At 30.4% G+C, this 57,671-nt stretch carries 47 protein-coding genes and 1 tRNA gene (2 of these 48 running past the window's edge); 33 read left to right on the forward strand and 15 right to left on the reverse strand.

Annotated elements, in window-relative coordinates; all coding sequences use genetic code 11:
* From MW871_RS11175 to lgt, 10 genes are all read left to right on the forward strand, one after another.
* Positions 1-326, forward strand: partial view of a mechanosensitive ion channel domain-containing protein gene (locus MW871_RS11175; RefSeq protein ID WP_188050690.1) — the 3' portion only. 205 nt of this gene lie to the left of the window's left edge; 326 of the gene's 531 nt are visible here — the last part of the coding sequence; the start codon falls outside the window, past its left edge; its stop codon occupies positions 324-326.
* A 186-nt stretch (positions 327-512) separates the two neighbouring features.
* Positions 513-1,709, forward strand: a complete 1,197-nt coding sequence (locus tag MW871_RS11180) for an AI-2E family transporter (protein ID WP_188050691.1) — start codon at positions 513-515, stop codon at positions 1,707-1,709.
* A 90-nt stretch (positions 1,710-1,799) separates the two neighbouring features.
* Positions 1,800-3,620, forward strand: coding sequence for a BamA/TamA family outer membrane protein (locus tag MW871_RS11185; protein ID WP_248428567.1), 1,821 nt, complete (start codon positions 1,800-1,802; stop codon positions 3,618-3,620).
* Positions 3,621-3,657: 37 nt separating this feature from the next.
* The gene (locus MW871_RS11190) at positions 3,658-5,304 is read left to right on the forward strand and encodes a serine hydrolase domain-containing protein (RefSeq protein WP_248428568.1); all 1,647 of its coding nucleotides are present in this window, start codon (positions 3,658-3,660) and stop codon (positions 5,302-5,304) included.
* A gap of 202 nt (positions 5,305-5,506) precedes the next feature.
* Entirely contained in the window at positions 5,507-5,824 is a 318-nt protein-coding gene (locus tag MW871_RS11195) for a hypothetical protein (RefSeq protein ID WP_188050694.1), read from the forward strand.
* 225 nt (positions 5,825-6,049) lie between these two features.
* Positions 6,050-6,532 (forward strand): hypothetical protein, encoded by a 483-nt coding sequence (locus MW871_RS11200; RefSeq protein ID WP_248428569.1) that lies wholly within the window; start codon positions 6,050-6,052, stop codon positions 6,530-6,532.
* Between the two features lie 179 nt (positions 6,533-6,711).
* Positions 6,712-7,236, forward strand: a complete 525-nt coding sequence (locus MW871_RS11205; RefSeq protein WP_248428570.1) for a hypothetical protein — start codon at positions 6,712-6,714, stop codon at positions 7,234-7,236.
* A gap of 155 nt (positions 7,237-7,391) precedes the next feature.
* Positions 7,392-9,920: a PIG-L family deacetylase gene (locus tag MW871_RS11210; protein ID WP_248428571.1), complete on the forward strand. Its 2,529-nt coding sequence runs from the start codon at positions 7,392-7,394 to the stop codon at positions 9,918-9,920.
* Positions 9,921-10,043: 123 nt separating this feature from the next.
* A complete protein-coding gene (locus tag MW871_RS11215; protein WP_188050698.1) occupies positions 10,044-11,783 on the forward strand; it encodes a sodium:solute symporter family protein in 1,740 nt (579 codons plus the stop codon).
* A 131-nt stretch (positions 11,784-11,914) separates the two neighbouring features.
* Positions 11,915-12,748 carry a prolipoprotein diacylglyceryl transferase gene (gene lgt, locus MW871_RS11220; RefSeq protein ID WP_248428572.1) on the forward strand — a complete coding sequence of 278 codons (834 nt, stop codon included), beginning with the start codon at positions 11,915-11,917 and terminating at the stop codon, positions 12,746-12,748.
* 177 nt (positions 12,749-12,925) lie between these two features.
* Here lgt and MW871_RS11225 read toward each other — a convergent pair whose 3' ends face one another.
* From MW871_RS11225 to MW871_RS11245, 5 genes are all read right to left on the reverse strand, one after another.
* Positions 12,926-13,771, reverse strand: a complete 846-nt coding sequence (locus MW871_RS11225; protein ID WP_188050700.1) for a DUF2911 domain-containing protein — start codon at positions 13,769-13,771, stop codon at positions 12,926-12,928.
* 56 nt (positions 13,772-13,827) lie between these two features.
* Positions 13,828-14,502: an HAD family hydrolase gene (locus tag MW871_RS11230; protein ID WP_248428573.1), complete on the reverse strand. Its 675-nt coding sequence runs from the start codon at positions 14,500-14,502 to the stop codon at positions 13,828-13,830.
* Positions 14,503-14,696: 194 nt separating this feature from the next.
* Positions 14,697-15,413, reverse strand: coding sequence for a tRNA threonylcarbamoyladenosine dehydratase (locus MW871_RS11235; RefSeq protein WP_248428574.1), 717 nt, complete (start codon positions 15,411-15,413; stop codon positions 14,697-14,699).
* 43 nt (positions 15,414-15,456) lie between these two features.
* Entirely contained in the window at positions 15,457-16,125 is a 669-nt protein-coding gene (locus MW871_RS11240) for a TatD family hydrolase (RefSeq protein WP_248428575.1), read from the reverse strand.
* The gene (locus tag MW871_RS11245) at positions 16,125-16,727 is read right to left on the reverse strand and encodes a DUF1684 domain-containing protein (protein WP_248428576.1); all 603 of its coding nucleotides are present in this window, start codon (positions 16,725-16,727) and stop codon (positions 16,125-16,127) included. Before MW871_RS11245 ends, MW871_RS11240 begins: the two co-directional genes overlap by 1 nt.
* A 360-nt stretch (positions 16,728-17,087) precedes the next feature.
* On the opposite strand from MW871_RS11245, the gene MW871_RS11250 reads away from it, so the two are divergent.
* From MW871_RS11250 to MW871_RS11265, 4 genes are all read left to right on the forward strand, one after another.
* Complete coding sequence (locus MW871_RS11250) at positions 17,088-18,305, forward strand: MDR family MFS transporter (protein WP_248428577.1); 1,218 nt, start codon at positions 17,088-17,090, stop codon at positions 18,303-18,305.
* A gap of 318 nt (positions 18,306-18,623) precedes the next feature.
* On the forward strand, positions 18,624-18,986 hold the full coding sequence (locus MW871_RS11255; RefSeq protein WP_248428578.1) for a BlaI/MecI/CopY family transcriptional regulator: 363 nt from the start codon (positions 18,624-18,626) through the stop codon (positions 18,984-18,986).
* Between the two features lie 45 nt (positions 18,987-19,031).
* Complete coding sequence (locus MW871_RS11260; RefSeq protein WP_248428579.1) at positions 19,032-20,867, forward strand: M56 family metallopeptidase; 1,836 nt, start codon at positions 19,032-19,034, stop codon at positions 20,865-20,867.
* Between the two features lie 64 nt (positions 20,868-20,931).
* Positions 20,932-21,072 carry an SsrA-binding protein gene (locus tag MW871_RS11265; protein ID WP_188050708.1) on the forward strand — a complete coding sequence of 47 codons (141 nt, stop codon included), beginning with the start codon at positions 20,932-20,934 and terminating at the stop codon, positions 21,070-21,072.
* Here MW871_RS11265 and MW871_RS11270 read toward each other — a convergent pair.
* Positions 21,069-21,581: an adenine phosphoribosyltransferase gene (locus tag MW871_RS11270; protein WP_248428580.1), complete on the reverse strand. Its 513-nt coding sequence runs from the start codon at positions 21,579-21,581 to the stop codon at positions 21,069-21,071. The two genes, MW871_RS11265 and MW871_RS11270, sit on opposite strands and share 4 nt — an antisense overlap.
* A 93-nt stretch (positions 21,582-21,674) precedes the next feature.
* Between MW871_RS11270 and MW871_RS11275 the strand changes: the two genes are divergently transcribed.
* From MW871_RS11275 to cls, 15 genes are all read left to right on the forward strand, one after another.
* Positions 21,675-21,748, forward strand: a tRNA-Arg gene (locus tag MW871_RS11275).
* Between the two features lie 534 nt (positions 21,749-22,282).
* Positions 22,283-23,452 carry a site-specific integrase gene (locus tag MW871_RS11280; RefSeq protein ID WP_248428581.1) on the forward strand — a complete coding sequence of 390 codons (1,170 nt, stop codon included), beginning with the start codon at positions 22,283-22,285 and terminating at the stop codon, positions 23,450-23,452.
* A 2-nt stretch (positions 23,453-23,454) separates the two neighbouring features.
* Positions 23,455-23,763 (forward strand): hypothetical protein, encoded by a 309-nt coding sequence (locus MW871_RS11285; RefSeq protein WP_248428582.1) that lies wholly within the window; start codon positions 23,455-23,457, stop codon positions 23,761-23,763.
* Positions 23,756-24,757 carry a hypothetical protein gene (locus MW871_RS11290; protein ID WP_248428583.1) on the forward strand — a complete coding sequence of 334 codons (1,002 nt, stop codon included), beginning with the start codon at positions 23,756-23,758 and terminating at the stop codon, positions 24,755-24,757. Before MW871_RS11285 ends, MW871_RS11290 begins: the two co-directional genes overlap by 8 nt.
* 258 nt (positions 24,758-25,015) lie before the next feature.
* Positions 25,016-26,275 carry a DNA cytosine methyltransferase gene (locus MW871_RS11295; protein WP_248428584.1) on the forward strand — a complete coding sequence of 420 codons (1,260 nt, stop codon included), beginning with the start codon at positions 25,016-25,018 and terminating at the stop codon, positions 26,273-26,275.
* Between the two features lie 40 nt (positions 26,276-26,315).
* Positions 26,316-27,065: a SinI family restriction endonuclease gene (locus MW871_RS11300; protein ID WP_248428585.1), complete on the forward strand. Its 750-nt coding sequence runs from the start codon at positions 26,316-26,318 to the stop codon at positions 27,063-27,065.
* A gap of 2 nt (positions 27,066-27,067) precedes the next feature.
* Positions 27,068-27,625: a hypothetical protein gene (locus tag MW871_RS11305; protein WP_248428586.1), complete on the forward strand. Its 558-nt coding sequence runs from the start codon at positions 27,068-27,070 to the stop codon at positions 27,623-27,625.
* Between the two features lie 862 nt (positions 27,626-28,487).
* A complete protein-coding gene (locus tag MW871_RS11310) occupies positions 28,488-28,955 on the forward strand; it encodes a PepSY-like domain-containing protein (protein WP_188050719.1) in 468 nt (155 codons plus the stop codon).
* A gap of 101 nt (positions 28,956-29,056) precedes the next feature.
* Positions 29,057-29,725, forward strand: coding sequence for a ferredoxin reductase domain-containing protein (locus MW871_RS11315; RefSeq protein WP_248428587.1), 669 nt, complete (start codon positions 29,057-29,059; stop codon positions 29,723-29,725).
* 207 nt (positions 29,726-29,932) lie between these two features.
* A complete protein-coding gene (locus MW871_RS11320) occupies positions 29,933-30,376 on the forward strand; it encodes an META domain-containing protein (protein WP_248428588.1) in 444 nt (147 codons plus the stop codon).
* Positions 30,377-30,664: 288 nt separating this feature from the next.
* Entirely contained in the window at positions 30,665-31,081 is a 417-nt protein-coding gene (locus MW871_RS11325; RefSeq protein ID WP_248428589.1) for a DUF2141 domain-containing protein, read from the forward strand.
* Positions 31,082-31,202: 121 nt separating this feature from the next.
* Positions 31,203-32,906, forward strand: a complete 1,704-nt coding sequence (locus tag MW871_RS11330) for an amidohydrolase (protein ID WP_248428591.1) — start codon at positions 31,203-31,205, stop codon at positions 32,904-32,906.
* Between the two features lie 59 nt (positions 32,907-32,965).
* Positions 32,966-33,745, forward strand: coding sequence for a glucose 1-dehydrogenase (locus MW871_RS11335; protein ID WP_248428592.1), 780 nt, complete (start codon positions 32,966-32,968; stop codon positions 33,743-33,745).
* Between the two features lie 188 nt (positions 33,746-33,933).
* Entirely contained in the window at positions 33,934-34,833 is a 900-nt protein-coding gene (locus tag MW871_RS11340; protein ID WP_248428594.1) for a DMT family transporter, read from the forward strand.
* A 10-nt stretch (positions 34,834-34,843) separates the two neighbouring features.
* Complete coding sequence (cls, locus tag MW871_RS11345) at positions 34,844-36,298, forward strand: cardiolipin synthase (protein WP_248428595.1); 1,455 nt, start codon at positions 34,844-34,846, stop codon at positions 36,296-36,298.
* A gap of 15 nt (positions 36,299-36,313) precedes the next feature.
* On the opposite strand, the gene MW871_RS11350 is transcribed toward cls, so the two are convergent.
* Together MW871_RS11350 and MW871_RS11355 are read right to left on the reverse strand one after the other, a co-directional pair.
* Positions 36,314-39,355: an SbcC/MukB-like Walker B domain-containing protein gene (locus MW871_RS11350; protein ID WP_248428597.1), complete on the reverse strand. Its 3,042-nt coding sequence runs from the start codon at positions 39,353-39,355 to the stop codon at positions 36,314-36,316.
* An 11-nt stretch (positions 39,356-39,366) separates the two neighbouring features.
* Positions 39,367-40,590, reverse strand: a complete 1,224-nt coding sequence (locus MW871_RS11355; protein WP_248428598.1) for a metallophosphoesterase family protein — start codon at positions 40,588-40,590, stop codon at positions 39,367-39,369.
* Positions 40,591-41,576: 986 nt separating this feature from the next.
* Between MW871_RS11355 and MW871_RS11360 the strand changes: the two genes are divergently transcribed.
* Positions 41,577-43,622, forward strand: a complete 2,046-nt coding sequence (locus MW871_RS11360; RefSeq protein ID WP_248428600.1) for a TonB-dependent receptor — start codon at positions 41,577-41,579, stop codon at positions 43,620-43,622.
* Between the two features lie 13 nt (positions 43,623-43,635).
* Complete coding sequence (locus MW871_RS11365; RefSeq protein WP_248428601.1) at positions 43,636-44,442, forward strand: DUF2490 domain-containing protein; 807 nt, start codon at positions 43,636-43,638, stop codon at positions 44,440-44,442.
* Between the two features lie 373 nt (positions 44,443-44,815).
* Here MW871_RS11365 and MW871_RS11370 read toward each other — a convergent pair whose 3' ends face one another.
* On the reverse strand, positions 44,816-45,049 hold the full coding sequence (locus MW871_RS11370) for a hypothetical protein (protein WP_248428603.1): 234 nt from the start codon (positions 45,047-45,049) through the stop codon (positions 44,816-44,818).
* Positions 45,050-45,596: 547 nt separating this feature from the next.
* On the opposite strand from MW871_RS11370, the gene MW871_RS11375 reads away from it, so the two are divergent.
* Together MW871_RS11375 and MW871_RS11380 are read left to right on the forward strand one after the other, a co-directional pair.
* A complete protein-coding gene (locus tag MW871_RS11375; protein ID WP_248428604.1) occupies positions 45,597-46,106 on the forward strand; it encodes a YqiA/YcfP family alpha/beta fold hydrolase in 510 nt (169 codons plus the stop codon).
* 201 nt (positions 46,107-46,307) lie between these two features.
* Complete coding sequence (locus MW871_RS11380; RefSeq protein WP_188050731.1) at positions 46,308-46,883, forward strand: hypothetical protein; 576 nt, start codon at positions 46,308-46,310, stop codon at positions 46,881-46,883.
* 93 nt (positions 46,884-46,976) lie between these two features.
* Here the strand turns inward: MW871_RS11380 and MW871_RS11385 are convergent, their stop codons facing one another.
* The 6 genes from MW871_RS11385 to nagB all read right to left on the reverse strand — a co-directional run.
* A complete protein-coding gene (locus MW871_RS11385) occupies positions 46,977-48,908 on the reverse strand; it encodes an amino acid permease (RefSeq protein WP_248428605.1) in 1,932 nt (643 codons plus the stop codon).
* 160 nt (positions 48,909-49,068) lie between these two features.
* Positions 49,069-50,907, reverse strand: coding sequence for an outer membrane protein assembly factor BamB family protein (locus MW871_RS11390; protein WP_248428606.1), 1,839 nt, complete (start codon positions 50,905-50,907; stop codon positions 49,069-49,071).
* A 10-nt stretch (positions 50,908-50,917) separates the two neighbouring features.
* Positions 50,918-51,733, reverse strand: coding sequence for an alpha/beta hydrolase (locus MW871_RS11395; RefSeq protein ID WP_248428607.1), 816 nt, complete (start codon positions 51,731-51,733; stop codon positions 50,918-50,920).
* A gap of 96 nt (positions 51,734-51,829) precedes the next feature.
* Positions 51,830-54,742, reverse strand: a complete 2,913-nt coding sequence (locus MW871_RS11400; RefSeq protein ID WP_248428613.1) for an FAD-binding and (Fe-S)-binding domain-containing protein — start codon at positions 54,740-54,742, stop codon at positions 51,830-51,832.
* A gap of 140 nt (positions 54,743-54,882) precedes the next feature.
* Positions 54,883-56,910, reverse strand: coding sequence for a beta-N-acetylhexosaminidase (locus MW871_RS11405; protein ID WP_248428614.1), 2,028 nt, complete (start codon positions 56,908-56,910; stop codon positions 54,883-54,885).
* Between the two features lie 28 nt (positions 56,911-56,938).
* Positions 56,939-57,671 carry the final stretch of a glucosamine-6-phosphate deaminase gene (nagB, locus tag MW871_RS11410; protein WP_248428615.1) on the reverse strand. It continues 1,193 nt past the right edge of the window, so only the last 733 of its 1,926 coding nucleotides appear in the window; its start codon lies off the right edge, out of view — the gene reads right to left on this strand; it ends in the stop codon at positions 56,939-56,941.

Below are 57,671 nucleotides of genomic sequence, written 5' to 3' on the forward strand. Positions count from 1 at the left end.
GGGGAGTTAAGCCACAGGATATTATTTGGGCTTTTTCTTCTATTACGACAGTTGTAGGTGTCGCTTTGATAGCGCAGTGGTCTATTTTGAGTAATATTACTGCAGGAATAATTTTATTTTTTTCTTTCCCTTTTAAAATTGGTGATGTAATAAAAATCCATGATAAAGATTTTCCAATAATAGCAGAAATAGAAGATATTGGTGCTTTTCATGTTTTTTTGAAAACCTATGATGGAGAACTCATCATTTATCCAAATAACCTGATGTTACAAAAAGGAATATCGATTCTAAAAGATCATTTTAAAGATAAAGATTTTGTTGATTAAATATTTTTCAATTGATATTAATTTGATTAATGTCTTTTGTTTTATTAAAGATTTAATATTGATAAAAAAGTGATAATTATATAAGTTATGTTAAAAAAAGTATAAGGGATTATTATTTAAAATAGAACATATTTGTTGTTATAAAATAACCTACTTTTTACAAGTTCTAATTCAATACTTAAAACAATGAACGATATATTAAAATTTCCATTTTATGCAAAATTAACTCTGGTTTTACTGGGACTAATAGCAATTACCTTTATTTTTTATATCAGTCAGAACATCTTAGTTCCAGTAATGATGTCACTCTTGTTTGCAATCCTTTTATATCCTATTGTAAACTTTTTGAAAGCAAAAATTAGGTTACCACATGTAGTAGCCGTAATGATTGCAGTACTTCTATTTGTATTGGTATTCGTAGGTCTTTTTGTGGTATTGTCTTATCAAATAAGTGATTTTACAAATGATTTTGATAAAATAGAAAAAAATATAAGCATTCATCTTCATAATATTCAAGGATTTATTCATGATAATTTTAATTTAAGTACTCGCGAGCAAAAAAAATATATTGACAGTGCTACAGAAGATTCAGTTCAAAAAGGGAAAGAGTTAATTGGTACTACTTTAATGTCTTTTACAGACACCTTGATGAATTTAACATTAATTCCAATTTATACCTTTTTAATTCTTTTATACAGAACTCATTTTTTACTTTTTTTATCTAAACTATTTAAAAAAGAAAATCATGAGAAATTAAAAGATATTTTAACCAATATTAGAGTAGCCATCAATAGTTACATCGTAGGATTGATTATTGAAATGATATTAGTTTCGGCAATGACAACTGTTGGATTCATGCTAATTGGTGTAAAATATGCTATTCTATTAGGATTGGTTACAGGAATTTTAAATTTGATACCTTATATCGGAATTCTTGTTGCTGGTGTATTAAGCATACTTGCATCCTTGACAGGAACACCTGATTTATCTATAATTATAGGTGTAATTGCAATTACAGTCGTAGTTCAATTAATAGATAATAATATCATTGTACCTATGATTGTAAGTTCTAAAGTAGAGATAAATGCTTTTATATCTATAATAGGTATTATTATAGGTGGTGCAATTGCAGGAGTTTCAGGTATGTTTTTAGCACTTCCAATATTAGCTATTTTAAAAGTTATTTTTGACAGAATAGAATCATTAGAACCTTGGGGCTATTTAATGGGGGATCATTTACCTAAAACATATACTTGGCGCAAGATTAAATTACCACTTTTCGATTCAGAAACTGTTCCAGATAAAAATATAATAAAAGCAGATGTTGTAGTTCCTGTATTTACCGAAACCACAACCGAAAAAAACCCTAATAGTACAACTTAATTAGTTTGTATAAAGTTGTGTACCTTGTTAACTATTTTAATAGTGTAAAAAATGCTAAATATTTTATTATTTAATATGGATCTTTAAATCATGCCAAAACAAATAAATTTAGTTTTATTTTTTATATTCTTTAGTTGTTTTCAAGTTGCAATAGCGCAAGAAACAACTGTAAAGAAAGACACAGCTGCAGTTTACAATAACATTAAAAATTACTCTAAAAAAAACAAGTTCACGCGTGTCATGCACAAGCTTATCTTTAGGGCTCCTGTTTTAAACAAAAAAAAAATTAAAGAGGTTCAAAGAAACTTTGACGCTTTTGAAGGTAAAATAATTCGAAACATAAATATTGTTACGCTTGATCCTTTTGGATATTCAGAGACAGATACTGCAAGAAAACCTAAAAATTGGGCGGAAAGAAGTGGAAACAAATTGCACTTAAAAACCAAGCGATTTGCCATAATGAATTTATTATTGATTAAAAAAAATCAAGCTTTTGATAGTTATTTAGTAAAAGAATCTGAACGTTTAATTCGTACACAACGGTATATAAATCGGGTTGAAATTAATCCAAAAGCAATTGGGAACAGTCCAGATTCTGTAGATATTTCGATACGGGTTTTAGATTCGTGGAGTCTTATTCCAAAAGGTTCTGTTTCAAATACAAAAGTTAATTTCAAAATAATTGAACGCAATATTTTGGGTACTGGTCATCAACTGGAAAATAAATTTAAAAATAGATTTAGTGATGGCAAAAATGCTTACGATGTTGCCTATACGGTTCCTAATATAAAAAACACTTTTATAAGTTCTAAAATTAGCTACCAAATTGATTTGGATAATTACTATAGTAAAAGCATTGCTATAGATCGTCCATTTTATTCTCCGTTAACAAAATGGGCTGGTGGAATTTACCTGGATCAGCAGTTTAGAAGAGATAGCCTTCAAGATGCTAATTTAAAATTTGCCTCTCAGAATTTCAAATACAGTACGCACGATATTTGGATGGGAAGATCTTTCAAACTTTTTGAAGGAAATACGGAGAGAGAACGAACTACAAACTTAATTACATCAGTAGGTTTTTCTAATATAAAATATTTAGAAAGTCCTTCTATAGCATACGATAGCACCAATTTTTATTCTAATCAAAAAATGGGACTTATTGGAATTGGTATTTCTTCCCGTAAGTTTATTCGAGACCGTTATATATTTCAAAATGGAATTATTGAAGATGTTCCCATTGGAAAAATTTATGGCTTAACGGGTGGCTATCAGTATAAAAATAGTACGGGAAGATATTACTTGGGAGGACGTGCCGCTTTTGGTAATTTTTATAGTTGGGGATTTTTGAGTGCAAACTTTGAATTAGGTAGTTTTTTTGAAAAATCAAATCCAAAACAAACCGCATTTTCTTTCCAAGCCAATTATTTTACTAATCTTATGACCATGGGAAGATGGAAAGTTAGACAATTTGCTAAGCCACAATTAGTTTTAGGATCCAATCGTGTGCCTGTAAAAGGAGATCAAATTTCCATTAATGACAATTATGGCCTTAATGGATTTTCTATAGCTGAATATGGAACTAAAAAAGCCATTGTCACGCTGCAAACTCAGTTTTATTCTCCTTGGGATCTTTGGGGATTTAGACTCAATCCTTACTTTAATTATTCCATTGCTATGCTTGGGTCTGCTACTAAAGGTTTACACGAGAGTAGAGCCTATTCTAAAGTTGGAATCGGAATAATTATTAGCAACGATTATTTAGTCTTTAGTTCTTTCCAACTTTCATTAAGCTACTACCCTTCAATTCCAGGAAGTGGACAAAATATTTTTAAAACAAACTCTTTTGACACTACCGATTTTGGTTTTCAAGATTTTCAATTAGCAAAACCAAGAACGGTACTTTATCAATAAATTGTTTTTTAATTTATTGATTATTAAAATTTAAAATATGATAAAAAAATTTGCCCTTTTAGTAACTATTTTACTGATAACTCTTAAATCGTTGGCACAGAAAATAGATTTTGTGAAAAGTGATAGTATTACTTTTACAATTCATAAAGCAAACGTTGGCAAAATTGCATTTATGTCTAATAATGTTCCTATTGAAAATATAAAGCAAACTGATTTTCTAAAAGAGTTTGAAATAAAAGATAAAACGGATCTAAACATAAGAGTTTTTATGGGTAATTCATTAACGAATTATCTTCATTTAATTTCCCCTCAATTATCCGCGGATGAGCTTACTAATAATGGAAATTATCAATTTACATTTATCGTGGATAACAAAATAGTGTATATTGAAAACCTCAATCTTGGAGCCGGAAATGCTAGCAGCAAAAAACAGAAAACAACTTTTAGAGTTCCGCTAATAAGTTCTAATAATGAAGACTCTTGGGGTAGATTTTTATGGAATAGGTTTTTTTATAATGGCGGAGAGGATGCTTTTAGCACCGGAACACATTTACTTAAAATTGAAATTAGACCTTACTTAAAAAATAATGAACTTATAGTTGGTAACCTAATTGCCGAAGGACAATTAAAAATTATAATTCCCGAAATTATTTTCAATGAAGAACAGGTTAAAGTTCAAAGTATAAAGCCAATTAAAGAGTTACAAATTTCAAACAGTAAAATTGATATCCAAAAAATTGAAGAGCTGAACCGAAAAATTGCAGCTAAAACCTTTAAAGACATTACAAGTATTGTAGTGCTAAAAGAAGGTAAAATACTCCTTGAAGAATATTTTAATGCAGCAAATAGAGCAACATTACACGATACAAGGTCTGTTGGAAAATCATTTGCATCTACACTTTTAGGGATTGCTATCAAAGACAATTACATAAAATCGGAAACACAAACTTTGAATGAGTTTTATAACCTTAATAATTATCAAAATTATGCTGTAGCAAAAGACAGCATTACTTTGAAAGATTTACTCACAATGAGTTCTATTTTCGATGGTTCCGATATAAATTCAGAATCAGCAGGAAACGAAGAAAATATGTATCCCACTAAAAATTGGATTGAATTTACTTTAAATCTTCCAATTGATAAAACAAAATTAGCCCAAAAGCAATGGGACTATTTTACAGCGGGTGTGGTAGTTCTTGGCGACATCATTAATAAAAAGGTTCCTAATGGTTTAGAAAAATATGCACACCAAAATCTATTTAAGCAATTAGGAATTACAAATTACAGATGGCAATTTACACCACAAAAGGTGGTTAACACAGCAGGTGGCGTTCAGTTACGTTCAATTGACCTTGCAAAGTTTGGGCAATTATATAAAAACAAAGGCACTTGGAATGGCAAACAAATTTTGACAAAACAATGGGTTGATAAAAGTTTATCACACCAAATGAAAATAGCAGAGGAAGAATATTATGGTTATTTGTTCTGGAATAAAACATATAACGTAAATGGTAAAAATTATGAAGTTTATTATTCAAGCGGTAACGGTGGTAATAAAATTTTTATATTTAAAGACCAACCACTTGTAATTGTGATTACTTCGACTGCATACAATACTGTATATGGAGAAAAGCAAGCTGATAAAATTATGGAGCAATATTTAATTCAAGCTATAGTAAAATAAATGCTGATAAAAATATAAGGCAACTCTTTTGAAAGAGATTCTATAATATTAGTAGCATTTTTATCAAATATATTTTTGTGGGAATTTATAAATTGGTTATTAATTTATATAATGTGAATTATATAACTTTAATATCTAATTGTATAAAATTATTCAAATGATTAATGTTTACTTTTATCTGATAATTAAAAACCAAAAACAAATGAAAAAAGTTACCTTTTATTTAATGATGATGGTGTTGTCATTAAGTTTCGTACCAAACCAAGTATTAGCTGCAGAAAAAAATCCAACAGCAATTTCTAACAATCCTAAAGAAGTTCCTGCTGAAGTTAAAGTAATGCTTGATCGTCTTGAAGAAATAAAAGCAATGGATAAGTCTGATTTAAGTTCAGCAGAAAAAAAAGAATTAAGAAAAGAAGTTCGTACCATTAAAGCAGATTTAAAATCATCAGGTAATGGTGTTTATTTATCAGTAGGTGCAATTATCATTATCATATTATTATTGATTCTTTTGTTGTAATAAGAATCACAAAAATATTTAGAAAAGGAAATGAGAAATCATTTCCTTTTTTTTATGGCATAACTATATTAATACTAAATGATTAACAATAAATTTTATAATTAAATATTCATATTCGTCAGTACATTTTTTTTATAACACATTCTGGCACACAGTTTGGCTACTACTAAAAAGAGTAACACTATAATCTAAAAAAATGGAATTAGTAATTAAAAACATTACCATATGAAATCACTACAACTAATCGCACTTGGAATTATACTTTTTTTTTCAAGTAGTATTCAAGCACAAGTTTCTGTTAACGTAACTATTGGTAAACCTCCAGCTTGGGGTCCTGCAGGATATAATGCAGTTGACTATTACTATTTACCGGATATCGAATCCTATTACGATACTAGATCTTCACAATTTATCTACTTTGGCGGAGGGAAATGGGTTCGTTCTAGAAACTTACCGAGCCGTTATAGAAATTACGATTTATACAAGGGCTATAAAGTAGTGTTAAAGGATTATCATGGTGACAAACCTTATGGGCATTACAAACAACATAAAATTAAATATCGTAAAGGATATAAAGGAAGTCCACAAAGAACAATTGGATCCCGAAAAGTTTTTGTACAAAAAAATAAAACCTATTATAAAAAACAGGATCACCATGATAATAGAAAAGGTTTTAAGGGGCATCAAAAAGATCATAAAAAACATTAAATAAACTATAAGTCATTCTGCTAAAGATTTTTAAACTTTAGTTATTATAAAGCAATTAAAACATCTGAATAATTAAATCTAAAAAAAAAGTTAATTATTTTGCATTGGCACAGTTCTTGAAAATCTCTCAATAGGAATACAATTCCATTATAAAATATACTCAATTAAATTAAAGAAAAATGAAAACATTAAAACTAATCGCCGCAGGAATTATCCTCTTAGCATCAAGTTCAATACATGCACAAGTTTCAGTTAATGTAAATATTGGTTCCGCTCCAGCGTGGGCTCCAGCAGGTTATTCTGAAGCTGAATATTATTATTTGCCAGATGTAGAAGCATACTATGATGTAAGAGCCACACAGTTTATTTATTATGGCAACGGGAGCTGGATTCGTTCCAGATCACTACCAAGACAATATAGAAACTATGATTTATATTCTGGTCGTACAGTAGTCTTAAATGATTATAATGGTTCAAGACCTTATAATAATTTTAGAAATCATAAAGTAAAATATTACAGAGGATATAATGGGAATAGACCTGTAGTTTATAATAATAACCGTAGGGTTTATGTAAGCGATCGTCACCATAATAGTTATAAAAAATACGATAATCACAGAGAGTATAGAAAACATGATAATAAAAGAGATAATCATGATCACGGTCGCAAAAACAGTCATGGTCGTGGACATGATAGAGACTAATTCATAACAATTTTGAATCGAACGAGAGAGAGCTATAACTAGTTCTCTCTCGTTTTTTTGTACCAGTTCAACAATATATAAAGAAAGTAAAAAACATTTCAGAAAAAAATATTTAATACTTACATTTGGAGCTATTGCAAATTAAAATAATAAAAATGCAAAAAAAACAATTTATAGTCCTAACAGCATTGCTAATATTTTTTCAAATTATAAGTGCTCAAAATCCCAAAAAGCCATCTTCTGATGCAATTTTTAATCAAATTCAGAAATTAAATTTCTTAGGTTCCGTTTTGTACATTGCTGCACACCCAGACGATGAAAACACCCGTTTGATTTCCTATTTATCAAATGAGCAAAAAGCAAGAACAGGTTATCTATCCTTAACTCGTGGCGATGGTGGACAAAATCTTATTGGTACACAACTTCGAGAATTATTAGGCGTAATACGCACTCAAGAACTGATTGAAGCCCGAAAAATTGATGGCGGTGAGCAATTCTTTTCACGTGCTAATGATTTTGGTTTTTCTAAAAATCCAACAGAAACTTTGCAAATTTGGGATAAAGAAAAAGTACTAGCTGACGTAGTTTGGGCAATCAGAAAATTTCAACCTGATGTAATCATCAATCGTTTTGATCATCGATCACCGGGAACAACTCACGGACATCATACCGCATCAGCATTATTAAGTGTAGAAAGTTTTAATTTAACTAATAATCCGACTATTTTTCCTGAACAATTAAAATATGTAAAACCTTGGCAAGCAAAACGCCAGTTTTTTAATACTTCTTGGTGGTTTTATGGAAGTATGGAAAAGTACAATGCAGCGGACAAAACCAATTTAATGGCTATGCAAACGGGTGCTTACTACCCTTCTGTAGGTAAATCAAATCAAGAAATAGCTGCATTGAGCCGCAGCCGTCATCAGTCACAAGGTTTTGGAAGCACTGGTGTGCGTGGTGAAGACACTGAATATTTAGAATTTATAAATGGAGAATCTTTAAAAAATAAAAAATCGCTTTTTGAAGGAATTGACACATCATGGAATCGTGTAAAAGGAGGAAAAACTATTGGAGAATTATTGACAAAAATTGCAGCTGAATTTGACCACAAAAATCCATCGTTAAGCATTCCTAATCTCGCAAAAGCCTATAGTATGATTCAGGCATTAGATGAAAATCATTGGTCGCCACTAAAATCAGCCGAAATAAAGGAAATTATTGCAGCATGCTCTGGTTTGTATTTAGAAGCTGTTGCTCAAAATCAAGAGGCAACTCCAGGAACTAATATCAAATTGAAACTCGAGGCTATTAATAGAAGTTCAGTTCCGATGCAATTATTGAGTGTAACCACATTACCAAATGAAATAAAAACAAGTCAAAATTTAGAGTTAAAAAATAATATTTTAAACAACATCAACTTAGATTTACAGTTACCAGAAGCTATCAATTACACACAACCTTATTGGTTACAAGAAAATGGAACAGTTGGAATGTACACTGTAAATGATCAAAAAAATAGAGGTATACCAGATATTATTCGCGAAGTAAAAGTGGTGTTTAATATGAAAGTGAACGGAATAGAAATGCCTTTTGAACGAATTGTTGTTTACAAATACAATGATGATGTAAAGGGAGAGATATACAATTACCTTGACATTGTACCAGAAGTCACTACCGCTATAACTGATAAAGTACTACTTTTTAAAGACAATAAAATTAAGAATGTTACTGTCAAAATTAGAGCAGGAAAAGATGGAATAAAAGGTAACCTGCAACTTGATTTACCTAAAAGTTGGAGCGTTGAGCCAAAATCAATTCCTTTTGATATTGCCAAAAAAGGAACCGAACAAATGGTAACTTTTCAAATAACTCCTCCGAGCAAACCTGAAGAAGGAGTTCTAAAAAGTATTGCTATTGTAGACAATAAACGATTTGATAAAGAACAGATTTTTATCAATTATGATCATATAACAAAACAACAAGTTTTAAAACCTGCAGAAGCTAAATTGATTAAAACAGATTTAAAAATTAATGGGGAAAGAATAGCCTATATCATGGGTGCTGGAGATGAAGTTCCAAGTAGTTTGACGCAACTAGGATATGCAGTAACCTTATTGAAGCCAGAAGAAATAAGCGCTGAAAAATTAGCTGATTTTGATGTGGTTATGACTGGCGTTCGTGCCTATAATACAATCAACGGATTAGCATTCAAACAAAACCTACTTTTTGATTTTGTAAAATCTGGAAAGACTATGGTAGTTCAGTATAATACTAACGGCGATCTTGTAACCGAAAATATAGCTCCTTACCCGCTAAAACTATCTAAAGATCGTGTTACGGAAGAAGATGCGGAAGTTCGATTTTTAGCACCCAATCATCCTGTATTAAATTTTCCAAACAAAATTACTTCCAAAGATTTTGAAGGTTGGAAACAAGAGCAAGGTTTATATTATCCAAACGAATTTGACAAAGCCTTTACTCCTATTCTTTCATCAAATGATAAAGGAGAGACACCTAAAAATGGTGCTTTACTCGTTGCATCTTACGGAAAAGGACATTATATTTACACGAGTTTGAGCTTTTTTAGAGAATTACCAGAAGGCGTTACTGGCGCTTACAAATTATTATCTAATATCATTTCGATTCAATCCTCTGATACTATTCCTGTTTCAACAAAAAAGTAATAATCAATTCTAATGGAAACAAAAAAAACGAAAACCTGGACAAAGAATTATACTTGGGTACTTCTAGCCAATGTTATATACATAATGTTTTTTTATCTAATCATGAAATTATACTCTTAAATTATGCAATTATTTGATTGGATTATTCTTATCGTCACTTTATTATTCATCGTAATTTATGGTGCATGGAAAACAAAAGGAAGTAAAAACGTAGAAGAATTTATTTTAGGAAGCAATGAAACGCCATGGCATGTAGTTGGTTTATCAGTGATGGCTACACAAGCAAGTGCCATTACTTTTCTATCGACACCAGGACAAGCCTACCATGACGGGATGGGATTTGTGCAGTTTTATTTTGGACTTCCTATTGCTATGGTAGTAATTTGTGTAACCTTTATTCCTTTGTACCACAAATATAAAGTTTACACTGCTTATGAGTATCTAGAAAAAAGGTTTGATTTAAAAACTAGATCATTAGCAGCTATCTTATTTTTATTTCAAAGGGGGTTAGGAACCGGACTAACAATTTATGCTCCAGCAATTATTTTATCCGCAATATTAGGATGGAATCTTACGTATATGAATATTGTCATTGGTGTATTAGTCATAATTTATACCTTTTCTGGAGGTACTAAAGCAGTAAACGTAACCCAAAAACAACAAATGTTTGTGATTATGTCAGGGATGTTTATAACCTTTTTCCTAATCTTGCATTACTTACCAAATGACATGACTTTTACTAGTGCTTTGCATATTGCGGGTGCGAATGACAAAATGAATATAGTTAATTTCTCTTTTGATCCCGAAGAAAAATATACTTTTTGGAGTGGTATTACGGGAGGATTTTTCTTGGCATTAGCTTATTTTGGAACCGATCAATCTCAAGTAGGACGCTATTTATCAGGAAGATCGGTTAAGGAAAGTCAAATGGGACTGATTATGAATGGGCTTTTAAAGGTGCCTATGCAGTTCTTCATTTTATTGACTGGTGTGATGGTTTTTGTTTTTTTTCAATTCAATCCTGTTCCATTAAATTTTAATCCGAACAATAAAGCCATGATTGAAAAATCAGCTTTCAAAGGAGAGTACAATGCTTTAGAAAAAAAATTAGATGATTTATCCGAAGATAAAAAGGTAATCAACTTATTGTATATAGATCAGCTGAATCAAGATTATGATAATCCGATACTTAGAAAGGAATTAGTAGCACTTTCTAATAAAGAAAAAGACCTCAGAGATCGAGCGAAAGAAATAATTCTAAAAGCAGATAGTAACAGTGAAACCAATGATAAAGATTATGTGTTTTTTCATTTCATATTAAACTATTTACCCAAAGGTCTTATTGGCTTATTGTTGGCTGTAATCATTTCTGCCGCCATGTCTTCTACTGCTTCGGGCCTTAATGCATTAGCCTCTACAACTGCTATTGATATTTACAAAAGAAATCTAAAAGAAGAGAAATCAGAACGTCATTATTTATACGCAACCAAATTCTTTACATTACTTTGGGGTGTTATAGCCATACTCTTTGCTTGTGTTGGGACTTTATTTGAAAATTTGATCCAATTAGTAAATATTATTGGATCTATATTTTATGGTACTGTGTTGGGAATTTTTCTAGTTGGTTTTTATTTAAAAAACGTACAGTCTAAAGCAATCTTTTATAGTGCAGTGGTAAGCCAAATCACCATTTTTATTATCTACTATTATGCTATTTATATTTATCCAAGTGGACAAGAAAAATTAGGGTATTTATGGTTGAATTTTATTGGCGCTACATTAACTATTCTTATTTCTTTACTCCTCCAAAGTACTATATTTAGAAATCAGAAACCCATGGTTTTAGAAACAATAAATGAATAATTAATAAACCGCAGATTAGCTAATTTTATAATTAGAGAATCTGCGGTTTAATTTTTATAGAATAATAACAAACAAATTTATAATGATTGATTATTTTGTAGTACTTTTATTTATATATTTAAATTGCTAATATGATTTCATTTTATATAAATTGGGATTTTGATCCAGAAATAGCTAACATATTAGGATTCCCATTAAAATACTATGGCCTTTTATTTGCTTGTGGTTTAATCATTTCAATGAGGGTTCTAAAAAAGATTTTCAAAACTGAAAATTTAAATGATAATGCCTATGAAGCATTATTTATATATGGAATACTTGGAATTTTTGTTGGAGCTAGATTAGGGCATTGCATATTCTATGACTTTGATTATTATTCAAAAAATTTATTAGAAATTATATTGCCCATTAAAAAAACATTAAATGGAGGATATAAATTCATAGGTTATGCAGGTTTAGCAAGTCATGGAGGTACAATTGGTTTAATATTTTCTCTTTATCTATTTTCAAAAAAATACAAAATTCAATATCTTAAGGTACTTGACTTAATAGCATTAGTTGCACCAATAGGAGCGACATTTATAAGGCTTGCAAATTTGATGAATTCTGAAATGATTGGTAATCCAACAAATATACCTTGGGCCTTTATATTTAAAAAAATTGATAATATTCCTAGACATCCAGCTCAACTTTATGAAGCGATATCTTATTTAATAATTTTTCTAGTTGTATATACAATTTATAAAACTAAAAATATAAAATTAGGAGGAGGTTTTTACTTTGGCTTGGTAATAACTTTAATTTTTTTGATGAGAATATTAATTGAGTTTGTAAAAATAAATCAAGTACAATTTGAAGATAAGATGCAATTAAATATGGGTCAAATCTTGAGTGTTCCATTTATAATAATTGGTATATATTTTATTTTTTATAATTTAAGAAATAAAGAAAATTACAAACAATAACTTTTAGTAAATATATTTTTAAATGTTTTAATCTTTACAAAATCTTCTTATTTTTTTTGAAAGTTGGAACAGTACGAGTTACTAGTTAAATTATTATAAACACATATAAAAAAAGCATAAAAAATCCCGTTTAGATTATACCTAAACGGGATTTTTTATATTGAGTATAATAGAAATTTAGTTTTTACTCCACTCTGCAATACTGTCTTTATTCATTTTTACGTAATCTTGATTTTTAGCAGCTTCGGCTGCTGTAAGTGACGCTTTAGCACTTTCAATCGCTCCTTTTCTATCGCCTAATTTTGCTTGTATCAATGATTTTAATCTATTATACCAAAATGGTTTTTCTTTAGACATATCCAACGACTTGTTTATATATTCTAATGCTTTTACATTGTCACCATTAGATTGAAATAAAAACTGTGCTGCAGCAAAGTAATCTGCTCCACCTGGACCTGACAATGCTTTTTCGATATTGGCTGTTGCTTTTTGTTGTGTAGGTACTTCAAATTTTAAAGCTGCATAAGAGTTCTCCCATGAGATATCTAAATAAGCAAAATTATTGTCTAAACCACTAATTCCAATTGTAAATGTTTCAACACTTTTATTTAAAGTTTCTGGCTTAACAGTAGCTTTAAGAGCAATATTCTCCTCTTTCCATTCTTCTGGATTACCCCAGTTATCCGTTGTTTTATAAAAAATAATATCCCAACTTTCTATTTTTGGAATGGTGTATAAAGAGTATTTACCTTTTTTTAATGTTTTACCATCGATAATTACATTATCACTAAAAGAAATTGTTGTATTTTCATTTGCTCCAGTTCTCCAAACTTTTCCAAAAGGAATTAAATTTCCAACAACAGATCTACCTCTAGCGCTTGGTCTTGAATAAACAATTTCTACATCTGTTAATCCAACCGTTTGATTAATGGTCGCTTTTGGGCTTGATTGAGGTGTTTGAATTTGTGCCTCAACGGTAAAATTGGCTAAAAGAATAGCAAGGGCAATAATTATTTTTTTCATGATTAATCGTTTTTTTTTGTGACTCGCAAAACTACAAATTCAGTTGCTCAAAATTGTTAATTACTTCTTAATTTAGAATCTAAATTCTTTACTTTATCGAAATTTAATTCATTAAAATTATTGACAATAACATTTGCTTCAGATAAATCTTGCGATTTAGAATGAATGCTATTATACCCAACACAAAAAATTCCTGCAGCTGTAGAAGCTTTTATTCCATTTGTACTGTCTTCAATTACAATACAACACTCTTTTGGTGCAATTGACAAGGAAGCCGCATGCTCAAAAATAGCAGGATGTGGTTTAGATTTAGGAAAATCTTCACCACTTACTAAATGTGTAAAATAAGGATGTAATTTAAACCTACGGAAAACGCGTTCTATAGTAACTTTAGAGGCTGAAGAAGCTAATATTAATTGTATTCCGTTTTCGTGTAAATCTTTTATTAGTTTTTCTACTCCTTCTAACAATTCTAAATCTTCTTTACTATCAAAAGCATCATTAAAAATAGTTCGTTTTCTTTTAATCAGATCTTCTACATCTTGTTCCAGATTAAAAATTTCTTTTAAATTTTGAAAAACATTACGAGTAGAATTACCGGTAAATGTAGTAAACATCGCATCAGTTACTGGAATATTCAATTCCTCAAAATGTTTAAAATAGGCATAACGGTGTACGGGTTCTGTATCTACTATTACGCCATCCATATCGAAAATTACAGTTTGTATCATTCTTGTTTTGCCACTAAGGCGCTAAGACACAAAGTCTTTTTTAATTATTATTATAAAACAAATTCGCATTGCCACCAAGACACAAAGTAATAAAGTCACTATTTTTTACTATTTACCAAAAAATAAAATTTGCCAATGATCAAAAAGATTAAAACTTATTACTTTACCACTGAATACTAAGCACTAAAAACTGATCATTCTTTTTTAAGCAAGTAACGAATTACCGTTTCGGCAGCATATAAACCAAATAATCCTGGCATATAACTGTTCGTTCCGTAAAATGATTTTTTATAATTAGAACCGTCTGTCATTTTTAAACTCGCGTCATCTTGAATTTCTGATGAAAAAACCACTTTTAACTTGTCAATTTTAACTTCTTTCAAACGTCGTCTGATGGTTTTTGCTAAAAAACAATTTACCGTATTACTGATGTCTGTTACTTTTACTTTAGCGGCTTCCATTTTCCCACCAGCACCCATACTGCTAATGATTTTCACTCTTTTTCGTTTGGCACCAATGATTAAATTCAGTTTTGGAGTAACACTATCAATACAATCCAAAACATAATCAAACTCTTCGGTAACGATTTCAAAAGCACGTTCTGGCGAAAGGAATTCCTCTACACGTATTAGTTTCAATTCGGGATTAATATCCATCAAACGATCTCCAACAATAGTTACTTTGGGTTGTCCAACAGTAGAATGTAGAGCTGGTAATTGCCTGTTAATGTTGGTAATATCGACAACATCTCCATCTACAATTGTCATCGCTCCTACTCCTGCTCTAGCCAAAAACTCCGCTGCAAATGAACCTACACCGCCCAATCCTACTATTAAAACATTTGCATTTTGTAAATTATTTAAACCTTCTTTTTTAAATAAAAGTTCACTTCTTTCTGTCCACTCTGTCATTTTTTATTATTTACTCTTTAAATTTTTGAAAACTTAAAGCATTTTATTGATGTTTATTATTAAAAACTGTTGTAAAATTACTTTTTACTATTTCCTGCATCGCAACAATTGAGATTTCTTTGCAATTAGCAGCTACTTCATATACTTTTTCAATTCCTTCATCAACCGTATCGGTTTCTAGAAAAATACGATTATTAGGAACATTTTTAAAAACAGTTTCCAATGCTGTACCCAAACTTCGGGATTGTAATAAGTATTTCCCAAAGGAAAGATAAAATCCGTTATCCAATAATTGTTTTGCTAGCTGTTCGTTTTTTGAAAATCCATGAATAATCATCGGAACTGAAATAAGCAATCTTTTTTTGGTTTCGATAATTTCTTGAAAAGCAGCTACGCAATGAATAACAACTGGTTTATTATATTTTTGTGCCAAAAGTAATTGTTTTTCAAAAACTATTTGTTGCAAATCTAACGGAATTTCTATTCTTTTATCCAATCCACATTCACCAACAGCAAGACAATTTCTTTCTTTTAATTTGGTTTCAATAATTGCTAAATCAACTTCTACTTGCTCTTTATCAATGTACCATGGATGAATTCCGATCGAATAATACGGTATTTCAGAATCAAATTCTCGAGGATATTGATTCACTAATTCCAAAACATTCGCTTGGTTTGTTCCTTTATGCGTATGTAGATTAAAAAAATCCATTAGTCATGAAATTTTTTGACTCCTGCTTTGATCTCAATATTCAAATCATTTTCTAAAGGAACTATCGGACAAGAATATTTATGATTGTAAGCACAATAAGGATTATATGAAGTATTAAAATCGATCACCAACTTTTTTCCTTTTGGAATTTTTAAATCAATATATTTTCCACCAATATAACTTTCGTTACCACAAGTCAAATCTGAAAATGGCAAAAACAAATGATCTTTGTATTTTTCTTGTTGTGAAAGTGCAATATTCTTGTAAACATTTAGGTTGAAATTGGCCCCATCAATTGTAAAATAAACTACACCGTATTTTACATACATAGGTTTTCTATCGGTAGAAGTTTTCATTTCGAATGGTTTCTCCTTTTTGGTACGAACAAATTTCGCAACAACAAAAAACTTTTCATTAGCAGGATAAAAATCTAAGGTTTTAAATGTTGCTAAATCTTCAGGCATTAGTGGGCTCGTTTTAGCATCTGCATATTCTGCATTTAATTCCTCTTGGAATTTAGTCACTACATTGTCATCAAATTTTTCTTGAGAAAAACCAATTTGGACTTGCAGGAATAAAACAAAAAATAATAGGATTCTCATTTGTATATTTTTACACAAAAATAGCGTAAAAGTTAGAAAGCTACAACGTTTATATTTATGCTATTATCATACTAATACCTATGAATTTGAATTTATAATGATGAAAAAAAAGTATTTTATGTCGAATTAAAACTCTAAAAATGCAGTAAAAATGAATTAGCGCAGATTTATTGCTACTCTATTACGAATCATTTTCTAATAATTAATTATGAAAAAAAACACCTCTCATTGGCACCATATCCTAGCCCAGATAGAAGCGAAAATCCTTTTCTTTTTTTCTTAAAAAAGAAAAGATTGTAGCGGATAGCTGGAAAAAGCTCCTGAAAAACATTGTAAATTTGCAACATAGAAAATATTTTTATGATTAAAACTGCTTTAAGTCGCTATATTAATAATTACAGAGGTTTTACAAGAGAGGTCTGGATTCTGACTTTAATTACCTTCATCAATCGAGCTGGGACAATGGTTTTGCCGTTTTTATCCAAGTATTTGAAAGAAGATTTGAATTTTTCCTATGCGCAAGTAGGATGGATTATGGTATGTTTTGGTTTTGGTTCGATGTTAGGCTCTTGGCTAGGCGGAAAATTATCAGATAAAATAGGGTTTTATAAAATCATGGTTTTTAGTTTATTTACCAGCGGATTATTACTTTTTGCGGTTCAATATGTGCGTACTTTTTGGGGGTTATGCTTTGCAATGTTCTTTATTATGACCGTTGCAGATATGTTTCGTCCTGCCATGTTTGTATCATTAGGAACTTATGCAAAACCCGAAAATCGCACTAGAGCATTGACTCTTGTTAGGCTAGCAGTAAATTTAGGATTCACGGCCGGGCCTGCATTGGGTGGATTGATCATTATGAATTTAGGCTACAGCGGATTGTTTTGGGTTGACGGAACTTCCTGTATTGTATCTATTTTAATTTTTACTTTATTGGTAAAAGAACGCAAAAAACCAGCGGATTTGAATGCTACGAATAGCGAAACCGAAATACCAGCTTCGGTTTTTAAAGATAAAGTATTTTGGATTTTTCTATTTGTGTGTTTTGTTACAGCCATGCTTTTCTTTCAACTTTTCACCACTTTACCGTTGTACCACAATGAAAAATTTGGATTAACTGAATTTCAAAGTGGCCTTTTATTATCCCTAAACGGTTTGTTAATATTCTTTCTCGAAATGCCAATAGTCAGTTTTAGTCAACGAAAAAACATCAATAAAATCAAGATTATTCTCTGGGGTTCGTTATTAATGTCTATTAGTTTTTATGTTTTATTAATCAATATTTGGGCGGGAATGCTTGTGGTGAGTATCTTATTTATCACTTTTGGCGAAATGTTTATTTTTCCATTCTCCAATTCATTTGCATTAAGTAGAGCCCCAAAAGGACACGAAGGTCGCTATATGGCATTATTTACGATGAGTTTTAGTTTGGCTCACATTGCCAGCTCTAAAACTGGACTAGAAATCATTGCAAATTTTGGTTATCAAACCAATTGGTTTGTGATGGGAACTTTAGGAATGCTTTCATTAGCGGGATGTATTTGGTTGCAAAAATTAGTACAGAAAGAGCAAAATTAATTTCCAATTTCTATTTTGGGCGTGACTCCATTAGTAAAAGGGGCTAAAAAACAGTAGTGTTATTTAGCCCCTTTTACTAATGCTGTCGGGCTATACGCGCTACTATGGTAGCCAGCTTCTATCCCTCACGCAAACTCTTATGCATTGCCTATTTTCAATTTTTTACAGGTTTTTATTTTTTTAATTATTATTAAATTTTATAATAATCAGCTTACAAACTAATAATTTAGTTAAATAACTATAAAAATAGTTTAACAACTAAAAATTTAGTTGTACGTTTGTCCTTCGTCTAAACTCAGAATGACAAAATATAGAGCTATGCAAAAATTAACCAACAAAGAAGAAGAAATCATGCACATTATATGGAAGCTCAAAAAGGCTTTCGTCAAAGAAGTAATGGCCGAAATAACAGAAGATCAACCCCATTATAATACGTTGTCTACTATTGTCCGTAATCTTGAAGAAAAAGGTTTTGTTGCTCACAATGCCTTTGGAAATACCCATCAGTATTATCCTATTGTGCCAATTGAAGAGTATAAAAAAAAATTTATGAATACTGCAATTGACAATTATTTTAATAGTTCCTATAAAAACATGGTTTCTTTTTTTGCAAAAGAAGACAAAATTTCTGCTGCTGAATTAAGAGAGATCTTAGCCATGATCGAAAACCAAAAAGAGTAAAATTATACGTTTTTAAATTATTTAAAACTTAATTCCCGTTTTATCATGGAACCATTATTTGTTTATCTTTTTAAATCCAGCGGACTACTTGTCTTATTCTATTTTTCCTATTATTTATTGCTGCGCAAAGAAACTTTTTTCACCACTAATCGTTGGTTTTTAATAGTAGGTTTATGTACTGCTGTTATATTGCCTTTACTTTTTTACACAAAAATTATATTGTTAGAACCAAGTGTAAGAATAATAGATTGGACAAAAATTCCTATTACAACAATTAATGAAACAGCCGTTTTTACAATCAATTGGTATTTATTTTTTGCAATTATATATGGAATTGGATTCTTATTATTGATTCTTAGATTTGCTTTTGAATTTTACAGTTTGAAAAATATTTTTAAAAATAAAACAATTCAAAAGCAAGCCGATTTTAAATTTATTGACACCACAGATAATATTGCTCCATTTTCCTATTTTAATACTATCGTTTACAATTCGTCTTTATACAATCCAACTGAATTAAAGAACATTATAGAGCATGAAAAAATACATTGCGAGCAAAAACATACTGTAGATGTGCTAATTTCGAGAATATTTTGTATCGTTTTTTGGTTCAATCCTTTTATTTGGTTCTACAAAAAAGCAATTCTTCAAAATTTAGAATTCATAGCCGATCATGAGGCTACAAAAAAAATAGCAGACAAAAAAGCCTATCAAATCACACTTTTAAAAATTACAACACAAGAAAATTGTGTTTCCCTTACCAATCATTTTTATCAATCATTAATTAAAAAACGAATTGTTATGTTAAACAAAAATCAATCAAAAAAGAGGAATTCTTGGAAGTATGCCGTTGTAACTCCAGCATTAATTGCCTTTGTAATGCTCTTTCAAGTCAGGGCTGTTGCACAAGAGAAAAATAACCCAAAACTAGAAAATCTAAAAACCTCCAATACTGATGAGCAATTGGAAATACAATTAGAAGCTCAAATTACAGAAAAATCAACCGACTTAGATCTTGATAGAATCATCAATCTATTTAAAAGTGAATTAGGGACTGAAGTTAAAATAAAAAAAATAAAACGAAATTCTCAAAATGAGATCACTAGTATAAAAGTTACTGCTACCGATGGTAAAAGCTACAAAACAGTACATGAAATAAGTCAAGACAAACCAATTTTACCTTTTATAATTAAAGTAGTAAAAGATAAAGACAATAAAATTGAGGTTTTTATTTCATCTAGTACTAATTTGACTGATACAAAGGCAAAATTACCTAATTCTAAGAATACAGATAATAATTCCTTGTCACTAAATAGTATGAAAATTAATCGTAAGGAATTATTAATAGTAATTAATAATGAAATTCAAGGTAGAGGAAATGCAATAAATATCCCATTAGATGAAGAAATTGATATTATAAAAACTTTAAATAGTAAAGATGCAATAATAAAATATGGTCTAGCTGGAGAAAACGGTGCTTATGAAATTACAACTAAGGACGAAAATTTTGTTACATCAACAGTCGCTACCACAGCAAAAACTCCTAAAACATTTTCATTTACTCAAAATAAATCGACTACTGATACCCTAAGTATAAAGAGAAATGCCAAATTGAAAACGAACCAACGTGATTTAAATTTAGAAAAAACCGATCCAACTAATTTAAACAACAAACAGGTAAGTAAAACAACCACCAAAATTGTGTATGTTAAGGCAACTTCAAATAAACCATCTGTAGAGGAAGCAGAAATTTATATTAATGGTGTAAAATCTTCAAAATCGGAATTAGATAAGATAAGTCCAAATTCAATCCAAAAAATGGAGGTTATTAAATCCGATGAGGACAAAAAAATTATTAAAATAACAACTAAAAAACAATAAGATATTTTCAATCAAAGACGGTCTCCAGCAAGACCGTCTTTTTTTATATCTTTGAAAAAAAAGTATGTACAAAATTTTAGCTCAAATCAACAAACTTATACTTCCTAGTTTTACAAAACAACGATTAGACTTGGCAAAAGCCACAAAATGGCAAATGGCAATTATTGGTTTTCGTTATTATGTAACCACTCGCGCTTTAGATTAATACCTTATTACGGCAAAAATTTCTTGCTCTTTCACTTTCTCTCTACCGTTTAGAAATGATAATTCCATGATGAAATTACATTGTACAATTTCACCACCTAAGCGTTCTACTAATTCACAAACAGCTTTGATGGTTCCTCCAGTAGCCAGCACATCATCGTGAATCACGACACGATCTCCTTTCTGAATAGCATCAATATGAATTTCGAGAGTATCGGTGCCATATTCTAAATCATAAGTGGCAGAAATTGTTTTATAGGGCAATTTGTTGGGTTTTCTAACAGGAACAAAACCCACATTTACTTCTTGTGCGATTAGCATACCAAATAAAAACCCTCGACTCTCTACACCTATCACCTTATCTATTTTCTTATCTTTTAAAGAAGAAACCAATATTTTAAGGCAATTTTTGCTCGCATCGGCGTTAATTAACAGCGGAGTAATGTCTTTAAACAAAATTCCTTCTTTTGGAAAACCTTGAATATCAAGTATATAATTTTTTAATGACATATTTTTTTAATTTTTTACTATTTTACTATTGCAAATTACACTTTTATCCCTATATTTGCACCCGCAATCAGGTTTTTATAACCACTTGCAAATGGCCTTGTGGCGCAACTGAATAGCGCACTTGATTACGGCTCAAGAGGTTACTGGTTTGAATCCAGTCAAGGTCACAAAAATGAAGAATGAAAATTCTTAAACTACAGTAAAACCCGCTAATAGCGGGTTTTTTTATGGACTTTATTGGACAATAATAGACAATATTGGACACTTTTACTTCCCCTATAATTCCCCTTAGTAAATAATACCAAAATCTTAAATCTTAAAGTTAATTCTACAGAACTTTAAAATTTAAATATTAAAACAAAATAAAATTAGTTGTCACATTGTTAAATTTATTAGTTTAGCTCTATATATTGTTAACTATTAAAAATCTTTAAAACTAAACTTGGCAAGTTTTTTAGAAGAAATTACATGTAAGTTAAAACTTAGTTAGTACAAAAAGTACATTTAGAAGTTTTTAAAACGGTTTTACAAATACCGAATATAATTACAGTATAACATGCATATAATGAGCGACTACAAGATGGTCGCTTTTTTAATAACCTTTTTCAAAATGTTAAATAAATGTTAAATAAGCTTTTATCGTAAAAATATTTTTGCGTGGCGACTATTAACTATACAAAGCAATAATTAAATTTTATAATATGAGAAACTCTTTTTCTGTAAAAACGATTTTAAGAAAAGACAAATTTAAAATCGATGATGTAAATAAACATCCATTATATTTCCAAATTATTTTTAAAAATGGTAAAACAAAAATACCTTCTGGAAAACATGTAAACATAATCCAATGGGATGAAAAAAAGAGAATTGTAAAAGATTCTCTTTTAAAAAATATTTTAATAAAAGAAGAAAATAGAATTTACAATATCCTATTGGAAATGGATAATAACAATGAAGAATTTACTTTAGAAAACGTAAAAAATAGAGTAAAAGGAATTGTGCAAGAAAAGATAAATCCTGATTTTTATTATCACTTTGATGAATTTTTTAAAATAAAATTTGGTCTTGGAGAATTAAGTGATGGAACTAAATACCATTACGAATTATTTAGAAAACAATTGAAAGAGTATAAATCTAAAATATACTTAAATGAAATAAATACAAAATTTATAGACGATTTTATTTATTATCTAAAAACTGAGAAAGGAGTTGGAAATAGTGGAATTGGAACTAGAATAAAATGTTTTTCAGCTGTATTAAATAAATTTGTAATCGATGAGTTAATAAACAATAATCCATGCAAAAATGTAAAACGACCAAAAGAAAACACAAGAGATACTTTTCTTAATCGAGAGGAATTAAAAAAATTAGTATCTGCTAATCTGGAACTTGGGAATTTAACTAAAGGGCTAGAATTAACTTGTAAGCTTTTCTTGTTTAGCTGTTATACTGGTCTAAGATATTCGGATGTGATGAATCTAAAAAAAGAAAACATAATCGAAAATGCAAAGATTAAAACTGTTATGCTTAAAACGAAAAGAGAGGTTACCGTTTTTCTTAATGATTATTCTTTACCGATTTTAAAATCTTCCAATCTAAAATCTAAAAAAGATACAGACTTTGTTTTTGATAGAAGAGAAAACGTGTCTGTAAACAGAGACTTAAAACTTATAGCTAAACTTTCTAAAATAAATAAACTTTTAACCTTCCACGTGGCACGACATACCTTTGGTTCTATTTTAGCTATAAATAAGACTCCTATAAATATAATTAAAGAGCAAATGGGGCATTCGGACATTAGAGTAACCCAAATTTATATGAATTCCGATGAAGAGACTTCCAGAATAGCAATGAACTCTGTAAAATTTTAAATATGAATAAAGTTAGTACAATTAACCAGAAACTTATCAAGAGAAAACTACTTGAACTTGCCATAATAAAGAGAAAATTGGAATTCGAAAAAAAAGTAGATAGAGATATAATAAGAGATGCAATTACTCACAAATTAGAAAGTGATATATTAAATCTAAAAGATATAAATAAAGAATACGGATTTAGCACTAGAACAATTTATAGATATAGAGCTAGAGGATTAAAGTTTGCTAAAAGTTCTTCTAGGGGTTTTGTATTTGTAATTCGAAAAGATTTAGAAAATTTTTTAAAAAAGAACTTATATGATTGATAACATAAAAATTATGAATTTAGATTTTAATCCAGAGTTTATCTTAAATAATTATAAATGGAAAGTCGTAAATTTTGATCATGATGAAATATCCGAATTAAATTTTAAAAAAGGTTGGCAAACTAATATAACTAATAAATCAAGAATGTTTAGTTTAAGAATGTTGTTAACGGAAAACTTAAAAGCTAAAACTTACACATTATCAATCAATGGAAGTATTAGAAAATGGTATTTCGATAAAAATAGCCGAAAAGACCTAAACTATTTTGAGTTTGTAGATTGTATAGAGATTCTTGGTGGTAAGTTAGGTTTAAAAAAAGGAGAGATTTGGACTAAATTTAAAGTTACCAAATTAGAAATTGGAATTACTTTGTTATTAAAATCCTTTAATAACGATATACTAAATTGCTTTGTAAAATATAGAAATGCTGAAAGAGATGATAAAAATTGTACAACGGTCTACTTTAAATTTAACAACTACATCTTAAAGATTTATGACAAATATCTTGAAATTATGCAAAAACAACAAACTGATTTAAATAAAAATATAATCAATAAATTTCTATTTTTTAGGTTTGAAATAAGCATAAAAAAAATTAGTGGAACATCTTTTAATAAAAACTACAATGAACTTTCGCTTTTAAAATCTAATTGGAATATGTTTCCAAACGAACTAAAAAAATACTTAGGTAATATTAAATTTGTTGATACTATTTCTAAAGAAAAAACTATTACAGAAAAAATCTCTTACAATGATTTTATAAAATGGAAGATATACTCGGAAATGAAATCTAACGGAATTTATAGGACAATAATGGACTTTAACGAAAAGGTTTTACCAAACAATAAATCTAAATATTTTAATGATTTAATGGATAATTATAAATCGTTTGTAGCGAGTGAAAAGGATTATAAAGCAATAATTCTCCTAGAATTAGAGAAGAAAACTAATAGGTTGTATAATAAGGGTAATATTAGATATATAGCTATATAATAAAAAACAAATAACTAGAACAAGTAGAATAGCCAAGGTTAACCAAAGTAAGTTGACCATTAATATAAAGCGGAATTGGATAATACAAACAATATTATCTGACCGCTTTTATTTATTTTAAAACAGTGCATTAATAAAGAATTAGTTTGATTTAAGCAACTGTTTTTACTTTAAGGCACAAGTTATTATTCTTAAAAAAAACATGCTTAAAACGGCTTTAAAATTAAATATGAAAATTAAATTTTATACTTTTACAAAATGATTAAAGAAGTAATTAAAGATAAAATTTCTGGTGTTAGTTATAAAGAAAATGGGCTTAATACCCTTTCTTTTTTTTCGGGTGCACTAGGATTAGATATAGGATTAGAAAAAGAAGGTTTTAACGTTGTGTTGGCTTGTGAATTTGATAAAGCTTGTAGAAATACAATAACTCTAAATAAACCTAATATTGGCCTTATTGGAGATATTAGAAATTATTCCGTTGATGATATTATAAATTATTCTGGCTTAGCAAATAAAGAACAAGTCGATGTTATAGTTGGTGGGCCTCCATGTCAAGCTTTTAGTACAGCTGGTAAAAGATTAGGGTTTGCTGACTCCAGAGGAAATGTATTTCTAAAATATTTGGATATTATAGAAGAAATTTCTCCAAAGTATTTTGTAATAGAAAACGTTAGAGGACTTATGTCTTCTATACTGCAAATAGACGAGAAAGATGATATTATAGAAAAAATCCCAAAATCTATCCTAAAAGAAAAAGGGTCTTCTCTATATTATGTTATAAAAAGATTAGAAAATGCTGGCTACAATATTAATTTTGATCTTTATAATTCTGCTAATTTTGGTACACCACAGATTCGAGAAAGAGTCGTAATAATTGGAACCAAAAATCTTGTAAAAGTAAATCGACTTACTCCTACCCACTCCGAGAATGGAGAGTATGAATTACCTAAGTGGAAAACCATAAAAGAAGCTTTTAAAATTCTAGAAAACATTGAAAAACACGAATCTATTTTCTATTCGGAAAAAAGAGCAAATTTATATAAAAATTTAAAAAGTGGGCAAAATTGGAAAGACCTACCTATTGATTTACAGATGGAAGCATTAGGAAAAGCTTTTTATCTTGGTGGCGGAAAAACTGGTTTTATGAGAAGATTAAATTGGAATAGACCCTCGCCAACTGTTGTAACTAATCCAGCTATGCCTGCTACTGATTTATGTCACCCCGAAGAGATAAGACCGATAAGTGTAGAAGAATATAAGGTAATACAACAATTCCCTTTAGATTGGGTTTTAGCGGGTAATACTACTGATAAGTACAAACAAATTGGTAATGCAGTACCTGTCGGTTTAGGGCAAGCTATTGGAAGAGAAATAAAAGGACACTTATCTGATTTAACAACTAAAGATTACACAAAATTTAAACATTCTAGATACCTAAAAACTAGTTATGACGAGTTTGTAAGAAAAATGGAGGGAATTACTTTATTAGAAAATAGCTTTTCTTTATTTGATTAGTTTTGTAAAATAATTCATATCATTGGTAAAAATTTTACTGATGAATATAAATACAGAATTTACAGAGGCTCTTGAAATAGATGCTATAATAACTTATGCTAAGGCGCATTGTAGAGAAAACTATTCGCAGGACCTAGAAACTCTCTTAAAATGTGCTTTTAGCGATATTAGAAATCTTCCAAAACTTGCTTATCCTAAAAAAATTGATAAAGTAGAGCAGCAAGTTCCCTTGAAAGATTATGTAATTAAGTTTATTGATTCCTATCATAAAGCTTATAATAATCGACCTTCTTTAAGAGTAGGAAATGCTTCTAAAACCTTTTCTGATCCCATTGTAGGACTAATTTTTTCGTTAAGGGTAGAAGACACTTCTGCGGAAGAATTAAAAAAAATTGTAGAAGGACATAGTTTACAAATGTCGATAGAAAATCTTATTGGAGATTTACTCGAAGAATATTTATCGATAAAACTTTGCGACTACGGATGGGTATGCTGTTGGGGAAGTTCTATAGATGCTGTAGACTTTTGTAACTCTGATGGTAATTTATTACAAGTCAAAAATAGCGATAATTCCGAAAATAGTTCTTCTAGTAGAGTACGAAATGGTACTGAAATTAAAAAATGGGCAAGAAGAAAATCTACGCAAAATAATACTTTCTATTGGGAAAAATTAAAAGAGTTGACAGGTATAGAAGAAGTTTCTGAAGAAGATTTTAGAGTTTTTGTAGAAAATACAATTAAAAAAAATCCAGAATGTATTTATTTACAAGATTTACCTAAAAAATCTTGACTATGGCTTACCAACAGTATAATAAAGATGGTGTCGAAATTACTCCGCAAGATTTACAAAATAAAATTCTATGGTGCAAAGATGGAGAAAAAATAGAAGAAGCATTTGTAAATAAATACGGAAATAAATTAGGGTTAATTATTAATCCTGAAAAAAACACTAATCCTTATGCACCAGACTTATTAAAAGACAATACTTTAATAGCAGATTTAAAAACACAAAATACTCCTTTTTTTAAAGCTAAAGATTTATATGGAATAGATCCAACATATGCGGTTGTATTTAATCGAAAAGATGCCGAAAGATATTGGAAGCATTATAAACAGATAATAATTTATTTTTGGGTAGAATGGCAGTCGGTAAAATTTGTAATGGGTAATACAAAAAAGGAAGTCGAATTTATAAATGGAGTTTGGAGTATAAATTTTTTAGATTTAGTCGAATTATTAAAAGTTGCCCCAGAACACATATACCAGCAACGTATAGATGATAAAAAGGGAAATGCAAAAGGAAGTTTCGTTTTAGATATAAGAAACCCATCTTTTTCTAAAGTTGTCTAATTTGCCTCGCTTTAATGTCCATGTAGATACCCATATACTTCCCCTATAGTTCCCCCTTAAAATAATGACAGCTAGTAAAGTCTTAAAAAACAAGGAAACTAGTAGTTAAGTTACGACCCAGTCAAGGTCACAAAACCCCAACAGATGTTGGGGTTTTTTTATGCTTAGTTGTGAAAAATAGCCTAAAATCAACTTATTGAGCTAATATAAGAAAAAAATAAAATCAGACACAACTATAAGTTTAAGATTTAAGTAATTAAAGCTTATAATTCCATAATATTCAGAAACAATTAAATTGATAAACTGAATTATGATATCACTCTTATTACTACACTTTAAGTCTATCAATCTTTTAACAAAAAATGAGAATTAAAATTTATAACTTTATTCTGTTCTATTAGGAATCAAAAGTAGTCTTTTAATATTTTTGGATATTAATGTCTGTAATAAAGCTTAAAGAAGCATTATTACTAAGCTTATAAACCTAACAGAGTATATACTTTTTATAAATTCAAAACGTTAAATAGTATTTGCTTTTATATTAAAAACAGAAATAATCTTGACTATTTAATTTTCAAGTTTCAACAAACCTTATAATTCCATCAATCTGTAAGGCTCTTCACAAGAAATCAAATTTTAAATACAAAAAAAGCATTTCTAAAATTGTAGTAATTCATTTTAATTCATACCTTTATAAAACTCATAAATACCTTTATAACAAATACTTAACCAATTTTAAAGACTATTTCAACAAAAAAAATCCACCTTATTAACTAAAGAATCTTTTCAAGTACATATATTTTACAGCGACTAGAAAATATTTTTATGAGTGTAAAAAACTTTAATTTCAAAAATAAAAAAAATGAAAAGTTTAATAGTATCAATTGTAATGGTTCTAAGTTTGACAGCTTTGGGACAAAATTATCAAACAATAAACTCTGAAAGAATACCAATTGAAGTAGAATTTGCATTTCAAAAACAATTTCCTAATACAACAGCTATTTGGAGCAGTACCTATCAAGGTGATGATCAAGACCAACTGGTATTTATTGGAAAATTTCAAGTAAATGCTGTAAAAAATGCAGCCATGTATTATAAGGATGGACAATTTAAAGCTTTAGAAATAAGTTTAATCAGCAATGAATTACCACGTACAGTCAAAAAATATTTGAAAAAAAATTATCCGAAAATTCCAATAAATGAAGCTTCTAAAACAATCGATTATGATGGTAAAGTTATTTATGAAGTCGGTATAATTAATAATGGTGCTTTCTATGATTTAGTTTTTGATTCAGAGGGCTATTTCTTACAGATGATCCAAAAAGATTAAAGCAAGTCTATTTTACGCAATAAAATTTTCTTATTTTACCAACAAATGAGATAAACCTGCAGTATTTATTTTTTTATACTAAAAATCCTAAAATAAAAATTATGTCGCAAATTGTAAAAATTAGTTCTCTCGAAAAAATAACTCATGATGTACTAAAAGTACAATTTGAAAAACCAAATGAGTACTCTTTTATTCCTGGTCAAGCAGCAGATATATCCTTTAACGAACCGGAATGGAGCGATAAGTTGAGTTGTTTTACATTCACTTCCTTGCCAGAAGAGAACTATTTAGAATTTACTATAAAGACCTATCCTTCTAGAAAAAGAGTCACCAATAAATTTCTTAGTGCAAATGTGGGAGATGAACTCTTATTAAACGATCCTTTTGGAGATATCAAAAGTCATGGTGAAGGTTTTTTTATTGCAGGTGGCGCAGGAATTACCCCTTTTATCGCCATTTTAAAAGTCTTAGAAATGAATGGAGAAATTGGTAATAGTAAATTGATATTTGCTAATAAAACAGCTAAAGATATTATTGCTAAAGATTATTTTGACAAAATATTAGGTAAAAACTTTATAAATGTACTTTCTGATGAATGGGTAGAAGGTTATGAACATGGCTATATAAACAACGAAATAATTAAAAAATACGTTCAAGAGGATACACCAAATTATTATTTATGTGGTCCTCCACCAATGATGGAAAGCGTAATAAAAAGCTTGAACTCTATTGGAATAAAAGAAAGTCAAATTATTAAAGAGTCGTATTAAAACTATTGACAATTCATTAATAATAAATATTGAAAAACTATTTAATGAATTTAAAACTATAGCCTTATTTTCTTTTAAAGTGACTATGAATAAGTATTGCTATCTTTGTGGATTACTAAAAAAATGTCTGATTATTATCTAATTTATCTTTTTAGAACAATACTTAAAATATTCTTTAATGACATTTAAATCAAAAATAACTTAAAAATGAAAATAAAATCTTTTACACTCTTATTATTAATTCTACTAATTACTGGTTGTAATTCAACAATAAAAACTACTAACGAATCTACTATCGGAAGCATTACCGAAAAATATTGGAAACTTAAATCAATCGAGGGTAAAGAGGTCGTTTTTAAAGAAAACCAAGAACGTGAAATCTTTATTACACTCAGAATGAATGATAAAACTGTTACTGGATTTGCGGGTTGCAATACACTATCTGGTGAATATACTTTAGAAGGCAATAATAGAATCAGTTTTAAAAATATAGCTGTAACAATGAAAATTTGTCCAAATGTAGGTAATGATGAAAGTAAACTATTAAAAGTTTTAGAATTAGCTAAAAATTATAGTGTTACAAACGATGTGCTTACTTTAAGTTCTGATAAAAAAGTGTCCTTAGCCGTTTTTGAAGCTGTATACATGTAAACCTAGAATTTCGAATTGCTATATAAATTGATGTTTTTTTGAAAATTAAATGTAAAAAGGATTTGAATAAATTTGATTTCTTACGGGATTGACAACAATAACAATAAATGATTTATAATTTTAAAAAAAAACTAAATTAAAAGTCTATAAGTTATCAATTGGCAACAAATTTGCTAACGTAGTTATATACCTATTCAAAATAATTCTTTTGAAGTTAATCTAGACTTTCCTAAGAATTAGGAATGAGAATAGTTTTAATTTCAGTAAAACCATCATAAAAACAAAAACATGAATATCTTATTTTTATTTACTACGCTTATTTCTACGTTATTTTCATCCGAAAATCCAGAGTTAATTATCAAAGTTTCCAATATCGAAAAGATAAAAGGAGAAATTAAAATTGGTGTTTTTAACAAAGAGACTAATTTTTTGAAAGAAATTGGAAGTATAAGAAACTACGCTATAAAGGTTAATAAAAGCACCGCATTTATCACTATCACTGATTTGCCAAAGGGAGAATATGCTATTTCTATGTATCATGATGAAAACTCAGACAACGAATGCAATCGTAATTTTATGGGAATTCCGAAAGAAGCGTATGGTTTTTCTAACAATTTTAAACCGAAATTTGGTCCACCAAAATACAAAGATTGCAAGTTTACTTTCTTAGAGAATAAAACTTTAAATATTGAGATGATTAATTAAAAAAGATTATCAATTCACTTTTGCAGATATGTTTCCTTTAGAACTTTAAAAAAGTAATATAGGAAACATATTTTTTTAATAAAAAAAGTTAATTTTATGAAAGCATCCAAAAAACTAAATTATGAAACAGATCATATCTATAATGTTGCTGTTTTCCTTATTAGGCTGTAAAGAAAAAAGTGAAAATTCAATAGTTGCTTCAAAATTATTCTATAATGGCGACATTCTTACCATGGAAGAAGATATTCCAAAATATGTAGAAGCTGTTGTAATTCAAAACGGAAAAATTGTCTTTGTCGGAAGTAAATCGGATGCCGAATCTCAGTTTAAAGATTCCAAAAAAATTGATTTAAAAGGTAAGACTTTATTACCAGGATTTATCGATCCACACAGTCATTTTGGAATGGTTTCTAATACGATGGGACAAGTTGATTTGAATCCAGAACCCGTCGGAAAAATCAAAAATATTGACGATATTCTTAAAAACTTAAAGGAATATAAAGAAAAAAATAAGATTCCAGATGGCGAATGGATTTTTGGTTGGGGTTATGACGATGGCCAATTAACCGAAAAACGACATCCAACCAAGAAAGACATAGACAAAGTTTTACCCAATAATCCCGTGTATTTACAACATACAAGCGGACATATGGGCGTCGCAAATTCTTTAGGTTTAAAGGAATTAAATACTTCATCAAATTCAAAAGATCCTGATGGTGGAACAATTGTTCGATTTCCTAATTCTAATGATCCAACAGGTTTAGTGCAAGAAACGGCTATGTATCCTTTTGTGCGTTTAATGATGGAAAAATTAGATTCAAAACAAGCTGAATTTTTCGATACCACCCAAGATTATTACGCGTCAAACGGAATAACTACTGCACAAGACGGAATGACGAGTCGAGAATCTATTAGATTTTTTCAATCACAAGCCGATGCTGGAAAAATGAAGATCGATTTGATTGCTTTAGCGGGATATTCCGAATTAGATAGTAATTTGGCCGACACTTCACTCCTATTCAAAACCTATAAAAACGGATTTAAAACACAAGGAACAAAAATTGTTGCTGATGGTTCGCCACAAGGAAAAACGGCTTTTTTTAGCAAACCTTTTTTAACCGATGTTCCAGGTTGCCACCACGATTGTAGAGGTTTACCCAGTTTATCACAAGAAGCCATAAATAAATTGTTCGAAACAGCTTACGCCAAAGACAATCAATTATTTATTCATTGTAATGGCGATGCTTCGATTGATATGGTTTTATTAGCGCACAAATTGGCTTGCGAAAAACTAAATCAACCTTTAAATAAAGACAGAAGAACTATTGTAATTCATTCGCAATTTGTGCGTCCGGAACAATTAGATAGGTTTGTAAAATACAATATGGAACCTTCATTTTTTACGAATCACGCTTATTTTTGGGGTGATATTCACGTACAAAATTTAGGAAAAGAACGTGCCGATTTTTTAAGTCCGATGGTTTCGGCAAAAAAATTAGGTTTAAAACCAACCAATCATTCGGATGCTACGGTTACTCCTATTGATCCAATTTTCACCATTTGGACCGCTGTGAATCGTGTTTCTCGTTCGGGTGCAATTATCGGTCAAGCCGAAAGAACAACTCCTTATTTAGCAATACAAGCGATTACTTCTTTCGCGGCTTACGAATTTTTCGATGAAAATTTAAAAGGAACTTTAACCGAAGGAAAATTAGCTGATTTTGTGATTTTAGACAAAAATCCATTAAAAGTAAAACCGATGGAAATCAAGAACATCAAAGTAGTAGAAACGATTAAAGAAGGAAAATCAATTTATAAAAAATAAAATTATTACAATAAAAAGACCAGATAGGTCACAATTAACAATTTAAAATAAATACAATAATGGATATCACAAAACATTTTGACTTAAAAGGAAAAACAGCAATAGTAACAGGAGGAGCGGGCGGAATAGGAAAAGCATGCTGCGAAATACTAGCTGCTTATGGCGCGAAAGTTGTGGTTTCAGATTATAATTTGGAAGCTGCTCAGGAAACATCAAAAGCAATAAATGATAATGGCGGAACATCAATAGCAATTGACTGTAATGTACTTGATGACAATGCTTTAATCAACTTAGTAGATAAAACTATTGAAAAGTTTGGCAGCATAGAAATATTGGTAAATAATGTTGGTGGCGGTGGAGCAGGAAAAGAAAGTCCTTACGATATTGAAGTATCACAATTTAAAAAAGTGTTCGATATGAACGTTTTTAGTATGTGGCGTCTTTGTCAATTAGTTGCACCACATATGAAAAAAGCGGGTTACGGTAGTATTATTAATATGTCTTCCATGGCTTCTATCAATAAAAGTCCTGCAATAAGTGCCTACGCATCATCAAAAGCAGCAATAAACCACATGACACGTAACCTAGCTTTTGATTATGGACCAGACAATATTAGAATAAACGCAATTGGACCTGGAGCAACAAGAACACACGCTTTAAATACTGTATTAACGCCAGATTTGGAAAAAGCTATGTTGAAACACACACCTATCCACAGATTGGGTGAAGCAGAAGACATCGCTGGGGCCGTTCTTTATTTTGCAGCGCCAATTTCAAGCTGGACAAGTGGTCAAGTTATTTTCATCAATGGTGGTGGCGAGCAAACTTTGGATATGTAAATTTTAAAATTCAGGACTTAATACAAATAACCTATTTTTCTACAAAATTAGATCTTGTTTTTACGTCTTTTCTTTTAATGATTTCTAACATTATTTCAGTTATTAATTTGAGTCTACTAGATAATTTTATTCGCCATTAGGCTTTATTTTATAGTACATTGCTGTCTAAAATATTAGGTATTATTTTTATGGATAAAATCTACAACAATCGTTGGTTTCTGTTACTCTTTATTTCTATAACTTGGGGAAGTTCCTTTATTTTGATTAAAAAATCATTATTAGTTTTCTCACCTTATGAAATTGGTGCAATTCGAGTAGTTGGTTCCGGATTAATTTTAGCTGCAATAGGTATTCCTGCACTTTTACGAATGAGAAGAAGTACTTTATTATGGGTAATTATCGCTGGATTTTTTGGGAATTTTGTACCAATGTTTTTATTTCCAATAGCTCAAACCCAAGTTAGTAGTTCTTTAGCAGGAATTTTAGATTCCTTAGTTCCTATATTTATTTTGGCTTTTGGATTTCTATTTTTTGGAATTAAAAGCAAGTTAAAGCAAGTAATTGGTGCTATAATCGGATTTATTGGAGCTGCAAGTTTAATCTTTTTTTCTGAAGGAAATTCTGAAAATTCTCAGTTTGGTTATGCAATGTTGATTGTTTTAGGAGGCGCTTCTTACGCAGTAAATTCGCTAATTGTAAAAGAAAAATTACCTGAATTAGATGCAATAAAATTAACAGCGGCTGTTTATAGTTTTTGGGCGATTCCTGCTGGAGTAATTCTGTATTTCACTGGAATGATTCAAAATTTTGAAATGCAACCAAATTACATAGAACCTATAATCTACATGTCTTTTTTAACCATCTTTGGAACAGCGATTGCAATGCTTCTGTATTTTAAATTGATTCAAAATACCTCTGCCGTTTTTGCAAGTATTTCGAGTTATCTTTTGCCAGTTGTAGCCATAATTTGGGGAATTTTAGATGGTGAAGAATTTAATTTTTGGTACATTTTGGGTGGTGTATTAATCTTAATCGGAATTTATTTAATTCGAGAAAAAAAGACGGCTCCAACTAGTATTCCCGCTTAAAAATAGTATTATGAATTGGATATTAATCATACAATCAGCTTATTTACTATTGACTTTTTTAGTGATTTTGAGAGTACTTTACGATACACGAAGTAGCACAAAAGCATTGGCTTATATTCTCTTTATAATTTTTGTTCCAGTATTGGGAATGATCTTTTATTTTTCTTTTGGAATTAATTATCGCAAGAGAAAACTATACACCAAAAAAATTGTAGAAGATGAACCAATGCGATTAGAAATTCGGAACAAAATGAATAAACAGTCTGATTCTATACGAGATTCGGGTTTAATTCAGGAAAAATATTTAACACTAACAGAATTTATTCGCCGTTCCGGCAGTAGTCCCATAACAGCAAATAATGAAGTAAAATTACTTATTAATGGAGAAGAAAAATTTCCAGAATTGGTAAATGCCTTAGAAAACGCAAAGTCACACATTCATATTGAATATTATATTTATGAAAATGATGTTACTGGAAATCAAATAGCCGAAATCCTTATTAAAAAGGCAAAAGAAGGTCTAGAAGTTCGATTTCTATATGATGATTTTGGAAGTCATGGTTTGGGTAAAAATTTTATACAAAAACTAAATCAAGCTGGAGTTGCTACAGCACCTTTCTACAAAATAAAATGGTATGCATTAGCTAGTCGCATCAACTATAGAAATCATAGAAAAATTGTAATCATTGATGGAAATGTTGGTTTTGTTGGCGGTATTAATATGAGTGATAAGTATCGAAATGATTTAGAAATTAAGAATAATTTATACTGGCGAGACACTCATTTAATGATTAAGGGACAAGCTACCTCCTATTTGCAATATCTTTTTGTATGCGATTGGAATTTTTGTAGCAACAAAAAATTAGCGTACAGTAATAGCTATTTTCCTGAAATTCCACAAAATAATACTATTGAAAATGATGTGGTTCAAATAGCGGCTTCTGGACCTGATAGTGGTCAACCGCTAATATTTTATTCGCTATTAGAAGCCATTAGTTGTGCCAAAAGAAGTATTTACATTACAAGTCCTTATTTTATTCCGGGCGAAAGTTTGATGGATGCTTTAATTATCGCCATTCAAAGCGGTCTGGATGTAAAGGTTTTGATTCCTGGAATTTCCGATTCTAAAATGGTCAATACAGCTGCAAGTTCTTATTATACAGAATTAATTGAATATGGTGCGAAAATTTACAAATACAACAAAGGTTTTGTTCACGCAAAAACTATGGTAATTGATGATGATTTGGCCATTATTGGTTCGGCAAATATGGATTATCGCAGTTTTGATTTGAACTTTGAAGTCAATGCAATGATTTATAGCAACAATATAGCGAAGCAACTTAAAGAAGCTTTTGAAAATGATTTAAAAGAATCTGCACAAATTGATGCTATTTCTTGGCTTAACAGACCAAAACGCATTCATTTATGGGAAAAAATAGTTCGTTTGATTTCTCCCTTTTTATAAATGTAATTGCAATACTTAATTCCAACTTTCGCTTACGATACTTCCTTTTTCCTCGTCCTTAATAACATTTACTGAGCGAGGAATTCGTTCTTGTAATTCACCAACATGCGAAATTATCCCCACAATTCGATTCTCTTTATACAAGGACTGTAAGGTTTCAAAAACAATTGATATACTTTCAGGATCTTGTGTACCAAACCCTTCATCTATAAAAAAGAAATTTTTATCATTTTTATTCAATGATTGAACGCTTTCTGCCAATGCCAATGCTAAACATAAGGAAGCTTGAAAACCCTGACCTCCCGAGAGCGTCTTTACACTTCTAGAAGCTCCATCGTTTAGATAATCAATCACTTCAAATTCATTAGAACTATTAATCGTTAAACTCAATTGATTTTTAGTCATTCGATGAAAGCGAACATTAGCAACATCTGCTAAATTTTGCAAATAAATACTCGACACATAGTTTACAAAACCACTTGCGTTGAACATATTAGCTAAAATTCCTAAATTAGTAAAGCGTGCATTTAAAACTTCAGATTGGTTTAATAATTCTGCTTTTTCTACAAATGCGGCATTCATTCGCTGTAAGTTATCTTGCAAAGTAGAAACTTTTCCCAATTGGGTTTCATATTTTAATTGAACTGCAGCAACCAGCGCCGTTTTTTCCTCTAGAAGTTTACAATCGAATGTTTTACCTATTAACAGTTTCTCCGCTTCCGAAACAGAATTTATTGCAGTTTGCAAATTCACCGCAAAAAGTTTTACTTTCTCTTTTTCAGCTTCTAAGTTCCAATTTTTAATAAGTATGGTTCTCACTTCTTCAACAGAAGAAAAATGATGCTCTTGAAGTAATTCACTAATGATTTTTTGGGTTTCTAGCAAAGCCTTCTCACTATCAACAACTTGTAATTGAATAGTTTTTAAAACTGCAGTTAAAGCTGATAACTCTAGATTTTCCTTGTTAATAGCATCGTTTATAAACTTATAATCTTCTGCTGTTTTTAAATTTTTATTAAATAATTCTATTTTTTCAGCTTGAATTGAAGCTAGTGTAATCCCTTCATAATCAACAAGTGATAGCACTTTTAATTTTGATAACTCATTTTCAATTGCACCGCTTTTAGAAGCTTTTTTTGTTTCTAATTCGTTTTTGGTACTGTTATGATTTTTTAGTGCCAAAGCAATAGTTTCTTGCTGCTTGCGAAATTCTTTTTCGTTTACTTCTAAAGCAATTATCTCCTTTTCTAAAAGTTGCTGTTCAGCTTTTTTTGCTTCAAAAAACTGTGAATCTTTTGGATCAAAATCGCTCCATATGAATTTTGAAAAGTGAGTTATTTGCTGATTTTCTATGCTTTTACTTTCCCTCTCAATTCCTTTTAATTGCTCTTGAAAATGATTTATTTCGAATTCTAATTTTTCACATGCTCCCTTTTTCAAAATGATTTTTGCTTCTTTATCCGCTAAATCAGTAATTGTAGTTGAAATGATTTCTAATTGATTAGACACATCTTCTCCTTGCATCAAATGCGGATGCTCTTGGGAACCACAAAGCGGACAATTTTCACCATCATGTAAATTTTCTGCAAACTGCACTAACTCTTTCGAAACTAAAAGTTTTGTTTTTGTTTCAATCGCTATTTCCTTTTCGGAAGAAAGTGTCTCTAAATTTGTTTTTAAAATAGTTTTCCAGTTTTCAAAAGGTACTTCTAAAAGTTGAAAAGCAGCTATTTTTGAATTTAATTCCTTTTGTGTCGTGACTTGCTTTTTATAATTCTCTTCAAAATTATTCTTAAGATTTAGCTCTTGTTGGTACCAAGTTCCTAACTCTAATAAGAAAGAAGCGTCCAATCGCTTTTTTTTGGAATCTACCAATTGATTATGAATAGAGCCTAATTTTGCAACCAACTCCTTTTCTTTTTTCTCACTTTCTAAAAATAGCACTTCTGCTTCCTTTATTTTTTTATCAATAACAGCAACTTCTGCATTTGCAATTCTGATTTTTTCTATCGATTCTAAATCAGAAAATTTGCTCTTAGAATTATCGAGTTTGTCTAAATCAGGCTGTAATATTTCTAAAGTAGCTTTACTTTTTAAATTACTCTCCGCTACTACTTTCTTCTGATTTTCAGTCGAAAGCAGGTTTTCCTTCGCTTTTTCTAAAGCCGTTTTCTCTGTTTTTAGCTTTATTAAATTCGCTTTGAAATTTCGTTCTGTTTTTTCGAATAAATCTATTTCTAATTGTAGCGCATCAATCGCAACTTTTTCAAGATTCAGCTTAGAAAGAATCTCTTTCTTTTTTTCTAAATCCTCAAAATTCGCTTTCAAAACAGCAAGTTCTTTCACTTCTTTTTCAGCTAAAATCAACGTTGTTTTATCCTTTTGTAACTCAGCAGTGGCGCTTATAACTTCGTTTTGTAAAGTTGTAATGGCTTCGGTAGAAATCGCTTCAAAGCCAGATAATTCTCCTCTTAAAAAGTCTAATTTACTTGATGTTTCTTTTTGCAAAGCCGAAACTTTATAACTCAAATCAAAACGCTCTAAATGAAAAATTTCCTTCATCATATCCGAACGTTCTTTTCCTTTCAAGCCTAAAAATTCATTAAATTTCCCTTGTGGAATTATAATAGTTCTTCTAAAATTTTCATAAGTAAGTCCAATTATTGTTGTCGCATCCGCAGAATTCAACGGAATCCATTGTTCGTCTTTCCATTCATAAGCCAATCGTTCTATAGAAGTTGTCTCCTCAAATCGTTTTTTTCGCTTCCAATCAGCTACAAATTTGAATTTTCGCTCTTGATAATTCAAAAATTCGAATTCAATATTGGCACGATCTGATTTAAGATTGAGCATATTATAGGCTCTTTTATCGGTTTTATTCAAACGATCCGTTTCGCCATACAAAACAAAACCAATAGCTTCTAAAACGGAAGATTTTCCAGAACCTACCGCTCCAAAGATCCCGAATAAACCAGCATTGGTCAACTCTTCAAAATCAATAGTTTGTTTTTTTTGATAAGAATACAAACCAGTAATACTTAATTTTAATGGTAACATAAGACCTTTTTTTATTCGTTTTTTGCTTGACTTCCTACAATTTCATTGAACAAATCCAATACTTCTTCGTTAGGATCTTGCTTGTATTTGGACTTAAAAAAATCAGTAAATAATCCCTGAATATCTTGCTCTAAATTTACTTTAGGTATTTGTAAATCCTGATTCGAATCCTTTTTAACCACTGGAATAATATAAATAATTCCGTCATGACTTTCGTGAATTCGTTTCAAATCTTGCGTTGTAAAAAAAGTATCGCTTACAAGTGTCAATTCGATTAAACAATACGGATTTGTTAACAACCATTCTACCGCATCATCAATAGATTCAAAACGTTTTCTATGTAAAACACGTCCTGATTTTAGCGGAATAGCGGTAAATTTCACCGCTTTATTTGGCTCTACGTCAATTAGTACGACTTTTTTATCTTGACCTGCTTCCGAAAAACTATACGATAAAGGACTGCTAGAATACACAACAGGACTGGAATGTCCGCCTACGTTTTGAAAACGGTGCAAATGGCCAAGAGCGGTATATTGCATTTGAAGCGGAATGCAATCGGTGTAAACAATATCGGCATTACCAATTCGCAACGGTTTTTCGCCATCTGGTTCCTCTAGGATTTCACCGCCACGTTTTAACATATACAAATGAGTAGTCAAGATATTTACACCTTTGTTGTCGCAGTATTTATTAGCTAAAATCGCCCAAGAATCTTGCAACAAATCATTCAATTGTTGCTCTTTATTATCTGCTCCAAGATAGGTTTTTAAACGCATTTCATTTGCATAAGGAGTGGTAATTACACGAATTGGATAATCAAATTGAGGCAATTTTATTTCTATAAAACCATTTTCTGACTGCGTAATTTCAAAACCATTTTCAATTTTTATCGTAGGAATGGTAACATCGGGGTTTCCTACAAATAGGATTCCGCATTCACGTGCTAAAGGATTAGGAGAGTCAATTCGATCTGGACTATCGTGATTTCCAGCAATTGCAATTACAGGACGCTTGCCATTATTGGTCAATCTTTTTAAGGTTTTATATAGTAAATCAACTGCTTCTACAGAAGGATTAAACGTGTCAAATAAATCGCCTGCCACGATAACTACGTCTGCAAGTTGATCTTCTGCAACTTCACAAATTTCATTCATCACCTTTTTTTGTTCTTCCAAACGGGAAAAATGATCTAGTTTTTTCCCTAAATGCCAGTCGGCAGTATGCAGTATTTTCATTATTTATAGTGGTGTGTATGGATTACTTATCTTCTTTCTAAGCAATTTATTTTTGCTATAGCAATATCCTAATAATAATCTTGAAAAAAGCATTATTGACTAAAATTAATTGGTAAAAATTCCTTTAAAGTTAAACTCTATATCACAATTTTAAATAGATATTTTTCTATAAAATAATCATTTAAATGAAATTGATTTTATAGATTTTTTATTTCGTAAAATAAACTTAAAAAATGGAACACAGATTACACAGTTTGTATGTATAAAAAAAGGATTTTATTGATTTAAATATTTGATAATCTAATTCAATTCTCGCTATAATTATGGCATTACTAAAAAAATAGAATAACGGTTTTTATAAATAGCTCAAAATGAAATTATAACTTTTAATTTCAGCAAAATAAAACAAGTTTAATTATTTATAAATCAGCATTTTAAATAACTATACTTGCTAATTAAATTTATAATGAAATGAAATTTTATTATATTCTAAACTCACTGTTTTTTCATTATTTTAAAAACAATTATAAAAGAATATCTACCACTAATTTAAATTAAAACACATATACTTTTACGAATTAAATTATCGCAATAATTTTTCAATTTTATAAAAAAAAGCTATCTCAATTTAGATTTCATATAGCTTTTTAGATAAATTTAGATTCTATTGAATGGCAATTTTAAGAAATAATTAGTTTTTTAAAACTGATATTATTTGCTAAAGATTCATTTTTTTTACATTCCATTTATCTTAGTTACAGTGATTGCTTTTTGTATTACTAATGTGGGTAATTGTTCCTTTAAAAAGAGTATTTACAAGATTTGAGCCAAAAACACAACCGCTTAGAAATGAATAACTTTAAGCATAAATATAAATTAGAAACTTTAATATTGTCGTGTTTCAAAAATAACTTTCTCTGCTTTTGCTTGATATATACATGGATTTCACGACAATATTTTGTTTGTTTGCAATTAGAAATAAAATAATGAGAAATACGATTAGGCTTTTCGCTCTTGGAGCAATTTTGCTATTAACACAAAATGGATTTGCACAGAATGAAAAGAAGCAAGATTCAACAAAAACAGAAAAAGACACAGTGCATCTTAGCAAGATCATCATCAATCAAGCTGATTTTAGAAAACAAGTCATGCAAGTCGATTTAAAAATGGCTCCTGTAAACTCAGCACAAGATTTATTGCGCAAAGTTCCAGGACTATTTATTGCTCAGCACGCTGGCGGTGGAAAAGCCGAACAAATATTCTTGCGTGGTTTTGACAATGATCACGGAACTGATGTTAGTGTAACAGCCGATGGTATTCCGGTAAATATGGTATCGCATGCACACGGACAAGGTTATGCTGATTTGCATTTTCTGATTCCAGAAACGATCAAGGATATTGATTTTGGAAAAGGCGCTTATTACGCGGACAAAGGTGATTTTAACACCTCAGGTTATGTGAATTTCAGCACCTTCGACAAGTTAGAAAACAACCTTTTCAAGTTAGAAGGTGGATCTTTCAACACGATGCGCGCTCTAACGATGATTAATCTATTAAATAGAGAAATTAAAGACAAAAATTTTTATGTGGCGAGTGAATTTAATTATTCCGATGGTCCATTTGCTGTAAAGCAGAATTTTAATCGCATTAATATATTGACAAAATACAGTCAATGGATAGACAGTAAACAATATATATCTATTTTAGGTTCTACGTTTAGTTCGGGTTGGAATGCATCAGGACAAATTCCAGAACGCGCTGTATCCCAAGGAATAATTGACCGTTGGGGTTCTATTGATCCTACAGAAGGCGGAAGTACATCAAGAACAAATGTTGCTGTAAACTACAGAAACCTTATCAATGAAAATGAAGAGTTTTCTAGCAATTTATTCTATTCTAGATACAAATTTAATCTGTTTTCTAATTTCACCTTTTTCTTGAATGATCCAGTTTATGGTGATGAAATTGAGCAAACTGACAATCGTAGTATTTACGGTTTCGATAATAAATACATTCGTCGTTTTGATTTAGAAAATAGCAAAATAACATGGACATCATGTGCTGGTTTGCGTTTGGACGATATTTATGATTTGCAATTGAGTCATGTATTTCAACGTGATTTATTATTGAATAGACTCTCTGACGTATCCGCTACAGAAATTAATGTACATGCGTATACCACTATGGATTGGAGAATTGGAAAATGGACTATTAACCCAGCAGTACGTGTGGATCATTTTGTTTTTAATTTGCATGATCGTCTGAATAGTCTACCTGCAGGACAAGATGCCTCTGCAACAAGAGTAAGTCCAAAATTAAACATTTCCTATACTCAAAACAGCAATTTGCAATGGTATTTGAAATCAGGAATGGGTTTCCACTCTAACGATGTACGAGTAGTTGTAGAACAAAATGGAAAAGACATCTTACCCTACTCTATTGGTAGTGATTTAGGTGTAATTATTCGTCCTACAAAAAACATGATTATCCAGCCAGCAGTATGGTATATGTTTTTGAAACAAGAATTTGTGTACGTAGGTGATGAAGCGGTTGTTGAACCATCAGGAAAAACCCGTCGTTTAGGCGCTGATCTTAGTATTCGCTACCAACCTTTATCCTGGTTGTATTTAGATGGTGATATTAATTATGCTAATGCTCGTGCGATTGATGCATCAAAAGGAGAAAATTACATCCCGTTAGTTCCTGCATTTACCAGTACAGGTGGCGTTGCAGTAAAACTTCCATCAGGTTTCTCAGCTAATTTGAGATACCGTTATATGGACGCCAAACCAGCAACAGAAGACAATTCAGTAAAAACTAGAGGCTATTTTGTAAATGATCTTGTTTTGGCTTATGGAAGAAAAAGTTGGGAAGTCAATTTGCAAGTATTAAATTTGCTGGATACAAAATGGAATGAAGCACAATTTGAAACTGAAACAAGACTTAAAAATGAGTCTAGTTCCGTATCTGAATTATGTTATACTCCAGGAACACCATTTGCCGTAAAAGCAGGAATTAGTTATAAATTTTAAAAATAAAAATCGCGTGAGAAATTTTTTAAACATAAAAAAAACAATAATCACAGGAATTCTGTTTATGTTGTTTGTTAGTTCTTATGCACAATTAAGTCCTCCAGGATTAGGAAAAGGGAATAATGCCTCTTGGTTTGCTTTTGGAATCAAGCAAGCATTAGACACGGTTCATAAAAAAGAATCCACTACTTATATAGGTATTGGTAGAAAAAGCACGCCAGACGATAATAATCCTTTTAATAAAATGGGAATATTAGTATTGAATCAGGAATTCTCTAATCGCTATGCCAAACACTGGCAATATTCGTATGCGTTGAGTTACAGACGACAAAATGAATATGAATCTAGCGCTCCTTATGACGTTGCTGATCCTGCCATAAAACAAGAATTCAGAATTTACGGCCGTTATTCCTATTTGACAGGAAATAGCACTATTAAATGGAAAAATACCTTTCGCCAAGAATATAGAAAATTTTTTAATCCTGATTTCACAAAAAGTAATGAAGATTATCAATTTCGTACTCGCTTTAAAACTCAAATAAATATTGATTTAGGAACTCAAAAAGTACATCATTTAATTGGTAGTGCTGAAGCCCTTTTTGCAACAAGTAAAAAATACAAACCTACTAGCGAGTGGACTAAATTTGAATATAAGGATAGTAGATTTGGACTTTATTATCAGTTAACACCTCACGAAATTCCTTTTACATTTGATTTTGGTTATGGTTACAATTTAATTGGTAAAGGCAGTAAAATATCTGGAGTAAATTATATTGCTATAGATGTGATTTGGAATAATCCTTTTGGGAAAACACTATAAATTTTATAACACTTTTAGCATCGGGCTATTTGGCAATCTGTAATCGAAATTCAGAGGGCGTATAGTCTGTTACTTTTTTAAATAAGCGCGAAAATAAGAAGGAGATTGATAATTTAACTCCAAAGCGATACCTGCTACATCTCGAGAATGATCTTGTAACAATAATTGCCTGTTCCATATAATAATCTCGTTGATCCACTTTTTTGTGGTTTGCCAGTAGGATCTTTAACACATTTATTCAAAAGTTATCGGATATTTTCAATTGATTCGAGTAATACGAAATGGTTTTATGATTTACAGTGTGTTTTTGAACCAATTCTCTAAAATGAAAAGAAATATAACGAGCTCGTGACAACACTTCATTTACTTTATTTTATAATCGAATAATTTTCAATAAAATAGCTTGAAATAAGGCAACACAAATTTCCATAATGCGGTCGCCGGTCAATAATTCCTCCTTTAGTTGTATGAAGGCACGTACAATCCAATCAAAACTTACGGCATTCAAAATTAAAAATTTCGACGTATAGAAAAAACTCAAATCATTTTTATTCAAAGCAATGTCAGTAATAATTTCGTTTTTATAGACTACAAAAAAACCTTCCACATCCGCCGATAATTCTAAGGTTGCGATAAAATTTCCTTTTTAATATTCAGTGCTTCATTCGCCTTTATTTCAAAAACTGAGGTTTCTAGTTGTTGCTTTACAAAACCTTTAATTACAAAAATCAAAAAATTAAAAGAGTTCTGTAAAGTTTAACCGTAATGACAATACTTTTTAGATAATTTACAATTGGGTACATCTGAAGTTTAGATTTATTAAAAAGATCATTTGTAGAAACTGTTGGTAGAAATAATTTCTTGTATTCATAATTACTGATCAATTTTATGGATTGTTTGATCTACAAAATAAAGTTATAAAATTAGACAAGAGTCACTAAGCATGAGAAGTTAAATATTAAGCAATACTTTTAATTGTTTAGAGTAACATTCTAATCAATAAAAAAAAACTTATAAGTTTATTTTTGTTATTTGACATCATAAAACACTTTATATTGATATCTTGTAATTTGAATTTTATTACAAGATTTTTTCACAATAATCAAAATTCAATAAAACAACTATTTACAAGCAACATTTAAAATAATATAACGATGACCCTTTTATATTTACATGGATTAGAAAGTAAACTAAGTCCAGAAAAAAGAGATGTTTTAGAACGTTTTGCCACCGTAATAGCACCAGACATGGATTATAATAGTGATCCAAATATTTTTAAATTATTGCTAAAAAATAATAATGAACATTCATTTGATCTTATTATGGGAAGTAGTATGGGCGGATTTATGGCTTACTACATTGCAAATACTATCAAATGTCCTGCTTTACTATTTAATCCAGCTTTACCTCATAGACCTATTGCTCAAAATATTCCGGAAATAGATTCTAAAAATACACCAGCATTTCTACAATTTGTTTTGGGTGGTCAAGATGAAGTCATTAAAGCCAACAGTACTTTAAAATGGCTAGCAGAAAATCGCCTTCCTACTGTAGATATCAAAATTTCTATACACAACGAATTAGGTCATCAAATACCCGTAAGCATTTTTGAAAAAGAAGTAATTGAATTTTTCAAGCAAATAGAATTATTAAAATTGAATTGATGTTATTCCCTAAAAATGAATAGTACTAATTATAAACAATGAACCTAACACAATAATTTCTTGTTTTATAAAAAGCATTATTGTTACAGAGTGTTTTAGGAATTAGCTAGTAGTCATCTAAAACATTAGTTTATCTAAGAGTGTAACTATTTTTAAAGCTATTAAGTGATACCTTTGTCTAAATTATAATATAATACCAAATTGCCAAAAATTAAGATAAATACTTTCGGAGAAGGTATCGAAATTAGACAAATACAGTTGGATGATTCTAGACTTGAAAAATGGTCTGCTGTAGCCTCAAAAAAAAAATGTGCTCTTACTGATCTTATACTGGATCCTTTTTTTTATCATCAATTAAAGGACAATAAAATTAGTTCTATATTAGATATAAATGCAAAAGTTGTTACCGGAATTTTAGACAAGCCCAAAAGCCACATCGAAATTTGGTTCAATCGCCGTAAAGTATTAAAAATAAAACCCAACGATATATTCAATGAGTTGGTACTATTTCCTTTATATCAAATAGATAGTAATCCAGCCTTTGACCTCGATTTATTAGAAAGAGGCATTTACATTCATCAAAAGACAATGGGCTTGTTACACTCCGTAGAATTAGAGGTAGAAACAGAACGTTTGGATTTAGATGACTTTACTTTTTTCGTATCAAAATTTAAAAAAGAGCAATTTTTAAATAAAATTGAGTATCAAAATAACAATTTTAGTTGGATAAAAAGTGAATCCGTAATTACGTACCAAAATGCTTTTGAAATTCTTTAACTAATTTACTTTTTATTTAAGATAAAAATTTATTTATTATTCATAAAAAAACCGCCTAAACTAATTTAGACGGTTTTTTTTTATGAGTAATTACTATTCTGTAATGTGATTTAGTTTACTGTTTTTACGACTAAAACTAAAATAAATAATTAAGCCTAATAAAAGCCAGATGCCAAAATAAATCCAATTCCATACACTTAATTCTGCCATCATATAAAGACAACAAATTAAGCCTAATAATGGTATTAAAGATAAGTTTGATTTAAAAGACCAAACTAATAAACCTACTAAAACAATTAGGAAAATCCACATTGGAATTTTATGCTTAAACAAGCCAAAACCACTTTCGTATTTTACAGAATCTGCAATGGGCATACCGGCAATAACACTAGAATAAGTTGCATCGTCTTTATGGTATTTACTTAATAAGAGCTCTAAATCGGGAGTTCCAACAGTTTTGTTTTTTGGATCAATACTTACTAAATAGTCATATACTTTATTTGTTTCTTCTTTATTTAAAGAGGTAATGATAGCCTCCGAATTGTTGATTTGAGTTTCATTTGTTATAAAATCCATAGTTGCTTTTTTATTAAAACCAAAAGCAAATACTAATCCGATCACAATTAAAACAGGCATAATAAATTTAGAATTTACATAAGGAGTTTTAAATTTTCCGCGAGGAATATCCGTTCTATTTTGAAGAACCAAAACACCTGCACAAACCAAAACAAATGCAAATAGAGTTCCAATACTACACAAATCGGTAACCAATGTCAAGTTTAAAAACAACGCTGGAACTGCTACCACAAAACCTGTCACTATTGTTGCATAAGAAGGCGTTTTGTATTTAGGATGTACTTTTGAAAAACGTTTTGGTAACAAACCATCACGACTCATGCTCATCCAGATACGAGGTTGCCCCATCTGAAAAACTAATAGAACACTTGCCATAGCAACTACGGCACTTACAGCAATAATACCCGACATCCATTTTAGATCTAATTTCTCAAAAACGAACGCTAAAGGATCACCAACATTTAGTAAACTAAAATTGACCATTCCTGTTAGTACCAAAGCAATTGAAATATATAAAATAGTGCAAATAATAATGGCCCACATCATACCTCTAGGAAGATCGCGCTGTGGATCTTTACATTCTTCGGCAGTTGTAGAAATAGCATCGAAACCAATATAAGCAAAAAACACAGCAGAAACACCTTTAAGAACTCCTGTCACTCCGTTTGGAGCAAATGGATCCCAATTGGCTGTGTCTACGTAAAAAATCCCAACAGCGATAACTAATAATACCACACATAACTTAACAACTACCATGATATTACTTGCATTTCTAGACTCTTTCATACCGCGATAAATCAAAGCTGTAATTAAAACAATGATTAGTAAAGCTGGAAGATCAGCTACAAAGTGAAAAGAACCAATAACAGGTGAAGTGGTCCAAGCGGTGTAGGCATCTTGTAAAGCTGGACTTAAATTAGCAAATTGTTTCCCACTTTGCATAAGGGCAGTTGCATCATTAAAACCGTTAGAAGCAGACAAATAATCCATCTGAACCCATTGAGGAAGTTCTAAGCCACCACTTTTGAGTAAACCAGTAAAATAATCACTCCACGATATGGCAACAGTTATGTTACCAACAGAATATTCCATTATTAATGCCCAACCAATAATCCAAGCAATAATTTCTCCAAAAGCAACATAAGAATAGGTATAAGCACTTCCAGAAACGGGAACCATAGAAGCGAATTCAGCATAAGCAAAAGCAGCAAAACTACAGGCAATGGCAGTAAATAAAAACAGAAAAATAACAGCTGGACCTCCATCGGCGCTTGCTTTTCCAATGGTACTAAAAATACCTGCTCCTACAATTGCGGCAATACCAAATGCAGTCAAATCTCGTGCAGTCAAATGTTTACCTAAAGCATCATGTCCGTCAGCGTTATTCTTTTCTACTTGTTTTAAAATATCTTGTACTGTCTTTTTTCTAAACAAACCATTTAACGCCATAAAATGAATTTTATCATTAAAAATTAATATTCTGTAATTAACACTCTTTTATTTTACAAATAATGCAACTGTTATTTAAAATCCAAATGTATAAAACAAATTTAATTCTGAAAGATTTGATTCGGCATTTTTTGAAACTCATTAAGAAAAAAAATAAAAACTAATCTGTTTTATAAATTCCTCCTTCAATTAATGCAGTCCAAACGTTACCTGATTCGTCTATTGAAAAGCCATTAATACTAGAACTCCCTAGTTTAATTGTTTTAATAATCATCATTTTTTTAGCATCGACAATAATTACTTCTCCTTTTCGACTTCCCAAATAGATTTTTCCATTCTTTTCTAGAATTGCAGCAGGATTATGTTCATACCCAATTTTTAAATCGAGAATCTTACTTTCTTTTTTTAGATTACCTTCCGTCAGTTCTAAATTATCATTTAAAGGAAGTTGTAGTAATTCTCCATCCATTGTTTTAGCATAAAAAAGGGTACCATCTTCACTTTTCCCCATCGATTCTCTAACTTTCCATTGGTTAGTTCTCAATAAAGTTTTTCCTGAATTAATATCTAAAATAGTAAGAAAACGCTCTGGAGTAACAAAATAAAGTCTGTTTTTTGAAGCTACTACATTAACATTCCCTGGCGAATACAACTCTTGTTTTCCATTTCCATTATTCCATTTCCATAAAAGTGCTCCCGTATTTTTATTTAAACAATATAGAAAAGTATCCCATGATCCAAAAATAATAGTATTCTCATGAATTAATGGTTTTCCTTGTGAGTAAGACAATGGTAGTTTGCTTTCCCAAATCATGCGTCCTGTAACAGCATCTACACAAATAAATTGGGTAGCACTTGCCGTATAGATTCTATTATTTTCTACAATTGGTGTACCTACTAAAATTCCTCCCACAGCAATATTCCATTTCTCTTTGGCAGAATACTTATCAAACCCTAAAATCTGACCTTCAATTGTTCCTACAACAATCGTTTTATTGACAATTGTTGGGGTAAAATAAATTGAATTAGCTGTTTGTATTTTCCAGTTCAAAGTTTTACTTTCCAGATTTACAGACTGAATTTGTCCAAGAGAATTGGCAAAATAAATATTTTTTTTATCAAAACTTGGAACACTATAGATAGACGCTACATCTTGAATAAAAGGTGCAATAGATTGCTTTTCTTCTGGTTCGGTAATTTCAATTTTTGAGGGTTTTGCAGAAACAGAAAATTTAAAAGTAGCTGGTTTTTCAAGCTCTTTTTTAAAAATACGAATACTATCATTACTAACAATTACTTCATTATAACTTTGGGTTTTTCCGTCACGAGAAGTAATAGATGCTCCCATAACCCCACTTAAACCCGAAAAATTATACTCTTTTAAAGTATGACCGTGACCGCAAAAATTAGCAACGGTTGGATATTTTTTTAAAACAGTAAGCACTTCTTTATAATTACTCAGGCTATTATCTAAAGGATAATGTGAAAAACTCAATACTTTTTTAGAACTATTAATAAGACTATCTTTTATGGTTTTATCTAAAAACAAAAGGTCCTCTTTTTTTACAAAACCATCGCCCATTTTCATGTAAGGTCCACAAGGAAAACCAATAAAAAGGTAATCTCCTTTTGAAAAAGCAAACCGATCTGCTCCCCAAAGTTTTTTATAAGTCAAGGCTGCACTTTCACTCCACGTAGTTTCATGATTGCCAGAAATAATGTGATAAGGAATTTTTAAACCTGAAAGAATAGTGTGTACCCGATTGAGTTCATCGTCATCCCCACGATTGGTTAAATCACCTGTTATAATTACAAATTCATTAGTCGATTGGTTAATCTCCTTAATAATTTTTTGCAATAAAAAATCATTATCATTTCCTTCGGTTACGTGTATATCTGTAAGGTGTACAAATTTGATGTCTTGTTTTTTATCTATTTTTTGGGATAAACAAGAAGTAATGATAAAAAGAAAAAGAATTTTAGAATACAAATATTTCATAATCAATTATTTATGTTTTATTGAAAAAATTATTAAAAAACAACAATTGAAATTTTAAGGAGTTCTCCCAATATTCTATATTGTGTTTCCCGGGTCTTTCTATATAATCGTGGTTTATTTTTAAAGCCACCATTTTTTGATGTAAGGTTCTGTTTACGTCAATAAAAAAATCATCAACTCCACAATCAATAATGAGTTTTAAATTATTATTTTCAAGCTTATCAAGCATATTAGTAACCGTATTTTTCTCCCAATTTTCTGGAAAATCAGTTATGGATCCGAGACGTTTTTTTATATCCCAATTTTCTGGAAATGGTCTAATATCTACTCCACCACTCATGCTGCCTGCTGCTCCAAAAACATCTTGGTGTTTAAAAGATAGGTACAATGCTCCGTGACCGCCCATGCTTAGTCCAGATATTGCTCTACCCTCTCGATTGGCTTTAGTTTTATATTTTTTATCAATAAAAGGCACCAACTCATCAACAATGTAGGTTTCGTATCTAAAAGTAGCATCTATCGGGCTATCGAAATACCAGCTAGAATAATTTCCGTCTACGCCAATTACTATATAATTATATTGGTCTACTTGATTTGCCAAATCTTTAAAACTGTTAACCCAAGTTGCATAATTACCACTATAGCCATGCAAGAGATAGACTACTGGAAACTTTTTATTGCTTTTTTTATACCCATTTGGAGTGATTACGCAGGTTTTTATATTTTTATTCATTACTACACTAAACACCTCTAAAGTATCAATTTTAGCAGCTTTGACAGAAAAACAAAGCAGTAAGAAGAAAGTAAAAATGAGTGTTTTTTTCATAGTTTTAGGATTATTTTTAGTTCAAAAAAAGCAACACATTTTTATAAAAATAGTCATTAAATTAAAATTACAGGACGTCCAAAAGAAAGTAAACAATTACAAACAATTTCTCAAAATAGTGACTGGATGCAAGGCTTTTCTATTGGTTCCATCAAATATTTGATGGCGGCAACTTGTTCCAGCAGCAGCAATAATTACACCTAAATCTGTCGTACGTATTTTTGGAAACAAAGTATCCTCTCCCATCTGCATACTGATTTCATAATGCTCTTTTTCATATCCAAAAGAGCCAGCCATTCCGCAGCATCCAGAATTGTAAATGGTAACTGAATTATTTTTGGGTAAGTTTAACATTGCAAAAGTAGCTTCAATAGAACTTAAAGATTTTTGATGGCAATGTCCGTGAATTTTAATGGTTTTAACCTCATCAGAAAATTGTTCTGAAGTTATTTTACCAGAGTTAATTTCATTTTTAAAAAACTCTTCAATGGTAAACACATTTGTAGCTAACTTTTTGGCATTTTCTTTATCATCTGCTAATCTAATGTACTCATCTCTAAATGTCAATATTGCCGAAGGCTCGATTCCTATTAAAGGACAATCAGCACTAATATAATCTGAAAAGATGGCTACGTTCGTATTAGCAATTGCTTTGGCTTGTTCCAGGAAACCTTTTGAAATAAAAGCTCTTCCGCTTTCTTCATGATCTACTAAAATAACTTCATATCCCAATGCTGTCAATAATTCATACGCATCTATTCCTATCGAAACATCATAGAAATTGGTAAACTCATCACAAAAAAGACATACTTTTCCCTTTGTAAATGACTCCGTTATTTCTAAATTCCAATTTTTTCCATACCATTTTCTAAAAGTTTTGGCTGCTAAAAGTGGTACTTGTCTTTGAGAAGCAATTCCCATCGTTTTTTTGACAAAAGGAAGGTTAACAATAAAATTAGTAAAGGATGGAAAAAGACTTCCTAAGCCATTTAATTTCGCATTAAAGGCAAACGTTTTATTTCGCAAAGAAAATCCATTTGCTTTTTGATATTGATATAAAAACTCTGATTTTAAAGCGGCTACATCTACATTACTTGGACATTCACTAGCACAAGCCTTGCAGCTCACACACAATTCAAATACTTTATATAATTCCTCTTGATCAAATTTATTTTCTTTTTCTGAATGAGTCAAATATTCTCTTAAGGCATTTGCTCTGGCACGAGTAGTATCTTTTTCGTTACGAGTTGCCCGATAACTTGGACACATACTTCCTCCGGCCGAAGGTAGTTTTCTACAATCTCCTGAACCATTGCATTTTTCGGCAGCTCTTAAAATCCCTAAACTATCTGAGAAATCCTGAATCGTTTTAACATCGGGTTCTACTCTTCCTGCTTCTACTCTTAGATTCTCATCCATTTTAGAGGCATTAACAATTTTACCAACGTTCAATATGGTATGAGGATCAAAGGCTTTTTTTATTCGTTTGAGCAATTCGTAATTTTTGTCACCAATCATAAAAGGCAAAAATTCACCACGAACAATTCCGTCGCCATGTTCACCACTAAGCGAACCTCTATATTTTTTTACTAATACAGCAACTTCTGTTGCTATATTCCTAAATTGATGCAATCCTTCTTTTGTTTTTAAATTTAATACGGGACGCAAATGCAATTCGCCAGCACCAGCATGCGCATAATAAATAGCATTCTGACCGTGTCGCTCCATCATGGCTGAAAATTCAGCAATATAATTGGGTAGATCACTTAATTCTACAGCAGTATCTTCAATAGAATCGGCTGCTTTATTATCACCAACAATACTTCCTAAAAGCCCTAAACCTGCTTTACGAAGTTCATTTATTTTATCAATATCAGCGCCAAAAATTTTAGGCAAAGCATAACCGTGATTGTTTTTTTGAAGATCAGTGATTAATGCATCCGCTTGATTTTCGGCATCTTCCATACTAGTATGCGAAGCCACTTCTAGCATGATAACAGCTTTTGGATTGCCTTGAATGAAAAATCTATTTTTAGCTTGCTCTCTATTGTTTTTAGTACAATCTAGTATGGTGTCGTCCATCATTTCGCAAGTATACAAATGATGTTTCATGGCCGTAACTACAGCTTCTAAACTTTCTTGAATGCTATGAAAATGAGCTACAACCATCACATTATTTGTTGGCGGTAATTCCTCTACTTTCAATGTAATTTCAGTGGTAAAAGCTAGCGTTCCTTCACTTCCGCAAAGCAATTTGCCTAAATTTATTGTTTTTTCTGTTCCTCCAAAAAGTTCTGACTTTAGTAATAAATCAACTGCATATCCTGTATTACGTCTGTGAATTTCTGGCTTTGGAAATTCCTTTATAATTTCGATTTGTTGATCTGTATTGGATAACTCCTCATAAATACTTTTATAAATACCACTTTCTAAACTTTCCCCTTTTGTTTTTTCTAAAAATTCATCAGAACTAATTTCTTTAAATACAGCGCTACTTCCATCACTCAATATTGCTTTTATTTCAACTATTTTATCTCTGGTCACTCCATATCGAATAGAGGTTGTTCCCGAAGAGTTATTTCCTACCATGCCTCCAATCATACATCGGTTGGATGTTGATGTATTGGGGCCAAAAAATAATCCGTGTGGCTTTAAGTATAAATTTAATTCATCTCGAATTACACCCGGTTGTACTGTTACTGTTTTATGGATTGGATCAAAAGATACAATTTTTGTAAAATACTTAGAAACATCAACAATTATCCCGCCTCCAACCGTCTGTCCTGCGAGAGAAGTACCTGCTGTTCTTGGTGTGATAGATATATTATTTTTGGATGCAAATTGAATAATTTTTACAATATCTAACTCAGATTTTGGAATGGCAGCAGCAATAGGAAAGATTCTGTACGCAGAAGCATCAGTAGAGTACAAAATTTTATGTAACTCATCGTGCAAAAGTGTTCCTTCTAATGATGTTGATAATTCTAATAATTTTTGAGTAATAGTCATTTATATATATTGTAATTAATTATTTTAAAAAAAAGTAAATTATAGTAAAATCATTCTATAAAAACTTCTAAAATTTGAGTGTATAGCTAATCTAAAAAAGGTTTTAAAATAGGAAACTCAGTAAACATCTTCTTTGTTATTTATAAAAGCAGTTTTATACCGGAAAGCACAGCCAACTCTACATCAGCATCATTTCGAATATTTGCTTGTTCTATCAAAATATTCAGTTTCGACTTATCACTATTCTGTTTCTTTTCTATTAAAAGTAACAGTTGCTCTGAAATTTCACTTAATTTTTGGGATAATGGTAAAAGAGGTTGTACTAATGGAGCATTACTACTTACAATGATTAAATCAGTATTCATTTTAATCCATTTTCTAAAAAAGTTAGTTACTACAACTTCATTTTCTATATTCTTATTGTCTAAATATTTTTTTACAGCAAAATTAAAATCAATTGCGTCAGAAGCATCTACAGTACAAGCATCTGCAAAAAGTGTTAGTGGAGAATGCATGCGGTATTTTTTACCTCCACCATTGCGTTTGTAATTTTTTAGAGGTTCACAAACATTCGAAAAATCATTTAAGGCTATTGTATTTTGGTTGTTGCTAATGTTTCTTAAAATAACCTCTTTATTTCTGATGTGTGTAATTCCGACCTCTTCTAACCTAAAGGAAATTGTTTTTAACCTCTTGTACAAACTTTGCAAATCATTTACGTTTTCGTTAGACCATAATCGCTCTGCTATAGCTGCTGTTCGTGGCCAGATTCTAGAATCAATATTTAAAGGTGTTGCTAATTCACTCCACATTGCTGCTTCACCACCTAATATTCTTGCTTTTTCCTCAGGACTTAATAGCGCATTTTTAGAGAGCGATTCATTTTGATAATGTGTTGCTATACTTAGCATTAAATCGATATAAAACCCATTAGACAATACTGTATTATACCCGCTTTTTGCCGCTTTAATTAATGATTCACCAGGCTGTAGTCCTTCATTTACGCCACGCCAAGCATGTATTATGGCATCTTTAGACATATTGTCTGTCATGATTTCTTCCCAACCCATAAGCTTTTTAGAATGCTTTTTTAGCATCGGAATTAACTTCATATTAAAATAGGTTTGTAAATCATGTTTTCCAGAAAACTTATTTTTTTTCATAAATTCCTGAATTCTAGGATTTGAGGCCCATTCTTTTCCGTTATTTTCGTCCCCTCCAATATGAAAATAAGCACCAGGAAATAAGGGACAAACCTCATCAAAGATTTCTTCAAGCAATTGATAGGTTTTAGGATTTGTAGGGTCTAAAACAGCATTATAAATCCCTGAATTGGTTTGAATTGCATAACTACCAATTCCGTTATCTACCTTACTCCCTATTTCAGGATAGGCAGCCAATAATGCCGATGCGTGTCCAGGAATATCTATTTCTGGAACAACAAGAATCCCTCTCTCATCAGCATATCTAACAATATCTTTTATTTCTTCTTGGGAATAAAAATTTCCATTTGAACCTAAATCAGTTAGTTTAGGTAATTTTTTTATTTGAATTCTCCATCCTTGGTCATCGGCTAAATGCCAATGAAAAACATTCATTTTCATAGCTGCCATAGCATCTAAATTTCTCTTAATAACAGCTACTGGTTGAAAATGCCTTGAGGCATCAATCATTAAACCTCTCCAGGTAAATCGTGGAGCATCAGTAATTGAAACAGTAGGGAAATAGTAAGAAGTACTATTGTTTTGAAGTAATTGTAACAAAGTTTCTAAACCATGTAAAGCTCCTAAATCATTTGGTGCATTTAGTGTTATTTTACTCGACGTAACAATAAGTTCGTAGCTTTCATTTTCGTTAATTTCTATTTTACCAGCTGATCCACAATTAATTTGTAGTTCAGCCTCTGGGCTTTCATTAATTTGAGTCAAAAAATTTTGTGGCAGAAATAATCCTGTTCTATTATCTAACCTACGCAAAAAGCTAGTTGCTCCTATAAAAATTCGGGAGTTTGGATTAGCAGTAATATTAACTTTAAAATTTTTGTTTAAAGCGAAAGTTCCAGTACCCAAATCTATCTTTTGAGGCCAAGGCATTAAGTCTAATTGCTCTTTTTGTATTTGAGCATTAGAAACAAAAACCGATAATAATAGAATTAATATATACTTCATAATTTAAAATTTGCCTCTAATATATAAATCAATAATCAAAACGTTTAAAAGCTTCTATAGCTTCATATTGTGCTAGACCCAAATCATCGTATGTTTTTGCTGTATTTTTATTTCGATCTTCGGCTCTAACCCAAAACTCTCTAGAATCATTTCCTTGAAACATTACTCTGTCTTTTTGAGATTGATGGTATAAAATAGCATGCCTTTTAATCAAAACTTCATCAGGACTTAATGGTACTGCCATGTCAATTTCATGAATATCCCATTCGTGCCATGCACCTCGATACAACCACAACCAACAATCGTTCATATACGATTCTGATTTTAATTTTTTCATTGCTGCAAAAATGGCATTCAAACAAACTTCATGTGTACCATGCGGATCTGCTAAATCTCCCGCTGCAAAAACTTGATGTGGCTTTATTTTTGAAATTATTTCAGCAACAATTGCGATGTCTTCTGGACCTAATGGATTTTTCTTTATTTGTCCTGTTTCATAAAAAGGAAGATCAAGAAAATGAGTGTTTTCATCTTTAAGACCTATATACCTAGTGGCAGCGTAAGATTCTCTTCTTCTAATAAGCCCTTTTAATTTTCTTACTTCTAGAGAATCGGTTTCATTTTCAGTTTTATTTTTTAAATCCTCAATAACGGATAAAAAATCTATACCATTAGAATGGTCTCCTATAAAATCAAGACCAACTTCGGCAAATTTCAAAGCTTCATCATCGGTCACAGCAATATTGCCCGAAGTTTGATAC

This window comes from Flavobacterium pygoscelis (genome assembly GCF_023162025.1).
In the GTDB taxonomy this organism is placed as follows: domain Bacteria; phylum Bacteroidota; class Bacteroidia; order Flavobacteriales; family Flavobacteriaceae; genus Flavobacterium; species Flavobacterium pygoscelis.

Bases quoted from the DNA above. Each gene is read 5' to 3' on its own strand.
- MW871_RS11325 (WP_248428589.1), top strand. From the start codon at position 30,665: ATGAATATCTTATTTTTATTTACTACGCTTATTTCTACGTTATTTTCA.
- MW871_RS11400 (WP_248428613.1), bottom strand. From the start codon at position 54,742: ATGACTATTACTCAAAAATTATTAGAATTATCAACATCATTAGAAGGA.
- MW871_RS11250 (WP_248428577.1), top strand. From the start codon at position 17,088: ATGATTAAAACTGCTTTAAGTCGCTATATTAATAATTACAGAGGTTTT.
- MW871_RS11290 (WP_248428583.1), top strand. From the start codon at position 23,756: ATGATTGATAACATAAAAATTATGAATTTAGATTTTAATCCAGAGTTT.
- MW871_RS11180 (WP_188050691.1), top strand. From the start codon at position 513: ATGAACGATATATTAAAATTTCCATTTTATGCAAAATTAACTCTGGTT.
- MW871_RS11215 (WP_188050698.1), top strand. From the start codon at position 10,044: ATGCAATTATTTGATTGGATTATTCTTATCGTCACTTTATTATTCATC.
- MW871_RS11255 (WP_248428578.1), top strand. From the start codon at position 18,624: ATGCAAAAATTAACCAACAAAGAAGAAGAAATCATGCACATTATATGG.
- MW871_RS11225 (WP_188050700.1), bottom strand. From the start codon at position 13,771: ATGAAAAAAATAATTATTGCCCTTGCTATTCTTTTAGCCAATTTTACC.
- MW871_RS11285 (WP_248428582.1), top strand. From the start codon at position 23,455: ATGAATAAAGTTAGTACAATTAACCAGAAACTTATCAAGAGAAAACTA.
- MW871_RS11310 (WP_188050719.1), top strand. From the start codon at position 28,488: ATGAAAAGTTTAATAGTATCAATTGTAATGGTTCTAAGTTTGACAGCT.
- MW871_RS11320 (WP_248428588.1), top strand. From the start codon at position 29,933: ATGAAAATAAAATCTTTTACACTCTTATTATTAATTCTACTAATTACT.
- MW871_RS11190 (WP_248428568.1), top strand. From the start codon at position 3,658: ATGATAAAAAAATTTGCCCTTTTAGTAACTATTTTACTGATAACTCTT.
- MW871_RS11360 (WP_248428600.1), top strand. From the start codon at position 41,577: ATGAGAAATACGATTAGGCTTTTCGCTCTTGGAGCAATTTTGCTATTA.
- MW871_RS11235 (WP_248428574.1), bottom strand. From the start codon at position 15,413: ATGACAGAGTGGACAGAAAGAAGTGAACTTTTATTTAAAAAAGAAGGT.
- cls (WP_248428595.1), top strand. From the start codon at position 34,844: ATGAATTGGATATTAATCATACAATCAGCTTATTTACTATTGACTTTT.
- MW871_RS11230 (WP_248428573.1), bottom strand. From the start codon at position 14,502: ATGATACAAACTGTAATTTTCGATATGGATGGCGTAATAGTAGATACA.
- MW871_RS11280 (WP_248428581.1), top strand. From the start codon at position 22,283: ATGAGAAACTCTTTTTCTGTAAAAACGATTTTAAGAAAAGACAAATTT.
- MW871_RS11240 (WP_248428575.1), bottom strand. From the start codon at position 16,125: ATGGATTTTTTTAATCTACATACGCATAAAGGAACAAACCAAGCGAAT.
- MW871_RS11210 (WP_248428571.1), top strand. From the start codon at position 7,392: ATGCAAAAAAAACAATTTATAGTCCTAACAGCATTGCTAATATTTTTT.
- MW871_RS11205 (WP_248428570.1), top strand. From the start codon at position 6,712: ATGAAAACATTAAAACTAATCGCCGCAGGAATTATCCTCTTAGCATCA.
- MW871_RS11300 (WP_248428585.1), top strand. From the start codon at position 26,316: ATGAATATAAATACAGAATTTACAGAGGCTCTTGAAATAGATGCTATA.
- MW871_RS11340 (WP_248428594.1), top strand. From the start codon at position 33,934: ATGGATAAAATCTACAACAATCGTTGGTTTCTGTTACTCTTTATTTCT.
- MW871_RS11390 (WP_248428606.1), bottom strand. From the start codon at position 50,907: ATGAAATATTTGTATTCTAAAATTCTTTTTCTTTTTATCATTACTTCT.
- MW871_RS11385 (WP_248428605.1), bottom strand. From the start codon at position 48,908: ATGGCGTTAAATGGTTTGTTTAGAAAAAAGACAGTACAAGATATTTTA.
- MW871_RS11405 (WP_248428614.1), bottom strand. From the start codon at position 56,910: ATGAAGTATATATTAATTCTATTATTATCGGTTTTTGTTTCTAATGCT.
- MW871_RS11260 (WP_248428579.1), top strand. From the start codon at position 19,032: ATGGAACCATTATTTGTTTATCTTTTTAAATCCAGCGGACTACTTGTC.
- MW871_RS11375 (WP_248428604.1), top strand. From the start codon at position 45,597: ATGACCCTTTTATATTTACATGGATTAGAAAGTAAACTAAGTCCAGAA.
- MW871_RS11245 (WP_248428576.1), bottom strand. From the start codon at position 16,727: ATGAGAATCCTATTATTTTTTGTTTTATTCCTGCAAGTCCAAATTGGT.
- MW871_RS11195 (WP_188050694.1), top strand. From the start codon at position 5,507: ATGAAAAAAGTTACCTTTTATTTAATGATGATGGTGTTGTCATTAAGT.
- MW871_RS11200 (WP_248428569.1), top strand. From the start codon at position 6,050: ATGAAATCACTACAACTAATCGCACTTGGAATTATACTTTTTTTTTCA.
- MW871_RS11315 (WP_248428587.1), top strand. From the start codon at position 29,057: ATGTCGCAAATTGTAAAAATTAGTTCTCTCGAAAAAATAACTCATGAT.
- MW871_RS11295 (WP_248428584.1), top strand. From the start codon at position 25,016: ATGATTAAAGAAGTAATTAAAGATAAAATTTCTGGTGTTAGTTATAAA.
- MW871_RS11335 (WP_248428592.1), top strand. From the start codon at position 32,966: ATGGATATCACAAAACATTTTGACTTAAAAGGAAAAACAGCAATAGTA.
- MW871_RS11185 (WP_248428567.1), top strand. From the start codon at position 1,800: ATGCCAAAACAAATAAATTTAGTTTTATTTTTTATATTCTTTAGTTGT.
- MW871_RS11355 (WP_248428598.1), bottom strand. From the start codon at position 40,590: ATGAAAATACTGCATACTGCCGACTGGCATTTAGGGAAAAAACTAGAT.
- lgt (WP_248428572.1), top strand. From the start codon at position 11,915: ATGATTTCATTTTATATAAATTGGGATTTTGATCCAGAAATAGCTAAC.
- MW871_RS11270 (WP_248428580.1), bottom strand. From the start codon at position 21,581: ATGTCATTAAAAAATTATATACTTGATATTCAAGGTTTTCCAAAAGAA.
- MW871_RS11265 (WP_188050708.1), top strand. From the start codon at position 20,932: ATGTACAAAATTTTAGCTCAAATCAACAAACTTATACTTCCTAGTTTT.
- MW871_RS11350 (WP_248428597.1), bottom strand. From the start codon at position 39,355: ATGTTACCATTAAAATTAAGTATTACTGGTTTGTATTCTTATCAAAAA.
- MW871_RS11305 (WP_248428586.1), top strand. From the start codon at position 27,068: ATGGCTTACCAACAGTATAATAAAGATGGTGTCGAAATTACTCCGCAA.
- MW871_RS11330 (WP_248428591.1), top strand. From the start codon at position 31,203: ATGAAACAGATCATATCTATAATGTTGCTGTTTTCCTTATTAGGCTGT.
- MW871_RS11395 (WP_248428607.1), bottom strand. From the start codon at position 51,733: ATGAAAAAAACACTCATTTTTACTTTCTTCTTACTGCTTTGTTTTTCT.